General features: G+C 66.8%; 61 protein-coding genes, 1 tRNA gene and 1 pseudogene (1 of these 63 cut by a window edge). 47 read left to right on the forward strand and 16 right to left on the reverse strand.

The window, feature by feature from the left end:
* Positions 1-29: 29 nt before the first annotated feature.
* Complete coding sequence (locus ELI80_RS14275; protein WP_136652993.1) at positions 30-497, reverse strand: hypothetical protein; 468 nt, start codon at positions 495-497, stop codon at positions 30-32.
* Positions 498-926: 429 nt separating this feature from the next.
* Here ELI80_RS14275 and ELI80_RS14280 point away from each other — a divergent pair.
* From ELI80_RS14280 to ELI80_RS14290, 3 genes are all read left to right on the forward strand, one after another.
* Positions 927-1,016 (forward strand) — tRNA-Ser (locus tag ELI80_RS14280).
* 352 nt (positions 1,017-1,368) lie between these two features.
* Entirely contained in the window at positions 1,369-3,126 is a 1,758-nt protein-coding gene (locus ELI80_RS14285) for an AAA family ATPase (RefSeq protein ID WP_136652994.1), read from the forward strand.
* Positions 3,126-4,355 (forward strand): hypothetical protein, encoded by a 1,230-nt coding sequence (locus tag ELI80_RS14290; RefSeq protein WP_136652995.1) that lies wholly within the window; start codon positions 3,126-3,128, stop codon positions 4,353-4,355. Before ELI80_RS14285 ends, ELI80_RS14290 begins: the two co-directional genes overlap by 1 nt.
* Here ELI80_RS14290 and ELI80_RS14295 read toward each other — a convergent pair.
* The 5 genes from ELI80_RS14295 to ELI80_RS14315 form a co-directional block, all read right to left on the reverse strand.
* Positions 4,333-4,710 (reverse strand): GIY-YIG nuclease family protein, encoded by a 378-nt coding sequence (locus ELI80_RS14295; RefSeq protein WP_114669034.1) that lies wholly within the window; start codon positions 4,708-4,710, stop codon positions 4,333-4,335. The genes ELI80_RS14290 and ELI80_RS14295 overlap by 23 nt on opposite strands.
* Positions 4,711-4,757: 47 nt before the next feature.
* Positions 4,758-6,002, reverse strand: coding sequence for a DNA-methyltransferase (locus tag ELI80_RS14300; protein ID WP_136652996.1), 1,245 nt, complete (start codon positions 6,000-6,002; stop codon positions 4,758-4,760).
* A 67-nt stretch (positions 6,003-6,069) separates the two neighbouring features.
* Complete coding sequence (locus ELI80_RS14305; RefSeq protein WP_438943078.1) at positions 6,070-6,426, reverse strand: hypothetical protein; 357 nt, start codon at positions 6,424-6,426, stop codon at positions 6,070-6,072.
* Between the two features lie 77 nt (positions 6,427-6,503).
* Positions 6,504-7,829 carry a recombinase family protein gene (locus ELI80_RS14310; protein WP_136652997.1) on the reverse strand — a complete coding sequence of 442 codons (1,326 nt, stop codon included), beginning with the start codon at positions 7,827-7,829 and terminating at the stop codon, positions 6,504-6,506.
* Positions 7,826-8,281, reverse strand: coding sequence for a DUF2924 domain-containing protein (locus tag ELI80_RS14315; protein WP_136652998.1), 456 nt, complete (start codon positions 8,279-8,281; stop codon positions 7,826-7,828). Before ELI80_RS14315 ends, ELI80_RS14310 begins: the two co-directional genes overlap by 4 nt.
* A gap of 337 nt (positions 8,282-8,618) precedes the next feature.
* Between ELI80_RS14315 and ELI80_RS14325 the strand changes: the two genes are divergently transcribed.
* The gene (locus ELI80_RS14325) at positions 8,619-9,860 is read left to right on the forward strand and encodes a hypothetical protein (RefSeq protein WP_136653000.1); all 1,242 of its coding nucleotides are present in this window, start codon (positions 8,619-8,621) and stop codon (positions 9,858-9,860) included.
* Positions 9,820-10,770: a winged helix-turn-helix domain-containing protein gene (locus ELI80_RS14330; RefSeq protein WP_136653001.1), complete on the forward strand. Its 951-nt coding sequence runs from the start codon at positions 9,820-9,822 to the stop codon at positions 10,768-10,770. Before ELI80_RS14325 ends, ELI80_RS14330 begins: the two co-directional genes overlap by 41 nt.
* 7 nt (positions 10,771-10,777) lie before the next feature.
* Here the strand turns inward: ELI80_RS14330 and ELI80_RS14335 are convergent, their stop codons facing one another.
* From ELI80_RS14335 to ELI80_RS14345, 3 genes are read right to left on the reverse strand one after another with little or no spacing between them, the layout of a single operon-like run.
* On the reverse strand, positions 10,778-11,854 hold the full coding sequence (locus ELI80_RS14335) for a beta family protein (RefSeq protein WP_136653002.1): 1,077 nt from the start codon (positions 11,852-11,854) through the stop codon (positions 10,778-10,780).
* A gap of 10 nt (positions 11,855-11,864) precedes the next feature.
* Complete coding sequence (locus ELI80_RS14340) at positions 11,865-12,377, reverse strand: ImmA/IrrE family metallo-endopeptidase (protein ID WP_136653003.1); 513 nt, start codon at positions 12,375-12,377, stop codon at positions 11,865-11,867.
* Between the two features lie 11 nt (positions 12,378-12,388).
* A complete protein-coding gene (locus tag ELI80_RS14345) occupies positions 12,389-12,790 on the reverse strand; it encodes a hypothetical protein (RefSeq protein WP_136653004.1) in 402 nt (133 codons plus the stop codon).
* 307 nt (positions 12,791-13,097) lie between these two features.
* Between ELI80_RS14345 and ELI80_RS14350 the strand changes: the two genes are divergently transcribed.
* From ELI80_RS14350 to ELI80_RS14425, 17 genes and pseudogenes are all read left to right on the forward strand, one after another.
* A complete protein-coding gene (locus ELI80_RS14350) occupies positions 13,098-13,691 on the forward strand; it encodes a sigma factor (protein ID WP_136653005.1) in 594 nt (197 codons plus the stop codon).
* Between the two features lie 22 nt (positions 13,692-13,713).
* Entirely contained in the window at positions 13,714-14,103 is a 390-nt protein-coding gene (locus ELI80_RS14355) for a hypothetical protein (protein ID WP_197717490.1), read from the forward strand.
* A complete protein-coding gene (locus tag ELI80_RS14360; RefSeq protein ID WP_236641517.1) occupies positions 14,100-14,636 on the forward strand; it encodes a hypothetical protein in 537 nt (178 codons plus the stop codon). Before ELI80_RS14355 ends, ELI80_RS14360 begins: the two co-directional genes overlap by 4 nt.
* The gene (locus ELI80_RS14365; RefSeq protein WP_136653006.1) at positions 14,633-15,487 is read left to right on the forward strand and encodes an ATP-binding protein; all 855 of its coding nucleotides are present in this window, start codon (positions 14,633-14,635) and stop codon (positions 15,485-15,487) included. The genes ELI80_RS14360 and ELI80_RS14365 overlap by 4 nt, the downstream gene beginning before the upstream one ends.
* 4 nt (positions 15,488-15,491) lie before the next feature.
* The gene (locus ELI80_RS14370; protein ID WP_136653007.1) at positions 15,492-16,217 is read left to right on the forward strand and encodes a hypothetical protein; all 726 of its coding nucleotides are present in this window, start codon (positions 15,492-15,494) and stop codon (positions 16,215-16,217) included.
* Positions 16,214-16,447, forward strand: a complete 234-nt coding sequence (locus tag ELI80_RS14375) for a hypothetical protein (RefSeq protein ID WP_136653008.1) — start codon at positions 16,214-16,216, stop codon at positions 16,445-16,447. Before ELI80_RS14370 ends, ELI80_RS14375 begins: the two co-directional genes overlap by 4 nt.
* Positions 16,448-16,671: 224 nt before the next feature.
* The gene (locus ELI80_RS14380) at positions 16,672-16,872 is read left to right on the forward strand and encodes a DUF6511 domain-containing protein (RefSeq protein WP_234184572.1); all 201 of its coding nucleotides are present in this window, start codon (positions 16,672-16,674) and stop codon (positions 16,870-16,872) included.
* A gap of 10 nt (positions 16,873-16,882) precedes the next feature.
* Positions 16,883-17,656, forward strand: coding sequence for a PD-(D/E)XK nuclease family protein (locus ELI80_RS14385; protein ID WP_136653010.1), 774 nt, complete (start codon positions 16,883-16,885; stop codon positions 17,654-17,656).
* A complete protein-coding gene (locus tag ELI80_RS14390) occupies positions 17,653-18,936 on the forward strand; it encodes an ATP-dependent DNA helicase (protein ID WP_136653011.1) in 1,284 nt (427 codons plus the stop codon). Before ELI80_RS14385 ends, ELI80_RS14390 begins: the two co-directional genes overlap by 4 nt.
* Positions 18,929-21,856 (forward strand): DUF7146 domain-containing protein, encoded by a 2,928-nt coding sequence (locus ELI80_RS14395; protein WP_136653012.1) that lies wholly within the window; start codon positions 18,929-18,931, stop codon positions 21,854-21,856. The genes ELI80_RS14390 and ELI80_RS14395 overlap by 8 nt, the downstream gene beginning before the upstream one ends.
* Before the next feature lie 56 nt (positions 21,857-21,912).
* Positions 21,913-22,431, forward strand: a complete 519-nt coding sequence (locus tag ELI80_RS14400; RefSeq protein WP_136653013.1) for a hypothetical protein — start codon at positions 21,913-21,915, stop codon at positions 22,429-22,431.
* Positions 22,428-22,631, forward strand: coding sequence for a hypothetical protein (locus ELI80_RS14405; protein WP_136653014.1), 204 nt, complete (start codon positions 22,428-22,430; stop codon positions 22,629-22,631). The genes ELI80_RS14400 and ELI80_RS14405 overlap by 4 nt, the downstream gene beginning before the upstream one ends.
* Positions 22,624-23,070 carry a DUF6362 family protein gene (locus tag ELI80_RS14410; RefSeq protein WP_136653015.1) on the forward strand — a complete coding sequence of 149 codons (447 nt, stop codon included), beginning with the start codon at positions 22,624-22,626 and terminating at the stop codon, positions 23,068-23,070. The genes ELI80_RS14405 and ELI80_RS14410 overlap by 8 nt, the downstream gene beginning before the upstream one ends.
* A gap of 404 nt (positions 23,071-23,474) precedes the next feature.
* Positions 23,475-24,851: a site-specific DNA-methyltransferase gene (locus tag ELI80_RS14415; RefSeq protein ID WP_136653016.1), complete on the forward strand. Its 1,377-nt coding sequence runs from the start codon at positions 23,475-23,477 to the stop codon at positions 24,849-24,851.
* Between the two features lies 1 nt (position 24,852).
* A pseudogene (locus ELI80_RS16480) lies at positions 24,853-25,359 on the forward strand (DNA cytosine methyltransferase); the annotation flags it as partial.
* Positions 25,360-25,663: 304 nt separating this feature from the next.
* Positions 25,664-26,047 carry a hypothetical protein gene (locus ELI80_RS16485; protein WP_236641523.1) on the forward strand — a complete coding sequence of 128 codons (384 nt, stop codon included), beginning with the start codon at positions 25,664-25,666 and terminating at the stop codon, positions 26,045-26,047.
* Complete coding sequence (locus tag ELI80_RS14425; protein ID WP_136653018.1) at positions 26,044-26,268, forward strand: DUF7220 family protein; 225 nt, start codon at positions 26,044-26,046, stop codon at positions 26,266-26,268. The genes ELI80_RS16485 and ELI80_RS14425 overlap by 4 nt, the downstream gene beginning before the upstream one ends.
* A gap of 53 nt (positions 26,269-26,321) precedes the next feature.
* On the opposite strand, the gene ELI80_RS14430 is transcribed toward ELI80_RS14425, so the two are convergent.
* Positions 26,322-26,894, reverse strand: a complete 573-nt coding sequence (locus tag ELI80_RS14430; protein WP_136653019.1) for a DUF3489 domain-containing protein — start codon at positions 26,892-26,894, stop codon at positions 26,322-26,324.
* A gap of 90 nt (positions 26,895-26,984) precedes the next feature.
* The gene (locus tag ELI80_RS14435; protein ID WP_085378164.1) at positions 26,985-27,209 is read right to left on the reverse strand and encodes a hypothetical protein; all 225 of its coding nucleotides are present in this window, start codon (positions 27,207-27,209) and stop codon (positions 26,985-26,987) included.
* Positions 27,210-27,322: 113 nt separating this feature from the next.
* Here ELI80_RS14435 and ELI80_RS14440 point away from each other — a divergent pair, with 113 nt between their 5' ends.
* The 8 genes from ELI80_RS14440 (at position 27,323) to ELI80_RS14475 (ending at position 35,144) form a co-directional block, all read left to right on the forward strand.
* Positions 27,323-27,919: a hypothetical protein gene (locus ELI80_RS14440; RefSeq protein WP_136653020.1), complete on the forward strand. Its 597-nt coding sequence runs from the start codon at positions 27,323-27,325 to the stop codon at positions 27,917-27,919.
* Between the two features lie 46 nt (positions 27,920-27,965).
* Positions 27,966-29,954 (forward strand): phage terminase large subunit family protein, encoded by a 1,989-nt coding sequence (locus ELI80_RS14445; protein WP_201740657.1) that lies wholly within the window; start codon positions 27,966-27,968, stop codon positions 29,952-29,954.
* Positions 29,954-30,163 carry a phage head-tail joining protein gene (locus ELI80_RS14450; protein ID WP_136653021.1) on the forward strand — a complete coding sequence of 70 codons (210 nt, stop codon included), beginning with the start codon at positions 29,954-29,956 and terminating at the stop codon, positions 30,161-30,163. Before ELI80_RS14445 ends, ELI80_RS14450 begins: the two co-directional genes overlap by 1 nt.
* On the forward strand, positions 30,163-31,707 hold the full coding sequence (locus tag ELI80_RS14455; RefSeq protein ID WP_136653022.1) for a phage portal protein: 1,545 nt from the start codon (positions 30,163-30,165) through the stop codon (positions 31,705-31,707). Before ELI80_RS14450 ends, ELI80_RS14455 begins: the two co-directional genes overlap by 1 nt.
* Positions 31,708-31,712: 5 nt before the next feature.
* Positions 31,713-33,782 (forward strand): prohead protease/major capsid protein fusion protein, encoded by a 2,070-nt coding sequence (locus tag ELI80_RS14460; RefSeq protein ID WP_136653023.1) that lies wholly within the window; start codon positions 31,713-31,715, stop codon positions 33,780-33,782.
* An 80-nt stretch (positions 33,783-33,862) separates the two neighbouring features.
* A complete protein-coding gene (locus ELI80_RS14465) occupies positions 33,863-34,198 on the forward strand; it encodes a DUF2190 family protein (protein ID WP_136653024.1) in 336 nt (111 codons plus the stop codon).
* Positions 34,198-34,509: a head-tail joining protein gene (locus tag ELI80_RS14470; protein ID WP_136653025.1), complete on the forward strand. Its 312-nt coding sequence runs from the start codon at positions 34,198-34,200 to the stop codon at positions 34,507-34,509. The genes ELI80_RS14465 and ELI80_RS14470 overlap by 1 nt, the downstream gene beginning before the upstream one ends.
* Positions 34,510-34,514: 5 nt before the next feature.
* The gene (locus ELI80_RS14475) at positions 34,515-35,144 is read left to right on the forward strand and encodes a DUF6441 family protein (RefSeq protein WP_136653026.1); all 630 of its coding nucleotides are present in this window, start codon (positions 34,515-34,517) and stop codon (positions 35,142-35,144) included.
* Between the two features lie 23 nt (positions 35,145-35,167).
* Here the strand turns inward: ELI80_RS14475 and chrA are convergent, their stop codons facing one another.
* Positions 35,168-36,535: a chromate efflux transporter gene (chrA, locus tag ELI80_RS14480; RefSeq protein ID WP_136653027.1), complete on the reverse strand. Its 1,368-nt coding sequence runs from the start codon at positions 36,533-36,535 to the stop codon at positions 35,168-35,170.
* Positions 36,535-37,356 (reverse strand): chromate resistance protein ChrB domain-containing protein, encoded by an 822-nt coding sequence (locus tag ELI80_RS14485; protein WP_136653028.1) that lies wholly within the window; start codon positions 37,354-37,356, stop codon positions 36,535-36,537. Before ELI80_RS14485 ends, chrA begins: the two co-directional genes overlap by 1 nt.
* Positions 37,357-37,526: 170 nt before the next feature.
* Between ELI80_RS14485 and ELI80_RS14490 the strand changes: the two genes are divergently transcribed.
* The 17 genes from ELI80_RS14490 to arsH all read left to right on the forward strand — a co-directional run bounded on the left by ELI80_RS14490 (position 37,527) and on the right by arsH (position 53,243).
* Positions 37,527-37,946 (forward strand): acyl-CoA transferase, encoded by a 420-nt coding sequence (locus ELI80_RS14490; protein WP_136653029.1) that lies wholly within the window; start codon positions 37,527-37,529, stop codon positions 37,944-37,946.
* Positions 37,947-37,970: 24 nt separating this feature from the next.
* Entirely contained in the window at positions 37,971-38,912 is a 942-nt protein-coding gene (locus tag ELI80_RS14495; RefSeq protein ID WP_136653030.1) for a phage tail tube protein, read from the forward strand.
* Positions 38,912-39,367: a phage-derived protein YdaY family protein gene (locus ELI80_RS14500; RefSeq protein WP_136653031.1), complete on the forward strand. Its 456-nt coding sequence runs from the start codon at positions 38,912-38,914 to the stop codon at positions 39,365-39,367. The genes ELI80_RS14495 and ELI80_RS14500 overlap by 1 nt, the downstream gene beginning before the upstream one ends.
* Before the next feature lie 38 nt (positions 39,368-39,405).
* On the forward strand, positions 39,406-39,606 hold the full coding sequence (locus ELI80_RS14505) for a DUF7697 family protein (RefSeq protein ID WP_136653032.1): 201 nt from the start codon (positions 39,406-39,408) through the stop codon (positions 39,604-39,606).
* On the forward strand, positions 39,587-42,004 hold the full coding sequence (locus tag ELI80_RS14510) for a phage tail tape measure C-terminal domain-containing protein (protein ID WP_136653033.1): 2,418 nt from the start codon (positions 39,587-39,589) through the stop codon (positions 42,002-42,004). The genes ELI80_RS14505 and ELI80_RS14510 overlap by 20 nt, the downstream gene beginning before the upstream one ends.
* Positions 42,004-42,630 (forward strand): DUF2460 domain-containing protein, encoded by a 627-nt coding sequence (locus ELI80_RS14515; protein ID WP_136653034.1) that lies wholly within the window; start codon positions 42,004-42,006, stop codon positions 42,628-42,630. The genes ELI80_RS14510 and ELI80_RS14515 overlap by 1 nt, the downstream gene beginning before the upstream one ends.
* A complete protein-coding gene (locus ELI80_RS14520; protein WP_136653035.1) occupies positions 42,627-43,511 on the forward strand; it encodes a phage/gene transfer agent baseplate hub protein in 885 nt (294 codons plus the stop codon). Before ELI80_RS14515 ends, ELI80_RS14520 begins: the two co-directional genes overlap by 4 nt.
* On the forward strand, positions 43,508-43,942 hold the full coding sequence (locus ELI80_RS14525; protein ID WP_136653036.1) for an NlpC/P60 family protein: 435 nt from the start codon (positions 43,508-43,510) through the stop codon (positions 43,940-43,942). Before ELI80_RS14520 ends, ELI80_RS14525 begins: the two co-directional genes overlap by 4 nt.
* Positions 43,943-43,952: 10 nt before the next feature.
* Positions 43,953-47,918: a baseplate multidomain protein megatron gene (locus ELI80_RS14530; RefSeq protein WP_136653037.1), complete on the forward strand. Its 3,966-nt coding sequence runs from the start codon at positions 43,953-43,955 to the stop codon at positions 47,916-47,918.
* Positions 47,919-47,928: 10 nt separating this feature from the next.
* Positions 47,929-49,005: a DUF2793 domain-containing protein gene (locus ELI80_RS14535; RefSeq protein ID WP_136653038.1), complete on the forward strand. Its 1,077-nt coding sequence runs from the start codon at positions 47,929-47,931 to the stop codon at positions 49,003-49,005.
* A 53-nt stretch (positions 49,006-49,058) separates the two neighbouring features.
* Positions 49,059-49,313 carry a DUF6127 family protein gene (locus tag ELI80_RS14540; RefSeq protein ID WP_111432025.1) on the forward strand — a complete coding sequence of 85 codons (255 nt, stop codon included), beginning with the start codon at positions 49,059-49,061 and terminating at the stop codon, positions 49,311-49,313.
* Between the two features lie 161 nt (positions 49,314-49,474).
* The gene (locus ELI80_RS14545; RefSeq protein ID WP_136653040.1) at positions 49,475-50,149 is read left to right on the forward strand and encodes a YcbK family protein; all 675 of its coding nucleotides are present in this window, start codon (positions 49,475-49,477) and stop codon (positions 50,147-50,149) included.
* Positions 50,146-50,403 (forward strand): hypothetical protein, encoded by a 258-nt coding sequence (locus ELI80_RS14550; protein ID WP_136653041.1) that lies wholly within the window; start codon positions 50,146-50,148, stop codon positions 50,401-50,403. Before ELI80_RS14545 ends, ELI80_RS14550 begins: the two co-directional genes overlap by 4 nt.
* 231 nt (positions 50,404-50,634) lie before the next feature.
* Complete coding sequence (locus ELI80_RS14560; protein ID WP_136653043.1) at positions 50,635-50,976, forward strand: ArsR/SmtB family transcription factor; 342 nt, start codon at positions 50,635-50,637, stop codon at positions 50,974-50,976.
* On the forward strand, positions 50,973-51,410 hold the full coding sequence (gene arsC, locus ELI80_RS14565) for an arsenate reductase (glutaredoxin) (RefSeq protein ID WP_136653044.1): 438 nt from the start codon (positions 50,973-50,975) through the stop codon (positions 51,408-51,410). The genes ELI80_RS14560 and arsC overlap by 4 nt, the downstream gene beginning before the upstream one ends.
* Positions 51,407-52,519 (forward strand): ACR3 family arsenite efflux transporter, encoded by a 1,113-nt coding sequence (gene arsB / locus ELI80_RS14570; protein WP_136653045.1) that lies wholly within the window; start codon positions 51,407-51,409, stop codon positions 52,517-52,519. The genes arsC and arsB overlap by 4 nt, the downstream gene beginning before the upstream one ends.
* Entirely contained in the window at positions 52,512-53,243 is a 732-nt protein-coding gene (arsH, locus tag ELI80_RS14575; RefSeq protein WP_136653046.1) for an arsenical resistance protein ArsH, read from the forward strand. The genes arsB and arsH overlap by 8 nt, the downstream gene beginning before the upstream one ends.
* 74 nt (positions 53,244-53,317) lie before the next feature.
* Here arsH and ELI80_RS14580 read toward each other — a convergent pair whose 3' ends face one another.
* The 3 genes in view from ELI80_RS14580 to ELI80_RS14590 are tightly spaced (at most 38 nt apart) and all read right to left on the reverse strand, a layout consistent with a single transcriptional unit that may run on beyond the window.
* Positions 53,318-53,791: a DUF411 domain-containing protein gene (locus ELI80_RS14580; protein WP_136653047.1), complete on the reverse strand. Its 474-nt coding sequence runs from the start codon at positions 53,789-53,791 to the stop codon at positions 53,318-53,320.
* Positions 53,792-53,829: 38 nt separating this feature from the next.
* Positions 53,830-54,435 carry an SCO family protein gene (locus ELI80_RS14585; protein ID WP_136653048.1) on the reverse strand — a complete coding sequence of 202 codons (606 nt, stop codon included), beginning with the start codon at positions 54,433-54,435 and terminating at the stop codon, positions 53,830-53,832.
* A protein-coding gene (locus tag ELI80_RS14590; RefSeq protein ID WP_136653049.1) for a copper chaperone PCu(A)C crosses the window boundary here: on the reverse strand, positions 54,417-54,547 show its 3' end. It continues 340 nt past the right edge of the window; only the last 131 of its 471 coding nucleotides appear in the window; its start codon lies off the right edge, out of view; the stop codon is at positions 54,417-54,419. Before ELI80_RS14590 ends, ELI80_RS14585 begins: the two co-directional genes overlap by 19 nt.

The raw sequence follows: 54,547 nt of genomic DNA on the forward strand, positions 1-54,547 counted from the left end.
CAAAAGCCTACTTCAGGGAGGACCACTTTTCAGGGGGCAGACCATGGCGTGCCCTCCGGCTTGTCAAGGTCGCCGGAGACGGATTGCGAGGATTGCACTGCCCGGCGTTGGGGGGATGTCACGACGTGGCGCAATAATATCTCGCCAGACGACGAGCGCCGCACTTCGATCAGCGCACCGACCATGTCCTTCAGATGCTCGTCGGGGATAGCGAATTCAAAGCCATGATGCCCGGTTCCAAAACCGGCGCTCTGAACATCCTGGCGATGGCGGTCCGCTATCAGTGCTGTGCCCACAGGGGCGCCGCGCAGCAGGATATCCACGGTCAGGGGAACGTCACTGTCCTCGTCCTTGATCCACCCGAAGATGACCCCGTCCTTGACCCGGTCAATATGGCCAAGGCGCGCCACCCCGACATAGGACCCCTTACCGTCTCGGCGCGCTCCACCTAGCCGGCGCAGGTTGAGGGCAGAAATCTTCAGGCCGTAGTTTTTCAATCCAGTCCCCAGGCAGAATGCTTTTGTGTTCGAACGGCTTCATGAGCAGTAAAAACGTGGCACTCGGGAACTGTGTCCTCGCGACATATCTCCCAGAACGGGATCGTGAAAGGGTTGCTTGGCCTCTAATCGCCCCCTGCGACATTTTCGTCCCGGTTGGCGGTCTCCCCGCTCAGAGCGGATCGCGAAGATCAAGCGCGTGCGACCTGTGGATGTTCGAGCGGGTCGTGTCCGGCCGAAGGCGCGCGCGGAAGCCCGTCGAGAAGCAGTCCCGGCACGAGCCGCCTCGCCGGCTCATTGCCCCGCACTGCTGTGCCTTCCTGCGTCGTCCTGCGCACTGGGCGCACCTGTTGGCTTGCCGTCGAATTCTAGAACCAACCGGCCGATTGCCCTTGTTTTCCTTCGCAGTCTGCTGCTATCCCCCCCGGCGGAGCGGTGGCCGAGTGGTCGAAGGCACACCCCTGCTAAGGGTGCAGGCGGGAAACCGTCTCGAGGGTTCGAATCCCTTCCGCTCCGCCACTTGCCCCAGCGAAAGCGTTCTCCCGATCCGGCTGCGGCCGGATTTTTCCGTTGTTTTCGAGGGTTATGCGGGTGGGGCTGAGCACTGGCCTCGGTGCCAGGAGGCCCGGAAGCGGTCTCTCAGGCTCGATATTCTCTGGACCTGTTGCCTGCGCGGATTTGGTGAAGTTTTCCAAGGCCCTGAAAATGCGGATTTTTTTTTCATGCCCGGCTGAACACTTCGATTTCAGGGGCATCTACCGGATGGAACACAAATCGAACATGTGACTGCCCGAAGCCGATAGACGCGGCCGCAACTCAACTATAGGCTTCTCCCGATCTAGCAGGCAACTGGACGGAACGGGCCAACCGTATGGCAGCACAGGATAATCAGAATTTCGAGGGCCAGTTCTTCACTTGGTTGAAGACCTTCCTTAAGGACAAAGGGCTACAATTCTCCAGGTGTGGTTTCAAGACCGGAGATGGGCTTGGCGAACGCCATGAATTTGATCTCGCTGCTGGGTATTGGAAAGAGCCGAACTATTCCGCGAACAAGCCCCCGCGCTGGATCTATCGTATAGTTCCAGAACCCGTCGGGCTTCGCGCTGAAAACCCCGCTGGCGGTCCCTTCAACCTTGGTGCGATCAACACGGCGCAGGAGGACAAGGCGGGCGTAGTATTCCGTCTTGTGCCGCTGATTCAGCAGGGGCCGGGTGACTTTGTCCAAGACAAAGACTTTGAGGTTCACGCGCTATTCGTTTTTCACGGCGCAACCCCACAAGGGTCATCTGCCGAACCGTTCAATTTCGATCCCGCGACGGGAACGATGCGCTTCAAGGGGACCTCTCTGGAGTACATCGGCTGCGGACTGCTCGGTCTGATGCCCCGCAACACTGAGTTGAAGATCATAGAAAACGGTATGGAGCGCACGATCACTTATGGAGATGTGATCGACGCACTCGCAGCGGACATCAAGTGCGCGCCGGTAGGAAAGCCAGCTTCTCCAATTCCGGTCTACGATCTCACAGCGCAAGCCGAACTTGATAGACTCAAGAAAATGGTCGCGGACGCTTGGGCGGCCGCCGGGCCTGTGACGCCGAAGAATGTTGCAGTCGCTGCAGTTGCGGGCGACGAAAATGGCGATGACGACGAAATTATCCCACCCGCGTCGCTCGAGATCCCGGAGAACACGGACCTTCTTGGGATCGATCCCGCTGTATATCGCCAAATCAATGCGGCGCTGAAATCGGGCAAGCAGCACATCATGCTGTATGGTCCACCTGGAACCGGGAAGACAACTCTCGCGCGCTGGATTGCAGCAACCCTCACTGGCGGGAAGTGGACCCTCGTGACAGGTTCGTCAGACTGGAGTTCGCAAGACATCATCGGGGGGTACCAACCAGTAGGCGCTGGCGCCGTTGCCTTCATTCCTGGCGTATTGCTTCGTCGCTTTGATCGTCCGCTGATCATCGACGAACTTAATCGCTGCGACATCGATAAGGTGATCGGTCCGCTCTTTACTGTCTTGAGTGGCCAGCAGACCACTTTGCCCTACCGGCTGAACATCGAGGATAAGGATAGCCCGCAATATGTGATCTTGCCAGAAAGCAAGCCCTCGGCAGAGACATACGAGTTCGCGCCAGGCCCGCACTGGCGGCTGATTGCTACCATCAATTCCATCGACAAGGCCGCTCTGTATCAAATGTCCTATGCCCTCAGCCGCCGATTTGGCTGGGTCTATGTCGACGTGCCGCGCGACACGGCTGGTTTCATTGAGTCTTTTATCAGAAAGTCTGATCCAACTTGGGCTGGGCCTGCTGCGGGCGCACCTTGTCCGCTTGGCGCTTTCTGGGCGGCCATCAACAAGGTTCGTGTCCTTGGACCCGCCCCGATCATTGATGCAATCAAGGCGGTCCAGGCGATGGATGATGGCGCAGACTTCTTCGCTGTCCCTACGCCCTCGATGCGAGAGGCTTTGCTCGATGCGGTGGACATGGTGTTGCTGCCGATGCTCGACGGGATTGTGGTCCAGGATGCCGACTTCCTTGCGCAAGCGGCTGTAGACGCCTTCGGCCTTGATGCGGACTCCAGTGATCGGATCAAGCGGCGGATGGAGTCGGTTGCGGTCTGATGGAGGGGATCGACCGAGCGATTTCCGACTTTGCAGCAGGAATCTTTCTCCGGCATTTCCGGTCTGGGACGCTTCTCGGTGCTGACCGGCCGTCGCTTGACCTTGCCCGCGATCTCGAACTCCTTCGCGCGCACTGGGCGATCTCAGCGCCGGTTCGGGAGTTCGTTCAATATCTCCTTGCCCATCGGCACGAAGCGCAGGCGCTGCTGCAATTCCAGAGACGAACAGATGACGCAGTCGCGCGCGGAAGGATCGATGCCCGGGCTTCGGTTATTGCACGAAGGGTGTCCGGGCACCCGTCTCTGATTGTTTCGGAAGAGCCTGTGAGATCGTTCAACACGGGGCCAAACCAAGTCGTCGCTTGGGTTGTGCACATGGCCGCGACTCATGCCGAGCGGCTGTTTGCGATGCAGCCCAAGAATTCGGCCTACGCTAGCCTGATTGAGGCGGCGATGGCGGAAATTTCAGCGGTGAAGCGGCTCGACGCTTTGCGAGAACCGCTGAAGCACGTGACGGCTGGACGAAGGCCGGGGCCAAACGCCGTAAGGGATGCAGCGCGGTCGCGACGACTGATCTATCGCTATGCGATTGCGGCCTACACGACGTTGACGGGGGTCGAAGCTGGCGACGAAGCCGCGCTTTCACGTGTCCTTCGAAGCACGCTCATCGGGCCACTTGAGGAGTGGCGTCGTTTCGAATTGGCCGTTGCGGCGGGACTCGGGGAAGCGCTGTCTGCGGAACTCGGCCTTCCGCTGCGTCTGTCTGTACTTGATGCTCGGCCAGGACAGCCAGTCTTGCGCTGCGGGCGGTACTCGGTTTTCTGGCAGTCAGGTGGCGGTCTGTATGTGCCACCTGCGCTGGAGCCATCTGATCTGCGGCTTGAAGCCGTTCTCGCTGCATACGGGATGGCTGCAGCAGCGGATCGTCCGGACCTGGTAATTGTCGACGACGAAGCTGGAAGCGTGGCGGCCATCGTCGAGGTCAAGTATCTGGCGGGCGATACGGCAAATGCGCGTTTCCGTGAAGCCGCGGGTCAGATCGTTCGGTATGGGCGGGGATATTGTGGCGAAGCCGAATTGCCCTCGCTGATCCGCCGGTCACTGATTGCTCTAAGCCGTGAGGTCCCCTCACTCATCGATGACACAGCAGACGCGCCCCGTGCGGTGGACTTCGGAGGAATACTGGATGGGCGGCTCAATTCTTGGGTCAGGGAGCGCCTTTTTGCTTAAGCCCATTGAGGGTTGGAGCAAGTTCGCCGCGCAATTTTATCTCAACGGCGCGAGCGGCGGCGGCATCTGCAGCGGGGAGCACCCGAACCTCGCAGAACTGCCGGATGTGCGCACGGCAACGCCGCCCGGCCTCTTGGGGGGAACGTGGCAGATCAGCGGGATCAAGGATCCGATCAAACAGGAGATACTGGGCAAACATATTGACGACCTGCCCGCTTGCGTGGTCACGGAGCCGTCGCCTGAGCGATCCTTTTCCGTCGCGCCCGGCCATGCCAACGTAGATCACTTCGTCTTCGGCAAAGATGACATACACGCCGGGCGTGTCGGGCACGACCGACCAGTCGGTCGTGCCCATGGGAACAGGTGGTCCAAAGCCATTATCGTCGAGTATCCCGTGAAAGTTCACTCGGCGGCGACTTTCGGCTCGGTTGCCTTCTTGCGCATCGAAGCGGGGCGTTGCGCACCTCCATCCTCAAAGAGTGGCACCGCTTCCTCATCGACCGGCCGTGCGCAGGGCGAGGCGATCTCGTATGGTACGCCGCGCTCCTTGGGCAGAGGCTGGACGGTCGGCACGAAGCGAGCCTTTGCCCCGAGCAAATATTCCTCAGAAAGCTCACAACAGACCCAGCGTCTGCGCAGATTCTCCGCAACGACACCGGTCACGCAGGAGCCGCCGAATGGATCGACCACCAAATCGCCGGGATCGGTCAGGAAGCGGATGAAGTACTCCGGCAACTGCGTAGGGAAGCGAGCGGGATGGATGGCAATGTTCTCTGCGCGGCACTGATCTTGGTAGCGTCCATTGGATTCCGTGTTCGCGATGGCGAGCAAGTTGGGTGGGACTGATCCGCCATTGTCCTTGCTGAACTTGTCGGAAATATCATGTCCCGAAGGGCGCAACTTCGCGGTATATCCGTTCTTCAGCAAGTGCTCCATTGACTTGGAGTATGGCTGCAGAATGCGCTTGTTGTTCGCTTTTGGGTAAGGAGTCTTTGCAAGCCACCAGACGGTGTTCACGGCATCCTTGACGCGGACGCGACGCACGTTCACCCATTCAGCGGGGGTCGGTAGCTTCGACGGATTCCACCAGTAGTGCTCCTGGCACAAGTGAAAGCCGTATTCCTCGACCAGCATCACCAAGAGCTTGAAGTGATAGAGGCTGCGCGTCGGATGGCCGGGCTTCCAAGCTCCACCGATATCGATGACCAGACTTCCGCTGTCCTTTAGGACACGATGAAAGCCTTCAGCAAATGGCCGAAACCAATCACAATACTGATCGGCATCTTCGTTTCCGTAACTCTTTTTGCGAACGAGGCCGAAAGGCGGACTGGTCATGATCAGGTCTACGCTATTCGGCTTCGCCTTGCCGAAAAGGTACCCCCGACTGTCGCCCCACAGAATCTCTCCGTTGTCCGTGGTGAGGAAGGGCTTCACGAGGGATTTGGGGTATGCGCGGGCGTTCGTCTCGATTGCACTTGTTCGACTGCTTTCCTTGCCCAGATGCTCCGAATGCAGGAAGCGAATGTACTCACTGACGTTCTTGTATCCCCTCGTTGCCGCAGCCTCTTCGAATGCCGCGCGTTCCTCCTCCGTCAGCCGGATGTTGGTGAACTTTGTTCTAGGATTCTCTGCTCTTGGTCGCGCCATTAGTACTTTCCCTCGTGTCACGCGAACAACATAGCTCTGGGTTTTCCGTAACACAACAACCAAGAGGCTAAAGCGTGGCACAAAAACCCGTCCCCGGGTGAATCTGGTCTGTGGCGGTGGTGCACTGGAGCGCGACCCTCTGCTCAGCCCAATCGACCGGGGGAGTTTCCATCAGCCGCGCCAGCGTCACCTCCGTTCCCTGCCTGCCATCAAGGATCGCCTCGACGATGTCTGGCGCGAACAGGGTCAGGCGCAGGACCCGGGTCATGTAAGAGGGCGCGATTCCCTCGCGCTCGGCTAGTTCGGCGATGGTGGCGAACTCTCCCGACTCGAGCATCCGCTTCCAGCGGAAGGCGCGGGCTAGCGCCTTGACCAGCGTGTTGTCCATCCGCTGCGGTTGCACGGCCCCCTTTGGCAGTTGCATCTCCTTCCGCCCACCGCGCTTCACGACGCGGAACGGGACGTGGAGCGTCACAGTCTCGAGGATCGGCGACCCACGGCTCATGCAACCTCTCCGATACTGCCAGCCAGCATTTCGCGCGCGAGTCCGCTGAGGCCATCAACGCGCAGCCGGACGTTGAGCCCGTCGATGGCAATGTCCACGCGTTCGACCATCATCGCCACGATGCGCGCCTGCTCGGCGGGGAAGAGTTCCTCCCACAGCGGGTCAAGCTCCCGCAGCGCGGCTCGCGCGTCGGCCTCGGTGATGCCGTCGGCGTGGATGAGGGCGGCCTTCCACGTGCCCGCCACGATCTCAGGCTGGCGGAACACGGCGCGAAGCTGGTCGATGACGGCGGCTTCGATCTCACCCGCGGGCACGCGGCCGACCGGGCACGACCCAGCGCCATGCTTCAGCACCGTCTGGCTGGCATAATAACGGTAGAGCCTGTCGCCCTTGCGCGTATGCGTCGGTGAGAACGCGGCGCCATCGGGACCGAACAGCAGCCCCTTCAGCAGCGCGTGCGTGTCGGCGCGGGTGCGCGCGGCGCGCTTGCGCGGGCTCTCCTGCAGGATGGCGTGGACGCGGTCCCACGTCTCGCGGTCGATGATGGCGTCGTGCTCGCCGGGGTAGCTGTCGCCCTTGTGAACCGCCTCGCCGATGTAGGCGCGGTTGCTGAGCATTCGATAGATGTATTTCTTGTCGATCCGGTTGCCGCGCGGCGTCCGGATGCCGCGTGCGCCGACCTCTCGCGCCAGTTCCGTGCAGGACCCGATCTCGAGGAAGCGGGCGAAGATCCGGCGGACATGCTCGGCGGTGTCCTCGTCGACGAGCAGCTTCCGATTTTCCACGCGATAGCCGAAGGGCGGCACACCGCCCATCCACATTCCCTTCTTCCGGCTGGCGGCGACCTTGTCGCGGATCCGCTCGGCCGTCACCTCGCGCTCGAACTGGGCGAAGCTGAGCAGGATGTTCAGCGTCAGCCGTCCCATTGACGTGGTGGTGTTGAACGACTGCGTAACCGAGACGAAGGTCACGCCGTTCCGGTCGAAAACCTCCACCAGCTTGGCGAAATCCGCCAGCGAGCGGCTGAGGCGGTCGATCTTGTAGACCACCACCACGTCGACCAGCCCGTCCTCGATATCCTCCAGCAGCCGTCTCAGGCCGGGGCGTTCGAGCGTTCCCCCCGAGATGCCACCGTCGTCATATTGATCGCGGACCAGCACCCAACCCTCGGACCGCTGGCTGGCGATGTACGCCTCGCAGGCCTCGCGTTGAGCGTGGAGGCTGTTGAACTCCTGCTCCAGCCCCTCCTCGGAGGATTTCCGGGTGTAGACCGCACAGCGCAGCTTGCGGACGATCTTGGATTTCTCGGGCGGCTTCGTCATGTCCGCCCCCTGTGGTTCTTCAGCCCGAAGAAGGTCCACCCGTTCCAGCGCGTGCCGGTGATGGCGCGGGCGATGGCGGAGAGCGACTTGTACGGCCGCCCCTGCCATTCAAAGCCGTCGGCGGTGACGGTGACGATCTGCTCGACGCCCTGCCACTCGCGGAGCAGCCGCGTGCCGGTGATGGGGCGGTCGCGGTCTGCGCGGATGCCGCGCTTCGTCCTGTTGCCGCCGTCAAGTTCCTCGCCCAGCCGCTCCAGGCGCCGGATCGTCTCCGGCTTCAGCCCGCCATAAGCAAGTTTCTGGATGCGGTAGGCCAACCGGCTCTCCAGGTAGCGGCGGTTGAACGGCGGCGGCTCGCTGTCGAACAGGTCGCGCCACTGCTTCTTCAGGTCGGGCGTCGGTGTGGTCTTCAGCGCGGCCAGGCGCGCGGGGATGGGATCGGGCTTGTTCATGCATTTCTCCGGTGAGTTGGAGTTGCATGACGGCATTGGTCGGGCGGATAGTGTAGGCAACGTTCTCCAGTATCGTCAGATACTTCGCCCCCATCCCGCATCCGCAACCGAACCAGCCCGAGCGCCAGCAGGCCGCACAACTCACTGCGGCGCTCGGCGGGCGTCATCTGGTCGGGCGGGAGCGGATTGGGGCGTTTCATGCGGGCCTCGGAGCAGTCGTCTCCTCTGGCCTCTACTCGTCGATGTCGGAAACCGTCCCAGCCGATCCCGCGCAGGTTGATGAATCACGCGAAAGAACGTATCAAGAACACTGGTTTTGCAGGAAAGGGGATTCGTCGTGGCCGGCAATTTGAAGAAATTCGTGAACCCCCGGTTCATCAAGACCATCGATCTCGGCCTGATGAAGCCGCTGCTGGCGCGGCACGAGGGCAAGTACAAAGGCTTTTCCGTCGACCTGCTGGACCAGGAGGAGGATGCCGCCCGCGAGGCGCTGGAGAAACTGCTGACCGGCGCCGAGGACAGTTATCCCGAGGGGCTGCGCGGCGATCTGCACCGCATCGCGGAACTGGGCGATGCCCGCGGCCTCGAAATCATCCAGGCGCAGGCCGCGCGTCAGGGCGTCGATCTGTTCCCCGACATGAAGACCGGCGACAAGGACGCGCCGAACAAGGCGCATGATCCCAAGCACATCGCTGTCCGGGTTTTTCTGGAGCATCCAGACCTGTTTGACGCGGCCGCCGACCACATGGCGATGCTCACCGCCGATCGACTGCATGAATATGCCGGGCGGGAACGTGGCGTCGCGATCGATCTGACGGCGGAGAAGGTCGAGGCGTTCCGGGCGGCCGTTGCCGCGCTCTTTCGTGACGCCTTTCTTGGGGACTACTGTCGGGTCGGCGACTACGACGACGATGACGAGATCAACCTCGTGGTCAGCCACGGCTCCATGGTCTCGACCATGCCGGTCGTCGAGGGCCAGGTCGAGCGGGTCATCAGCGTTCGCCAGATTTCCCACGCCGTGCTGCGATACTCCGAGAACACCGGCATGCTGCGAATGGCCCGCATCCGGAAGGCGCATCAGCCCGAGATCGCGGAACTCTTCGCCTCGATCATCCTCCACAGGCCCGGCTTCTTCGACGGCGACGATGCGCAGGATCTCTATACCCTGCGCCCGGTTGAACTGGCCGGATCGGGCTTCGCCTTCGATGCCGCCTACGATCCGCTGATCGACAAGGTGCTGATCATCGAGGCGGCGGCGGACCTGATGGCGCCCGGCAAGAAGGGGTATCCCCGCGTGGTGCGCACGCTGCGGTCGCGGGATCTCGGCGGTGACGCGCTCCAGCATTTCGGCAGCACGCCGGTCTCGTTCGCTGGTGCCTGGCGGCTGGGCGAGCTCGTGTTCCGAATCCTGTTCAAGGGCGACGGCAAGCGCCAGCCACAGGTCACGGTCAAGCTGCGCCCCCCGGGCGTCGTGCAGTTCCGCCGCACCCAGCATGAGGCGCGGGTGATGAAGCTGATCGAACGGAACGGGCTGATGAATGACCAAGACGATTTTGAGGTTGTTGACGCGGCTGAGTGAGGCTGGCGACGACGCGATCCTGCCCGGCGAGCTTGCCGCGCCGTTCTTCGGTCCGGTCTTCGACCGGCTGTTGGCGAAACGTGTCCTCGTCGAACAAGCGCCGCTTGCCGATTGGGACGTCTGCGATGCCTGCGAGTGCGGGCTCCCCTGCCGGCCGATCCGGAAAGCGGGCGATGGATATCGTGCTGAGTGCCCGCTCGACCGACGACAGGACATCGAGTTCACCGAAGACGACTTGCGCGTATTCCGAATTGGCAGTGAGGCGCTGGCATCTGTGATCGGCTTGGCGGCGGGGTTCCAAGCGGCCCCGAAGCTGGCGGCGGGTAAGGTCTGGCGGCTCGGCGACACGTCATCTGGTCGGGCGGTGTTTCTTGCGCTGGAGCCCGCAGCCCTGACCTGCGACGGCATCATCGCAACGTTGCGCCAGGCCGCGCAGGGCTCGGACATCACGATCCTCGCACCGGAATTGCCAGCGGAGGCGGCGCGGCGACATCACGATGCGGGCGTTCATCTGATCGAAACCCTCGCGGTGCTGATGCCTGTCTCGGATGGTCTCGGCGCCGCAATCGACGTCGCGGCTCTGGCGCCGATCCCGCTGTCGTCCGTGCTTCGCGTTCGGAGAACGGCGGCCGAGGTTCAATGGGACGGTCGCTCGGTCATTCTGTCGCGTCAGATTTTCCCCGTGTTCGAGCGCTTGCTCGAGAAGGCGCTGTCGCGCGATCAGGTCGCCTCCGGATCCCATGTCGAAGGCACGACGGCGCGCGAGGCCAAGGATCTGATCCGCGAGCTGCGCGACGCGTTCAAGGCTGCCGGGTTCACCGATGCCGAGAGCAAGGCTCTGGTCGTGACAGTGCGCAACCGGGGCTACCGGCTAGGCATCCCGGCATTCGAAATCGCGGTCGAAGCCTGAGCCGTCGTCAATCTTCCCACGGCTCATCGAAGTCCATGGCTTCAAGACCTGGTTGTCCGTAAAATGCTTGGCGATGCAAATGAATATTCACTCGCGCGGCAACGTTCTTCTGTGGGGTGTCAATGCCAATTTCTTCGTTTATGGCAGTCTGAAAAATCATTTCTTCGCCCCATATGCCTAAGTTTCCATCCCACACACCACTATTTTCAATCAACTCTTCTGCTGCGGCTTCAAAATCCCATTCATCATCCTTGTTTCGGACGATGTACCAAGCCCCATCTTTGGGATAGTCAATACGGTCAAGCGGCCGGTTTGCGAAACCGCCGTCTTCACGGGGGCGCGTACTCCCCCAATCACCATAAATAACTCTCGCTCGGTTCGACCGCCGCAAGATTTGGTCGACAAGTTGGCGGTTGCTGAATGGAACTGGAGTCACACCGCTGAACGTCGAAAACATCTTCGGCATCGACGTGCAAGAAAGAACCACCGGTACTGTGGCGTCAATTTCTTGTAGACTCTCGGCGATAACGCCGTCGAACCATACGGCAAGGCTCAGTGGATCCCTTGTCCATCCACCTTCCAAAATAATTGCAAAGTCAGCCGCGCCTCCGGCTGCAAAAGCTGCCACGATCTCTTCGATGTTGCTCGGAAACCGGTCTCGAACAATTCTCATACAATAGCGACGCCCTAGTGCCTGTATTGCTCCAATCTGCTCGCGAAGCTCTGCCTCACTCTGCCCCCTGGATTGAATGCAGGGCCAAACCCATTGGTGACGTTCCACGAACTCAATCCAGTTCGAGTAAGCGCGATCAGGCTCCATCAACCGGGCGAGCTCCTGCTGAGGAGCACTTTCCAAGTTGGTGAATTGGTAGTCTCTGTCTATGTCTAGGAAGTAATTCCGATTTGGAAAGGCCCGTTCAACGCGGTCGATCGCTCTGTCTAACGAGCTTGAATTGGCCCAAGGCGCAAGCAAAATACAAGGTGTCATCCTGTCTTTCGTTGCGCCTGGCAAGAACTCAAGCCCATTCATTTCACTAGCGCGAATGGCCAATGTTGGAACGTAGCTCTTGTTCTCAAGGACCATTCTTAATCACTCACACTTCTGCGAACGTGGACAATCTGATTTCCATCGCGGCTTTTGATACTTGGAACCGTGCTGCAAGACTTTCTATCGTCGCTTCCGTGACGACACCATCAAACTCTTCTTGCAGGACCTTTTGGACAAGGGCCATTGGCATGACGATATCCGCTGCCAGCCTGTTTGCCTCATACTCGATGCGCTCTGGTTCCCCTGAGCGGTAAAGAACGTTGTCCTTGATCCCGTCAGGCGAGCTATCAATCACCGATTTGTGCAGCAAAAAGTGGGCAAGTTCGTGCGCAATCGTAAACCTCTGGCGCTCACGCGCCTCATGTCGGTTAACGCGAATAAGGTAGTGGCCATCTTCCCGCGTGATCTGCCCAGAAACACCGGTACTCATACTGGAGACCTTGATCGAAACTCCGAGTTCCTTTGCAAGGTGCCCCAACCTCACAGGGTATTCCGAAAGGTACCTGTTCAGAATTTCCTTTGTAGGATCCTGTATTCTCTTGTACTCGCGTGACGTCATGTTTCTTCCTCCTAGCGTTCGCCTGTGTCGTCCGGATCAAAGTCCTCGTCCAGCTCGCCTTTTGGTCCCTGTGCGAAGGCGATTTCATCGATTCGGGCCTTGATCGCTTCGTCGGACAGTTTCTCACTGACGAGCTCATTCACTTTCTTGCTAGCGGCCTTTAGCGCCTCGTCCTTGATCTCGCGGAACGTATACGCTGCAACTATGCCGATGCCGATCGCCACCGCTGCCAGGACAGCCGTGACCGCTGTCATCATCGCGGACATGAACCCCAGATACGTGGGCATGGCGATTGCAGGTTCTTGTAGCGTGCCAGGAACACCGTCGATCGCGTCTACCACACCGAGCGAAAGAAGCAGGTAGCCTAGAACCACACCGCCCACGATACAGGCTATGTAGCCGACCGCCTTCATTGCTCAGCCAGTACCTGTTCAGGCATGTTACCCCTAACCTCAATGATGTTCTTTTTTTGTTCCCGTCAAGCGGAATCCTCGTAATGCTGACAGTTTCTTGCTGATTTGGCCAGCGTAGAAGGGCGCGCCGAAGATTTTGAACCGACCGCACAAAGCTGGCTGGGGCTCGAACTGGCAAAGCCTTAGCCACCCGTAAGAACGGCAGCAGCCACCAAACCCCCACCTTATTCCCACCCCGTTCCCACCTGCGCGCCGACCGCATCCGGCACCTTGGGCTCATCAGAAACGATGACCGAGGCGCACAGCGATGCAGATCGAACTTTCCCCCGACGACATTGAAACCATCATCCACGAGGCCGATGCGGCGGCGCAACGGCTTCGGCGCAAGCTCACCCTGCCGGTCTGCGAGCGCGAGGATCTGGGTCAGGACCTCCTGGTCGATCTGCTGCGCCGCTTGCCCGCCTACGACCCCTCACGCGGCAGCATCGGCGCCTTCGCCAACATCGTTCTGCGTAACCAGTCCTCGCGGATCGCGATGCGCCATCACCGCCAGCGCCGTGCGCAGGGTGGGTCGCTGCTCTCGCTCGAGGTTCCGCTGGCCGGTACCCGCGAGCCGGTCGGCGACACGCTGACCGAGGACGACGGGCTTGCCGCCTGGCACGGCCAGACCTGCTGCGCCGCGGCCGTCACCGAACTTCACCACGCCCTGCAGGCAGCCCTCGCGCGGCTTCCGGCCGAGGATCGCCGGTTCTGCGCGGCGCTGGCGCATCGCCCCGTCAGCGCGCTGGCGGCCGAGGGTTTCGGCAGCCGGTCCGCGCTCTACCGCCGCCTCGCCGATCTCCGCCACATCCTCACCGCCCACGGTCTCGGTCCCGCCTGGGACGATCTCGCTGCGGCCTGAGTAGAGGCGAAAGGAGGAGATCATGTTCATGGGCACCACCCCCTTCATCACGGTCCGCGCCCGCCGACCGCTCACCGAGATCGAGTTCTGCGCCTGGGTGGCGCAGGCCGTGCCGGGTGACCGGCTGGAATACCATCGCGGCTTTCTGACGCTCGATCGTTGTCAGGGATTGTCCCGCTTCACGACCGAAGAACGCACAAGGCTGACCTGGCTAGGCGCCCGTGCGTTCTGGGCCGCCGAACAGGGCCTCGTGCACCTGGTTCAAGAGCGCTTGGGCCCCGACCAGTTCGCCTACATCGCCGTCGCCCGCCCCAAGCCGAAGGCCGCAGCCGTGTCGCTGTCCGCGCTCCTGCTCGCCGAGCAGGGGCAGCCCGACCACGCCACCGGTTCGAGTGGTCGGGCTGCCGCGTGACCACCGCCTTCCAATCCCTCTTTGCCGATCATGGAGACCCTTACATGCCGTTCCCCGCGAACACCCCCACCGTCGACGACCTGCCGGGCCTCGGCTTGCAGGACATCGCCCAGCTGCCTGTCGAATTGCTGGCCATCCTGCAGCGCGATGTCGATGAGCGCATCAAGCGTGACAAGGCCGCGAAGGCCCGCCTCGATGGCGCGCTGACGGTCCGCTACGCCACCCGCGCCGCCGACGAACGGCAGGCGGCGGGCAAGGACACGGGCACGATCCGCTTCGACGACGGCGATTTCACCGTCGTCGCCGATCTGCCGAAACGGGTCGACTGGGATCAGGATCGCCTCGCCGCCATGGTCGAGCGCATCCGCGCCGCCGGGGACGATCCCGCGCAGTATGTCGACATCGCGTTCAAGGTGCCCGAGCGCAAATACGCCGCCTGGCCCGATGCCATCCGTGCCGGTTTCGAGCCCGCGCGCACCGTCCGGCCCGGCACGCTGAAGATCGAGATCGTCCCGCAGGGGGGCGATCAATGAGCCTGCGCATCATATCCGCCGACGACCGGCTGCGCGAGGCGCAGGGCAAGACCACCATGGCGCTGTTCGGGCCGAGCGGCGCGGGCAAGACCACGCTGTTGAAGACCCTGCCGCCCGCCGAGACGCTCTGCATCGATCTGGAGGCGGGCCTCAAGTCCGTCCAGGACTGGCCGGGCGACAGCATTCCGATCCGCCGCTTTGCCGACGCGGTCGACATCGCCTGCCTGATCGGCGGCGCGAACCCGGCCGCCCAGCCCGAGGAGCATTTCTCGGAGGCGCACCACGCGCATCTGCGTGCGCAGCATCCCAAGCTGGCCGAGAAGATCGATACCAAGCGCATCATCTTTGTCGACAGCATCACCGACCTGACGCGCCAGGCCATGGCATGGGCCAAGACCCGGCCCGAGGCGCTGTCGGAACGCACCGGCAAACCGGACACGCGCGGCGCTTACGGGCTCTTGGCGCGCGAGGTCATCGGGCTCTTGAAGCACCTCCAGCATGCGCCCGGCCGCACCGTGATCTTCGTCGGCATCCTCGAGAAGGTCGTCGACGACATGAACCGGGTGACCTGGCAGCCGCAGATGGACGGCGGAAAGGTCGCCCGCGAGCTCCCCGGCATCGTCGATCAGGTGCTCACGATGAGCCTGTTCACGCAGGATCCCGGCGCGGGCCCCGATGCGCTTCCGACCTGGCGACACGATCCCGACAAGGGCAACGCGCGCCGCCTCGTCTGTCAATCCGGCAATCCGTTCGGCCTGCCGGCCAAGGACCGCAGCGGCAGGCTCGACCTGACCGAGCCGCCCGATCTCGGCGCGCTCCTCACCAAGATCAATCAACCCCGGAAAGGATAACGACATGACCTTCGACATGAACGACGTGGAGCCGCAGCAGTCCGGCGACCTGATCCCCGACGGCACCTTCGCCAAGCTGGTGATGACGCTGCGCAAGGGCGGTACCGACGGATCGAGCGACGCGGATCGCGGGCTGCTCAAGCCCTCGAACCAGCCCGGCAGCGACGTGCTGATGCTCGACGCCGAGTTCACAGTCGCCGAGGGCCCGCATGCCCGGCGCAAGTTCTGGCAGAACTTCACGGTGCAGGGCGGGAAGCTCGACGAGCAGGGCCAGTCGATTGGCTGGAAGATCTCGAAATCGACCTTCCGCGCGATGATCGACAGCGCGCTGGGTCTGAACCCCGAGGACATGAGCGACGCCGCTAAGGCCAAGCGGGTGCTGCGCGGGCTCGCCGATCTCGACGGCATCAGCTTCGTGGCCAAGATCCAGATCGAGCCGAGCCGCAACCCTGCCTACAAGGACGCCAACAAGCTCGACCATGTCGTGCTGCCCACGGCGCCCGAGTGGCAGAAGGTGATGGCGGGCGAGCCCGTGCCCGCGCAGCCGTCGAACAAGCCCCGACCCGCCGCAGCAGCTGCGCAGCCCGCGACCCCGGCATGGGGCCAGCCGCAGGCGGCCTCCACACCCGTGGCGCCTGCCTGGGGTGCGCCGTCGGCTCCCGCCCAACCCGCCAACCAGACGCCGCCCACCGCCAAACCCGGCAACGGCCCGGCCTGGCTGAACCCGTGAGCCCGGACGAATGGCAGGCGCATGTCACCACGGAGGCGGCACTGGCGATGGGACGCTGGCTCGAGGCGCGCGGGCGTCTCGACCGTCCCATCGCCAGCCTGACCCGGCGCGATCTGGAATGCATGGCTTCGAACGCCATCAGCCGGTTCATCGTGCGGTCCTCCGAGCGCCGGACCGCGGCCCCGGACAAGGAGGAGCGCGACACGCTGGACCTGCTGCTCATGGGGTGAGCGGCGTCTCGGAAAGGCGGCGGGGGAGCGTTTCAGCCGCGAACGGGCGGAGCCATCCTTCGCGCGCCGATCTCGCCCGGCGCGTGCCCTGCGCTCACTGCGGCCGCGAGGCCCGGGGCTTCGGCTACTGCCACGGCCTGCGCTGGGACCGCCACCCTCATTACCGCTTCTGCTCGATGGCTTGCCTGATGGCGGGCTCGGCCAACGCCAAAAGGAACCACGGCATGATCGACAAGACCGACATGGAGACGCGCGCCATCGTGGAGGCCCGCCGGATGCTCGCCGAGGCGCTGACGGAGATGGGCCTGATGGAGCCCTTCTTCGACCGCCCGGCCGCGGACATCGACCGCGTGATCGAGGCCTGCGTCGACGGCTTTCAGGCCTCGATGCAGCGCCAGTCCGACAACGGCGATGTGCCGTTCTGAGGGGGTGCGGATGCTGGTCGATTTCAATCACGGTTCGGGCTTTGTCTATGGCCGCGACGCCTCGGATCCCGAACCCCTCGGCGCGCGGATCAACGGCCGCATCGATGCTGCGCTGGAGGCCGAACGCGAGGGCCAGCGCCCGCGCAACTATCTGGGCGCCAGCCGCATCGGCGAACCCTGCGCGCGGCGGCTGGTCTACGAGGTCACCCACACGCCGCCCGATCCCGGCAAGGATTTCGAGGGGCGCGTTCTTCGCATCTTCGCGGCCGGGCATGTCTTCGAGGATCTGGCGATCCGCTGGCTTCGGCAGGCCGGATTCGATCTGCGCACGCAGACGCAAGCTGGCGGCCAGTTCGGTTTCGAGGCGGCGGGCGGGCGCATTCGCGGCCATGTGGACGGCGTGATCGTCGATGGCCCGGAGATCGGCCTCGAATGGCCCGTTCTCTGGGAACACAAGGCGCTGAAAGCCTCGTCCTGGTCCGACACGGCGAAGAAAGGCGTGCAGCTCTCGAAGCCGATCTATTTCGGCCAGATGCAGATCTACATGGCCTACATGGGCCTCGGGTCCGCGCTCTTCACCGCGCTGAACAAGGACACCTGCGAGCTCTACCACGAGCAGGTGTCGTTCGATCCGGCCGCCGCGCAGGCGCTGTCGGACAAGGCGGTCGACGTGCTGCGCGCCGCGGACGCAGGCGATCTGCTGCCCCGCATCGCGACCAGCCCCGACTTCTTCCTCTGCCGGTTCTGCCCCTTCGCCGTCCGCTGCTGGGAGGACCGGGCATGACCGTCACCCTTTCTGATACCCAAGGCCGCGCCATCGCCGCGATCCGCGACTGGTACGAGACGCGGCGGCACGACCAGCAGATCTTCCGACTGTTCGGCTATGCCGGGACCGGCAAGACCACCATCACCGCCATGGCGATCGAGGCGCTGGGGCTGGAACCCATGACCCCGGGCGGGCTTGGCGGGGTGCTCTTCGCCGCCTTCACCGGCAAGGCGGCGCTCGTCATGACGCGCAAGGGCACGCCCGCGCAGACCATCCACAGCCTGATCTACCGCGTCTCCGAGGCGACGCCGGAAGAGATCGCGCGCGCGACCGAAGATCTGGCGGCGTTGCGGCGCGACCTGCCGCGCATGGGCCCGGCCGAGCGGGGTTTCGCGATGACGCGCATCGCCCAGCTCGAACTGCGCCTCGAGGACATCCACCAGCCGAAATTCCTGATCAACGAGCAGTCGATCCTGCGCGACGCGGACCTCCTGGTGCTCGACGAGGTGTCGATGGTGGGCAAGGAGATGGCCCACGATCTCATGGCCTTCGGCAAGCCGATCCTGGTGCTGGGCGATCCGGGGCAGCTGCCGCCCGTGAAGGACACGGGCTTTTTCACCGAGACCGTGCCGGACGTGATGCTGACCGAGGTGCACCGCCAGGCGGGCGACAGTGCCATCCTGCGGCTCGCGACGCTGGCCCGCGAGGGACTGCCGATCCCACCCGGCGCGCATGACGACCATGTCTGGAAGATGTCGCGCCACGAGGTCGGTCCCGCGCAGATGCTACAGGGTGGTCAGGTGATCTGCGGCACCAACTCGACGCGGCGCTGGCTGAACACCGCGATGAAGCGCGCGGCCGGGTTCGGTGCCGATTTTCCGACAGGCGGTGGCGAGAAGATCATCTGTCTCAAGAACCGCCACGATCTCGGGCTGATCAACGGCATGTTCCTGACACTCACCGAGGTGCGGCAGGATCCGGACGACGCCTTCGCCTTCAGCGCGATGGTCGAGGCCGAGGACGGGATCAGCATCGGCGGGCGGCAGAGCTTCTGGCGCGGCGAGTATGCCGATCATGTCGCCTACGACCCCGAGCGCGGGCGGCGTGAATGGCAGATCCGGCGCGGGCTGATCGAGTCCAGCTGGGGCTACGCCATCACCTGCCACAAGTCGCAGGGCTCGCAATGGGAGAACGTCGTCGTGTTCGACGACGGCTTCGGACGCAGCGCCGCCGATCGCAACCGCTGGCTCTACACCGCGATCACGCGGGCCGAGAAAGGTCTGGTGATCCTTGCTTGACCTCAACGACGCCAAACCGCTCGGCGGCGAGCCTCTGCGCTACGATCTCGATCTGGTGGTGGCGCGCCTTCGCGAGACCGCCGAGATATGGGTGCCACGCCTGTTTCCGCGCGGGCGCAGGTCGGGCGACGAGTGGCGGCTCGCCAACATCCGGGGCGACGCGCCGCGCAATACCGGCTCCTGTGTCATCACCCTGCGCGGTGCGCACGCTGGAGACTGGATCGACTTCGACGGCAATCAGGGCGGCGGCCCGATCAGCGCCATCGAGGAAGCGACCGGTCTCGACGGCCGGGCGCTGATCGTCGAGGCAGCAGAACTCGCGGGCATCGCGCCAGGCGCACCGGAACGCCGCGCACCGCCGACGCCGCCCCCATTGAAGCGCGATCCCGCGCTGGAGATCGCGCACATCCTGACGGGTGCGGAGCCGATCACGGGCTCTCCGGTCGCGCGCTATCTGACGGGGCGCGGTCTGACCGTGCCCGAGGCCGCCGATCTGCTGTTTCATCCGGATCTGACCCATTGGGAAACCAAGACGGGCTATCCGGCCATGCTTGGACAGGTCCGCGACCGCGATGGCGCGGTCATCGGCCTGCACCGCAGCTACCTCGCCACCGATGAGGTGGCGGTCACCAAGGCGCCGCTCGACAAGGCGAAGAAGATGCTCGGCCGTGTCTCTGGTGGCGCGGTGCGTCTCGCCGATCTCGGCGACGGCGATCGGCTTGCGCTTTCCGAAGGGATCGAGACCGGCCTCGCGGTGATGACCGCATGCCCCGATCTGCCGGTCTGGGCGACGTTGTCGACATCGGGCCTCGAACAGGTCGATCTGCCGCCTGGCGTCCGGCGCGTGCTGATCCTGGCCGACAACGACACCTCCGGGGCCGGTCTGCGGGCCGCCGAGGCCGCCGCCCGGCGCCTGCGCGCGCAGGGGCGCGACGTGGCCGTCGTCTTGCCGCACGAGGAAGGCGAGGATTTCAACGACCTGCTGCTGCGCGAAGGGTCCGAGGCTGTCGCGGCCCTGATCGCCGATGCGGAGGCCATCACCGAAACCGAGTCGACACTGCTGATCGGACAGCACCGACCGATCAATTATCAGGGCAGCGGCGAGGCCATCCCCACACTGCGCGCCGACGAGGGCGATCTCGCCCGCTCGGTGGAGCGGGTGTGGAGCCTGCTGATGGCTTCGAACCGGACGCCATGGGTGTTCCGTTTCGCCGGGCAGCCGACATGGGTGGTGCCCGACGACGAGGGCCGTCCGGTCGCCACCGCGATTACCGAGGAACGCTTGCGCCACATGCTGGCGCGGCTGGCGCACTGGAAGAAGCTGAACGGTAAGGGCGAGCTGGTCGCGGCCCCGCCGCCGATCGCCGTGGTCAAATCCGTGCTGGCCACGCCCGACCCCGCGCTGCCCGTGCTGGTGGGCATCGTCAACACACCCGTCTTTGGCCGGGGCGGCACGCTGCTGACCACGCCGGGCTATCATCCCGACGCGCGGCTTCTCTATGCCCCGACGCCCGGGTTTGTGGTGCCGACCATTCCGGCCAAGCCGTCAGCCGCCGAGGTTGCCGCCGCCCGCAATCTGCTGTGCGAGGATCTGCTCGGAGACTTCCCCTTCGTCGGTCCCGCCGAGATGGCGCATGTGATCGCGCTGCTGCTGCTCGGCTTCCTGCGCGGCATGATCGACGGGCCGACGCCGCTGCACCTGATCGAGAAGCCCAGCCCCGGCTCCGGCGCCACGCTCATGGTCGATGCCGTGGCCACCATCCTCACCGGCTCGGGCGCGAGCGTCATGACCGAGGGGCGCGACGACGACGAATGGCGCAAGCGCGTCACCGCCAAACTGCGCCAGATCCCCACCATCGTGCTGATCGACAACCTGCGCGCCAAGCTCGACAGCTCCGCCGTCGCGGCCGCCCTGACGGCGCCCTTCTGGGAGGACCGGATCCTCGGCGCATCGGAAATGGCGCGGCTGCCGATCCGCTGCCTCTGGATCGCCACCGGCAACAACCCCGAGTTCTCCAACGAGATGGCCCGCCGCCTCCTGCGCATCCGGCTCGATCCTCACGAGGAGCGCCCCTGGCAGCGCACCGGCTTCCGCCATCCCGATCTTATGACATGGGTGCGTGCCAACCGCCCCCGGCTGGTCGCCGCCTGCCTCACGATTTGCCAAGCGTGGATCGCCGCCGGAAAGCCGCGCGGCGCGCGCACCATCGGCTCCTTCGAGAACTGGGCGCATGTCGTGGGCGGCGTGCTCGATGTCGCGGGCATTCCCGGCTTTCTCGGCAATCTCGACGAGATGATGGAGGCCTCCGACAGCGAGGGCGCAGGCTGGAGCGCCTTCATCGCCGCCTGGTGGGACCGGTTCGGGACTGCCGAGGTGGGCGCGGCCGACCTCTTCGACGTGGCCCTGTTCTGCGATCCGGCGCCCCCCATCACCGGCCACACGGACCGCGCGCAGAAGACCAGCTTCGGGATCGCCATCAAGAAGATGCGGGACCGGGTGTTCCAGGTGGGCGATCTGACGCTCAGGCTGGTGCAGGCGGGCACGTTTCGGCGGGCGGTCAAGTGGCAACTGAAGGTCTCCGAGCAGACGTCGCGCCCTCAATCCGGCGCACGAGGGCCCGGCGCGTGTGAACCTCGGGGCGCGGGTGTGAACCTCCAGAACCGAGGTTCACACGATCAAGCCATTGATCGGACGAGAAAATGTGAACCTTGTGAACCTTGTGAACCTCTCCCAACCCTTACGCACGCGCGCGCGCACGCACATGCGAAGGATGATGCCGGAAAAGGTTCACAAGGTTCACGAGGTTCACAAAGCCCCGTGAATTCAGAGCCTTGTCGGTGTGAACCTCCGTGTGAACCTCCCGCGGCAGGTTCCCGAGGTTCACCCGTCCCCGATTGGCTGCGGGAGCTCGATCCATGAGCCCCGCATGCCCTGACCATCGCCCCATCGAGCAGCAAACCGGAAAGGAGCCCATCATGGCCCACGTATCTCTGACCCCGACACCCATGAGCGCCCCGTGCCCCGGCGTGCCGGTCATCCTCGCCCTAGATCTCGGCACCACGACCGGCTGGGCCTTGCAGGCTGCGGACGGTCTGATCACCAGCGGCACCGTATCCTTCCGACCGAGCCGCTATGACGGCGGCGGCATGCGCTACCTGAGGTTCCGGGGCTGGCTCGAGCAGCTGGCTCACGACGCTGGCGCCATCACCGCCATCCATTTCGAGGAGGTGCGCAGACACGTCGGCACCGACGCGGCCCATGTGTATGGCGGGCTGCTGGCCACGCTGACGTCGTGGGCGGAGACCGCGGGCGTCGCCTATCAGGGCGTGCCGGTCGGCACCATCAAGCGCCACGCCACAGGCAAGGGCAACGCGAACAAGGACGCCATGATGGCGGCCGCCCGGGCGCGCGGCTTCAGCCCCGCCGACGACAACGAGGCCGACGCCATTGCGATCCTGCTTTGGGCGCTGGAAACGCGCGGAGGTGTGCAATGAGCGGCATGCGGTTCACGCCCAAGGGCTACGGCGGTCACCGCCGCAACCCCGACGAGGTCAAGCGCGACGGCTGGAGGGAACAGGGCCTGCTGGCCGTCGCCATCGACGACGACCGCCTGACCTGGCCCGAGCGGGAGCTGGTGCGCCAGCTCGGCGAGCGGCTCTACGGCAAGCGGGAACGGGAGGCGCGTCATGGGTGAGTGGACCACAGCACAAGTGCAGGATCGGCTGGAGCTCGCGGCGGGCGTGATGCGGCAGATGCCGGGCGTGATGCCGCAGGGCTTCTTCAACGCCTGGCCGGAGTATTTTCACAGCTTCGCAGACAAGGTCGGTCAGGAACCGCAGATGCGGCGGCCAAGGCCGAGCCCGCGACAGATCACGCAGGCCGAGGACGCGATGCTCTGGCTGCGCTGGCTGGAGCCCGAGGATGGGCGCCTTGTCTGGGCCCGCGCAGACGGCATGGCGTGGAAGCCGATCTGCTGGCAGTTCGGTCTGTCGCGCACGGCCGCGACCAAGCGCTGGCAGTACGGCCTTGCGGTGATCACCTGGCGCCTGAACGGTCGCGTCCCGTCGCCCCGGCGCTCGCAGCAGTTCGTCATCGAAAACGCCAATCGCCTGTCAAGAAAAATCGTCCTCTGAGGAAATTTTCGGGTGTACATCGCGGGGCCTTACACATTTCGACGAGGCCGTTAGAAAACCAATATGCTCGGGAGAGGAGCGCGCAGGCAGAGGCCGCGCCGCTGGCTTCCGGGGTCCAGTGAGGGTCCGGCCGAGGTCCAATGGGCTAACCCATTGAGTTCTTGGTTCCTTCCTGGCGACATTCGTATGCTGGCGGGCGAAGCGCGGGACATCGCCAGCGTCAGGGTCGGATTTTTGGGAAGCCACCCGGAAGCCGGAGCCACGCGCGCGCCGCGCAAACACCAATGAACGCTGGCCTTCCGACCGGACACCGCTGGTAGCCGCTGGACCCCGCTTGGAGTCCAGCGCGGCATCCGGAGTCCGGAAGCCACCGGCATCCACCCGACCTAGGAACCTTGCCCGCCATGACGCTGAGCTTTGCCCCGGAGGCGATCGAGACGTGGCCGCTGTCGCGCCTGCAGCCCTACGCGAAGAACGCGAAGGCGCACGGGCCGGACCAGGTCGCGAAGATCGCCGCCAGCATGGCCGAGTTCGGCTGGACCGTGCCGTGCCTCGTGGCAGAAGACGGGGAACTGATCGCGGGCCATGGCCGCGTGCTGGCCGCGACGCAGCTCGGGCTGACCGAGGCGCCGGTGATCGTGCTGGGGCATCTGACGGAGGCGCAGCGGCGCGCTTACCGCATCGCGGACAACAAGCTGACCGAACTCGGCAGCTGGGACGAGGCGCTGCTGTCGGCGGAACTGAACGACCTGCTGGCCGAGGATTTCGACCTGTCGCTGGTCGGCTTCTCCGACGGCGAGTTGGACAAGCTGCTGGCCTACGTCGCGGAAGACGACGGTGAAGAAGGTGGCGCCGGGGGCTCCGTGCCGCCGGTGACCATCCCAGAGCCGCCGCGCAACCCGGCGTCTCGGACGGGCGACCTCTGGATCCTCGGCGACCACCGTCTGCTCTGCGGCGACAGCACCAGCGCTGCCGATGTGCGCCGCCTGATGAACGGCGAGCGGGCGATCCTGTTCGCGACCGACCCGCCGTATCTCGTCGACTACGACGGCTCGAACCACCCGACCCGGAACAAGGATTGGTCGGCGTCCTACGGCACGACATGGGACGACAGTTCGCAGGGGGCGGAACTCTACGACGGCTTCATCGCGGCGGCCGTGGCCGAGGCGATCACGCAGGACGCCGCCTGGTACTGCTGGCACGCCTCGCGCCGTCAGGCGATGCTGGAGGCCTGCTGGGAAAAGGCGGGCGCCTTCGTCCACCAGCAGATCATCTGGGTGAAGGACCGCGGTGTCCTGACCCGGTCCCACTACCTCTGGAAACACGAGCCCTGCTTCATGGGCTGGCGCCGTCCGAACCGTCCGCCGAAAGTGGCCGAGCAGACGCTGCCCTCGACGTGGGAGATGCCGTCCTTCGCGAAGGACGAGCGCCCGGATCACCCGACGCCGAAGCCGCTGGACGCCTTCGGCATCCCGATGCGCCAGCATGTGGCGCGCGGCGGGCTTTGCTACGAGCCGTTCTCGGGGTCGGGTTCGCAGATCATGGCGGGAGAGGCCAACGGCCGCCGCGTCTTCGCTATGGAGATCAGCCCGGCCTATGTCGATGTCGCCGTGGAGCGCTGGCAGGCCGAGACCGGCCGCGACGCGACCCTCGATGGCGATGGTCGGACCTTCGCTGAGGTGAGAACCGAGCGGCTGGGCGACGACGCCGACTCTCCGGCCGATGCCCCGGCAACGGACGCCGCCCCCGAACCCGCGCGGAAGCGCAAGACCGCCGCGTGACATGCATGACCTGGCTTTACCTTCCTCCGGACGCGCTTCCGGAGCCGGAGACGCATGCCTCTTCGGGCTCTCCCTCTGCTCCGGCGCGGGCGGGCTCGATCTCGGGCTCGCCATTGCCATCCCCGGATATCGTGCTGTGGGCCATGTCGAACGGGAAACCTTTGCCGCAGCCACTCTCGTGGCGCGGATGGAAGACGCGTCCCTGGATCCGGCACCTGTCTGGGACGATATTGCCACCTTCGACGGCCGCCCTTGGCGCGGCGCGGTGGACATCGTCACTGCGGGCTATCCGTGCCAGCCGTTCTCGGTCGCGGGCAAGCGCCGGGGCGCGGACGATCCGCGTCATCTATGGCCCCATGTCGCCCGCATCATCGGCGAGGCCGAGCCGCCCTTCGTCTTCCTCGAGAATGTCGCCCATCATCTCCGCCTCGGCTTCCCCGAAGTCGCCGGCGGACTGGTCGGCATGGGCTACCGCCTTGCGGCAGGCCTCTTCACGGCGGCGGAAGTCGGTGCGCCCCACAAGCGCGAACGGCTGTTCATCCTCGCCATCCGCGAGGGGGACGAGTTGGCCGACCCCGCGCGCCTGCTCCGGCACCCGCTCGAGTGGCGGGAACCGGACGGAACTGCTGCGGCTCTGGCCGACGCCCCGTGCCAGTGCGAACGAGAACCGGCAAACGAAGCCGACGCCGTCGCAGGAAGCAGGCCAGCACGGGATGAAACTGGCGACGACGGCCGCGCTCTGGCCGACGCCCCAGATCGACAGTTTCCGCAGCCGGGGTGGCGAACGGAAGGACGAGAAGGGTCTGGACCGCATGGCGCGCGACTGGCCTACGCCGATGGCGAACGGGCGTGCCAAGCCGAGCGCGGGCAACCGCAGGAGTGCCGACCTGACCCATGCGGCGGGGATGTGGATGACGCCGACGGCCCGCGATCACAAGGACGGGGCGACGACCTTGGCGAACACGCCGGTGAACGGCCTGCTTGGCCGCCAGGTCCTGGCGACGCCGATGGCTGGGAGCGATACCTGCGATGTGCGCCGGACCTTGAACCCGCTGTTCGTCGAGGCGCTGATGGGCTGGCCCACCGGGTGGACCGGCTTCGCCTCTGTGGCAACGGCGTGGTCCCACTGGTTGCGGCGCATGCGCTGCGAACTCTCGCGGCTGAACTGCTGGCCGATGGATGAGGTGGCGGGATGAAGCAGTCGCGCACCATGTCGCTGGTCGAGGCCGTCACCAACGTGATCGTCGGCTACGGCGTCGCCGTCGTCACACAGATCCTGATCTTCCCGGTCTTCGGGCTGCACACGACGCTGGCGCAGAACCTGAAGATGGGCGCGGTGTTCACTGTGGTGAGCATCGCACGATCCTTCGCCCTGCGGCGGGTGTTCGAGGCGATCCGGATGCGGAGCGCCAAATGATCGACCGCCGCCCCGGAGGGACGGCGGCCATCAGCTTGTCGGGGTCCGGTGCGTCAGGCGGCGGGGAGTTTGTACACGCGCCCCCGGTCCTCGACCTTCTCCGATGTCACCTCGAGCCCGAGCTTCTTCTTCAGCGCCCCGGCCATTGCGCCGCGCACCGTGTGCGACTGCCAGCCCGTCGCGGCCATGATCTCCTCGATGGTCGCGCCGTTCGGCGCGCGCAGCATGGCGATCAGCGTGGCCTGCTTGGTGCCCTCGCGCGGCGTGCGCGCCTTGGGCGCGGCTTCGGGTTCGGTGGGGGTGTCCGGCGCGGGCTCCTTGGCCGGCGCGTCCGTCGCGCCCGCAGGCGCGGGGTTCGCGTCCTCGGGCGCGATCCCGATGGCGGAGAGTCCAGCGTCGGTGGCGACCAGCGTGACGCCGTGGCCGTCGCCGGTCTCGCGCCAGACAGGCTCGCCCTTGCGCATGTCGGCGTCGACCTCTTGCAGGAAGCCCTTGGCGAGCATCGCGCCGACCACCTTGGCGGCGGCGCCACCCCGCAGGCTCTCGGGCAGCGGCAGGGCGATGTGCTCGGGCCGCTGGGCGGCGGCACTCAGGATCAGGGCTTGGGTGTCGGAAAGCTTGGTCATCGTCGTCTCCCGTATCGGGGCGCGCGGGATGCGGGCCCTTCTACGAGGCCGAGCCCGCCAGTCGGCGGGCGGGACCGGGAGCGGGTCGTCTCACTCGGCGTGTTCGCCTTCGCTGAAGGCCATGTCGGTGATCTCGCGCAGCTTGGCGCGATAATGGTTCAGGGTGCCGACATGGCCCCAGTTGATCTCGTCTGGGCTGGTCTCGAAATGGTCGGCGCTGAGCGCGGCGAGCCGCTCCAGCATCGCATCGATCTCGGTCTTCGCGGCGATGAAGGCGTCTAGGGCTTTCGTGTTGTCGGTCGCGCGGCGGGTCATCGGGCTGGCTCCTTGGGTCGAGTTGCATCGCTTCGTTGCAGTGAGGTTCGCTCTCTCCGGCGCGCTTATCAATTCGATAAGCACATGTTCTTAAATGATAATCGGAGCTATCGATGCAGGGCATGAGCGAGCGCCAGTACGCCGCGCATGTCGGGCTGTCGCGCGGTGCGATCCAGAAGGCGAAGACGGCCGAGCGGCTGGTTCTCTATCCGGACGGCAGCATCAACGCGGCCGCGAGCGACGCCCGGCGCGCGGAGACGACGGACCCATCCAAGACGAGAAAGCCGCCCGCGCCGAAGCTGAAGCCCGTCCCCGAGGCGGCGGTCGCCGCTGTCGGCGACACCTTGCGCGAACAGGGTCTGGCGGTCCCGGCGGTGGGGGGCGGCACGACCTTCCTGCAGGCCAAGACCGCGAACGAAGTGCTGAAGGCGCAGGAACGGCGCATCCGGCTCCAGAAGCTGAAGGGGGAGTTGATCGAGCGGGCCCGCGCGCTGGCGCTGGTGTTCCGGCTGGCGCGGGAGGAACGGGACGCGTGGGTGAACTGGCCTGCACGCGCGGCGGCCCTGATGGCGTCCGAGCTCTCGGCCTCGTGCCGCGACGCGACAGGCCAGCAGATCACCGTGGAGCCAGCCGCGATGCAGAAGGTGCTGGAGAAACATGTACGCGCCCACCTCGACGAACTCGCCGAGGTCCGGCCCGACTTCCGGTGATGAGGACCGATTTCGCGACAGCGAAACGGAAGGGTCCAGTGGACCCTTGCGAGGGACGAATGCCCGGAGCGTAAGCGCAGGGCCGGAAGATGGCCTGACGGACTTCGACGGCGCGGGCGAGATCCTGCGCGCCTGGGGCAACGGGCTCCGGCCCGATCCGGACCTGACCGTATCCGAATGGGCGGACCGGCACCGGATGCTCTCGGGCCGCGCCTCGGCCGAACCGGGGCGGTATCGCACGGTGCGTACGCCCTACATGCGCGAGATCATGGACCGGCTGTCGCCCGGCGATCCCACCCAGCGGATCGTGTTCATGAAGGCAGCGCAGGTCGGTGCGACCGAGGCTGGGAACAACTGGATCGGCTTTGCCATCCATCAGGCCCCGGGCCCGATGCTCGCGGTCCAGCCGACCGTGGAACTGGCCAAGCGCAACTCGCGCCAGCGGATTGACCCGCTGATCGACGAGAGCCCGGAGCTCCGGGAGCGGGTCAAACCGGCCCGATCCCGCGACGCCGGGAACACGATGCTGTCCAAGGAATTCGCGGGCGGCATCCTGATCATGACGGGCGCGAACTCGGCGGTCGGGCTGCGCTCGACCCCGGCGCGTTACATCTTCCTCGACGAGGTCGATGCCTATCCGGCTTCGGCCGACGAGGAAGGCGATCCGGTGACCCTGGCCGAGGCGCGGTCGCTGACCTTCGCTCACCGGCGCAAGGTATTCCTGGTCTCGACGCCGACGATCCGGGGGCACAGCCGCATCGAGCGCGAGTTCGAGGCGTCCGACCAGCGGCGCTATTTCGTGCCGTGTCCGCATTGCGGGGCGATGCAGTGGCTGAAGTTCGAGCGGCTGCGCTGGCAGAAGGGCAAGCCGGAGACTGCAGAATATATCTGCGAAGGCTGCGACAGAGCCGTCGCGGAGCACCACAAGACCGCGATGCTGGAGCGCGGCGAATGGCGGGCGACCGCCACGGCCGCTGATCCCACCACTGTCGGCTACCACCTCTCGGCGCTCTACTCGCCGGTCGGCTGGCTCAGCTGGCCCCGGATCGCGCGCAGCTGGGAGGCGGCTCAAGGCTCCGACGAGGCGATCAAGGCGTTCCGCAACACCATCCTTGGCGAGACATGGGTCGAGACCGGCGAAGCGCCGGACTGGCAACGACTCTACGACCGCCGAGAGGCGTGGCGGCCAGGCACGGTGCCAGCGGGCGGGCTGTTCCTGACGGCGGGCGCGGATGTCCAGAAGGACCGCATCGAGGTCGATGTCTGGGCCTGGGGCCGAGGGCTTGAGAGCTGGCTCGTCGATCACGTCGTGATCGAGGGCGGGCCGGATCGGCATGACGCGTGGTCGGAGCTGACCGCGCTGCTGGATCGAAGCTGGCCACATGAACGCGGCGCGCATCTCAGGATCGCGCGGCTCGCCATCGACACGGGCTACGAGGCCCCAGCGGTCTATTCCTGGTCGCGGGCGCATGGCTTCGCGCAGGTGTCGCCGGTCAAGGGCGTCGAGGGGTTCAACCGCTCGAGCCCGGTGTCGGGGCCGACCTTCGTCGACGCGACCGAGGGCGGCAAACGCCTGCGGCGCGGGGCGCGGCTCTGGACCGTGGCGGTGTCGACCTTCAAGGCCGAGACCTACCGCTTCCTGCGGCTGGCGCGCCCGACCGAGGAGGACATGGCCGACGGGGCGGCGTTCCCGCCCGGGTCGGTGCATCTGCCGCACTGGGTCGAGAACGAATGGCTGAAGCAGTTCGTGGCCGAGCAGCTGGTGACAGTGCGCACCAAGCGCGGCTTCGCCCGGCTGGAATGGCAGAAGCTGCGCGAGCGCAACGAGGCGCTGGATTGCCGGGTCTACGCCCGCGCCGCCGCCTGGATCGCGGGCGCGGACCGCTGGCCCGACGAGAAATGGCGCGACCTCGAGGATCAGCTCGGGGCGGCCCCCACCGACACCGATCCCGCGGGACAGATCAACCGGCCGGGACAGGCCCCGCAGGGCAAGCGCCGCTCCGACTGGCTCGGGCGGCGCGGAGGATGGTTTTGATGGTAGATTGGACGGAAACCGAGCTCTCGGCGCTGCGCCGAGCCTATGCCAGCGGCACGACCCGGGTCAGCTATGACGGCAAGTCCGTCGACTACGGTTCGGCCGAGGATCTGCTCGCCCGCATTCGCACCCTCGAGCGCGCCATCGCGGGCACGGCACGGCCGCTGCCGGTGGCGGGGCTGGCGGGCTTCTCGCGCGGGGACCGCTGATGTCGGCGACCTGGTTCGACCACGCCATCGCATCGGTGGCCCCGCGCATGGCGGCCCGCCGCGTGATGGCGCGTCAGGTCTTCGAGACCCTGACGCGGGGGTATGACGGCGCGGCGCGTGGGCGTCGCACCGAGGGCTGGCGGGCGCCGGGATCCTCGGCCGACACCGAAATCGGCGTCGCCGGGGCGCTCTTGCGCGACCGGATGCGCGATCTGGTGCGCAACAACCCGCATGCGGCCAAGGCCGTGGCGGTGCTGGTCAACAACATCATCGGCGCGGGCATCATGCCCCGCGCCGCCAGCGGCGACGACACGCTCGACCGAAGGGTCGACGCGCTCTTCGAGCGCTGGACGGCGGAGTGCGACGCCGATGGTCAGCTCGACCTCTACGGCCTGCAGACGCTGATCTGCCGCGAGATGGTCGAGGCGGGCGAGGTGCTGGTGCGCCGCCGCCTGCGGCGATCCTCGGACGGTCTGCCGGTACCGCTGCAACTGCAGGTGCTGGAGGCCGACTTCCTCGACGCCACGAAATCCGGCGCCCTCGGCGCGGGCCGCCTCGTGCAGGGGATCGAGTTCGACCCGTTCGGCAAGCGCCGGGCCTACTGGCTGCATGCCGAGCACCCGGGCGACGCGTATGGCGCTTTGCAGAACGGCCTGCAGAGCCGCCCGGTCCCGGCGACCGAGATCGCCCATGTCTACGAGAAGCAGCGCACGCAGGCGCGCGGCGTTCCCTGGGGCGCGCCGGTGATCCGCAGCTTGCGCGATCTCGACGATTACGAGGTCGCCGAGCTGGTCCGCAAGAAGACCGAGGCCTGCGTCACCGCCATCGTCTTCGGCGACGACGAGGCGCAGCAGGGCATCGCGCCCTCCGTGGTCGATGCCGACGGCAACCGGGTCGAGCAGTTCGAGCCGGGGCTGATCGCCTATGCGCGCGGCGGCAAGGACATCCGCTTCAACCAGCCCTCGGCCACCGGCGGCTATGGCGAGTACAAGCGGGCCAGCCTGCACACGATCTCGGCGGGCTTCCGGGTGCCATATGAATTGCTGACCGGCGATCTCAGCCAGGTCAACTATTCCTCGATCCGGGCGGGGCTCGTCGAGTTCCGCCGCCAGATCGACGCCGTCCAATGGCAGCTCTTCATCCCGATGTTCTGCGCGCCGGTCTGGCGCTGGTTCACCGAGGCGGCGTGGGCGGCGGGGCAGATCCCGTCGCCGACCGTGCCGGTGGAATGGTCGCCGCCGAAGTTCGAGGCGGTCGATCCGCAGAAGGATGCGATGGCGAACCTGCTGTCGATCCGCTCCGGCACCATGACGCTGTTCGAGGTGATCGCCCGGCAGGGCCGCAACCCCGATGCGGTGCTGGCCGAGATCGCCGCGACCAACGCCAAGCTCGACGCGCTGGGGCTGGTACTCGACAGCGACCCGCGCCGCGTCACCAAGACCGGCAGCGCGCAGACCGGCGATCCGGCGACCGATACCGCCGCCGCCGACCCCTCCGCCGACGCGGATGAAACCGACCCGGCGCAGGCCGACCAACAGGACTGACCTTCATGGACACGATGATCGAACTGCCGGCCATGCGCCGGTCGGCGGAGCTTGCGCCGAACACGGCCGACGCCGACAGCCGCACCGTTGAGGTGGTCTGGTCGGCAGGGGCCCGCGTCCGCCGCGCGACCTTCTTCGGCGAACCCTATGACGAGGAACTGAGCCTCGATCCCGGCCATGTTCGGCTCGACCGGCTGAACGCGGGTGCGCCCTTCCTGAAGGTGCATGAGCTCGACACGCTGGATGCGGTGATCGGCTCGGTCGTGCCGGGCTCGGCGCGGATCGAGAACGGCCGGGGCATCGCCTTGGTGCGCATCTCCGAGCGCGCCGATGTCGAGCCGATCTGGCGCGACATCCAGGCCGGGCACATCCGTGCGGTCTCCATCGGCTACCAGGTCCACCGCTTCGAGGTCTCGAAGCCCGAGGCCGCGCGCGAACTCTGGCGGGCGGTGGACTGGACGCCCTTCGAGGTCTCCGCCGTCGCGGTCGGCGCCGACCCCGCAGCGGGCTTCCGCGCCCAGCACCCCCTTCACGACTGCGTCCTCCACCGCCGGGACGCCCCTTCCAGCACGAAAGGACCGATCCCGATGACGGACAAGACCCAGACCCCGGCGAGCGACGCCGCCCCGGCCGCCACCGTTACCCAGCCGACCGAGCCGGTTGCAACCGAGGACACCCCCATGACCGAGCCGAAAGCGGCTGCGCCCGACCCGAAGGTCGCCGCAGTGGAAACCCGCACGCAGCCGAAGCTTCAGAATACCGATGCCCCCGCTGCGCCCGACACCGAGGCTGTCGCCACCCGCGCCCGCGAGGCCGAGCGCGACCGCGTCTCCACCATCTACGATCTGGCCGGGCGGCTGAACCTCGAGCGCGGCTTCGCCGAGGACCTGGTCAAGCGCGGCGTCAGCGTCGACGAGTCCCGCCGCCTGATCCTCGATCAGGTAGCCGCCAAGTCCGACGAGACCCGGACCTTCCCGCATGTCTCCGTGCCGCTCGGCGGCAGGGACGAGCGCATCACCCGCCGCGACGCGGTGGCCAACGCGCTGCTGCACCGCTACAGCCCGACGCTGTTCCAGCTGGAGGACGCCGCGCGCCAGTACCGCGGCATGACGCTGCTGGAACTGGCCCGCGAAAGCCTCGGCAATGCCGGGGTCAACACGCGCGGCCTGTCGCGCGACGAGGTGGCGACGCGGGCGCTGCATTCGACCTCGGACTTCCCGGAGATCCTGTCGGCGGTCACCAACAAGACCCTGCGGCAGGCCTACGAGGCCTATCCCCGCACCTTCATGCTGTTCTGTCGCCAGGTGCTCGCCACCGACTTCAAGGCCATGCACCGGGTCCAGCTTGGCGAAGCGCCGCAGCTTCTGGAGGTGGGCGAGAGCGGCGAGTTCAAGCGCGGGACGCTCGGCGAGAGCAAGGAGAGCTACAAGGTCAAGACCTATGGCCGGGTGGTCGCCATCACCCGCCAGACGCTGATCAACGACGATCTCGACGCCTTCACCCGGATCCCGGCGATGTATGGCAACTCCATCGCCCAGCTGGAGTCGGACGTGGTCTGGGGGATCATCACCGCCAACCCGGCGATGGCCGACGGCAACGCGCTGTTCCACACCACCCACAAGAACCTCGCGGGCACCGGCGCTGCACTGGCCGTCGAGGCGGTGGGCGCGGCGCGGGCGGCGATGGCCAAGCAGACCGGCCTCGACAAGAAGACGGTGCTGAACGTCCGGCCCGCCTTCCTGATCGTACCCGCCTCGCTGGAACTGAAGGCCGAGCAGCTGGTCGCCCAGAACCTCGTGCCCGCCGCGACGTCCAGCGTCGTGCCGCAATCGATCCGCACGCTGGCGCCGATCAGCGAGCCGCGGCTCGACGCCGCCAGCGAGACCGCCTGGTATCTGGCGGCCAGCCCGAACCAGATCGACACCATCGAGTACGCCTATCTCGAGGGCCAGCAGGGCGCCTACATCGAGACCCGCAACGGCTTCGACGTCGACGGGGTCGAGATCAAGTGCCGTCTCGACTTCGGCGCCAAGGCGATCGACTGGCGCGGTCTCTACAAGAACCCGGGCGCATAACCCGCACCCCAACATGCTGAACCCTGACACACGGGCGGTCCAATCGGGCCGCCCTTCGTCTTCCCACGAGGATCACACCCATGAAAAACTACGTCCAGCCCGGCAATACCATCACCCTGAGCGCGCCTTATGCTGTCGCCTCCGGCGATGGCCTGCTCGTCGGCTCCATCTTCGGCATCGCCGCTGGGGACGCCGCCCTCGGCGAGCCCGTCGAGACCGCGCTCGTCGGCGTGTTCGACATCACAAAGGTCGGCTCCCAGGCCTGGACTGTCGGCGCCAAGGTCTATTGGGACGACACCAACAAGCGCTGCACGACCGTTGCAACCGACAACACCCTGATCGGCGTGTCCGTCGAGGCGGTGGCCAGCGGCGCGGGCGACACCCTCGGCCGGGTGCGCCTGAACGCGACCTTCTGATGAGCGCCTTCGCCGCCGCCGTCGGCGCGCTCTTTGCAGACCAGAACGTCGGCCGGGATGCGGTCTACATCGCCGACGGCGGCACGCCCGTCCTGGTGCGCGTCGTCGCCCGGCGTGCCGATGCGGTCACCGACTTCGGCGACGCGCGGCTCTGGTCCGAGACCACCCGAATCGACCTGCGCGTCGCCGAGGTGGCGAACCCGCGTCCCGGCGATAGGATCGAGATCGATGGGGACGCCTTCCTCATTCAGGGCGAGCCCGTCCGTGACCGCGAGCGGCTGGTCTGGACCGTCGACCTGCGCCCGGCGTGACCGCAATGAAACTGAAGCTCGACATCGATCCCGACATCGTAGCCATGATGGCGGCCGAGGTCGCGGCGGGGGAACGCGCGGTCTCGGCCGCCATGCGCGGGGCCGGCACCGGGTTGAAGTCGGCGTGGCGGTTGCAGATCACCGGCGCGGGGCTCGGCCCCCGGCTCGCCAATTCGATCCGGAGCCAGAACTTCCCGAGGTCGGGCGAGAGCCTGGATGCGGCAGCGCTGGTCTGGTCGAAGGCCCCGGTCATCGTCGGCGCGCATGACACCGGCCCGCTGATCCGCTCCAAAGACGGCTTCTGGCTGGCGATCCCTCTGCCCGCCGCAGGCAAATCCCTGCGCGGCGGCAGGATCACGCCCGGCGAATGGGAACGTCGCCGTGGCCTGCGCCTGCGCTTCGTCTATCGCCGCACCGGCCCGAGCCTGCTGGTGGCCGAGGGACGGCTGAACACGAAGGGCCAAGCGGTGGTGTCGCGCTCGAAGACCGGACGCGGCAAGGTCACCGCGCCAATCTTCCTGTTGGTGCCGCAGGTCAAGCTGCCGAAGCGGCTGGACCTCGCGCGGAATGCAGATCGGGCATTGGACAGCGTGCCGGGGCTGATCGTGGCGAATTGGGTGGAGGCGAAGATTTGATCCGCGCCATGACAAGATCGGCTTCATGTCAAGCCCACAGACGCCAGCGCGACACCGGCCAGCGCACAGCCCGCAAGGACCGTCACGGCGCCCAGCCTGAAGCGGAACACCGCCACAAGCGCGGCAAGCACCAGTGCCGCAGCCGCGAGGTTCACCGTCGACCAGACGGGCACATCCAGATCGAGGCCGTACGCTGTAACGGTCCGCACCTCGTCGAAGACGACATGCAGACCGAACCAGACGGCAAGGTTCAGGATGACGCCCACCACGGCCGCGGTGATGGCGGTCAGGGCGGCGGTCAGCACTGCGTTGTCGCGCAGACGCTCGATGAAGGGCGCGCCGAGGAAGATCCACAGGAAGCAGGGAACGAAGGTCACCCACGTCGTCAGCAGCCCGCCGAGCGTTGCCGCCATCAGGGGCGACAGGCCGCTCGCCTCGCGGAAAGCACCCATGAAGCCCACGAATTGCGTCACCATGATCAGCGGGCCGGGCGTGGTCTCCGCCATCCCGAGCCCGTCCAGCATCTCACCGGGAGCAAGCCAGCCGTAGTTCTGCACCGCCTCCTGTGCGACATAGGCCAGCACCGCATACGCGCCGCCGAAGGTCACCACGGCCATGACGCTGAAGAAGCCCGCGATCTGCGAAAACACGTTCTCTGGCCCAAGTACCGCGAACAACAGTCCAACCGGCGCCAGCCAGAGCGCGAGGAACACCCCAGAGATGCGAAACGCCCAACCCCGGTTGACCTGCGTGTGATCAGGCGATTCCTCGCCCAGCAGCGTATCGGCGTCGTCGACCTGGACCTTGCCGACCTTGCCGTGTCCGCCGCCGCCATGGAATGCTGGCAAGCCCGCCCGCGCGCCGAAGAACCCGATCAGGCCAGCCACGAGGATGATGAGCGGGAACGGAATGGCGAAGCCGAAGATCGCCACGAACGAGGCCGCGGCGATGGCGACCATCGCACCGTTCTTCAGCGCGCGCGATCCGATGCGGATGACCGCCTGCACCACGATGGCCAGCACCGCGGCTTTGAGCCCGAAGAAAAGCGCCTCGACCGGTCCGACATTGCCGTAGAGCGCGTAGATCCAGCTGAGTGCCATGATCGCCACGACGCCGGGCAGCACGAACAGGACGCCCGCGATGATGCCGCCGAGCGTGCGATGCATCAGCCAACCGATGTACACGGCGAGCTGCATCGCTTCCGGACCCGGCAACAGCATGCAGTAGTTGAGCGCGTGCAGGAACCGCTTCTCGCCGAGCCAGCGCTGCTCCTCGACGAGGATACGGTGCATGAGCGCGATCTGCCCGGCCGGACCGCCGAAGCTCAACAGGCCGATGCGGGCCCAGATGCGGGTGGCCGCAGCCAGCGTGGGGTACGCGCGGTCCTGCATCAGTCTGCCTTCGGCTTGTTGGTGGGCCAGTTGTGGGTCTCGTCGGTGGCGTCCCGCGCCCAGCGGAAGAAGGCGTCGTAGAGCAGCATCCCGGCCTCCAGCTGCTCCAGATCGTCGGAATACATCCGCGACAGGCCGAGCGACGCGGCAAGCAGCCCAGCGGCCTCGGGCGCAAGGTCGAGCCGGGCGGTATCGGCGCCGCGCACGATTGTCGCGAGCCGGTCGAGCGCGGGAATGCTCAGGCCGAACTCGGCCAGCATCACGTCGAAGGTGCAAAGGTCGCCCCTGTGGCTCCAAAACACGCCTTCGATGTCGAAGGGCGAAGCGTTGTAGCGTTCGGCGACGCCGATCACCTCGGCGGGCGCGACGAACAGGATGATCGCGCGGGGATCGAAAAAGCGCCGGATCAGCCATGGGCACGCAATGCGGTCGATCTTGGGGCGCGAGCGGGTGACCCAGATGGTGCGGCCCTGCGCGTCGCGCGCGGGCAGCTTCGACGGATCGATCAGGGGCAGGCCGGCGGAGCGCCAGGCCTCGAATCCGCCCTCGAGATATTCCGAGGCGCAGCCCTCGGCGCGAAGCCAGGCGGCAGTGCCCTGACTGCGCCGGTGACCGGCCTGACAAACGGTGATCGAAGGCTGGCCGCCGAGCTGTGGCGCGAGGGCGGCGAGCGCCTGGTCGTCGACCCGGACAGCACCTGGGAGCAATCGTGGATCGGCGGCGAAATCTTCCTCGGACCGAACGTCGAGCAGAAGCGGTGCGCGCGGGGTTCCGATGATGCGGATGAGCTTGTCGAACGAAATGGCATTGGGCGCAGGCATGTGCGTTCCTCCGTCGCCGGGGTTGAACAGGAACGCGATCTTCGGCTGGCGCCTCGTGGGGAGCTCGCAATCCCCATAGGTCCAGTTACCGGAAACGCTCAGAAACTGTCAAGAATTGCAAAGGTCCAGCTGCCCATGTTCGGGCGCTTCGGACATCGAAGAGACCCTCCATGCCCACCCCTCGCGAAACCATCCTCACCGCGCTGCACGCGCGGCTCTCGGCGCTGCCCGCCACCGCTCTCCGCGGCGAGGTGCTGCCCGAGCGCGTGCCGGCCGAGGGCCTGCTGATCCAGCGCGACGGGGAGCCGGGGGAGCCCGAGGTCACGCTCTCGCCGCTCCGCTACCACTATCAGCATCGCGCCGAGATCGAGGCGATCGTGCAGGGTGCGGACCGAGACACCGCCTTCGACACGCTGACCGCCAGTATCGGCGCAGCGCTCGTCGCCGACCGCACGCTGGGCGGGCTCTGCGATTGGGTCGAGGCGGAAGCCGCGCGCCCGGTCGATCTGCCCGTCGAGGGCGCGGCCAGCCTGAAGGCCGCCGTGATCCCGGTGGTGCTGCACTATTCCACGGCCGACCCACTCGGCTGATCCCGACAACCCGAGGAGAACACCATGGCACGAGCCCAAGGGGCGCGGGCGCAGATGGCGCTTGCGTTCGAGACGACCTATGGAACGCCGCCCGCCAGCGGCTTCACTCGCATGCCCTTCGCCAGCACGTCGCTGGGGGCCGAGCAGCCACTGCTGAACTCGGAGCTCTTGGGCTACGGCCGTGACCCGCTGGCGCCGATCAAGGATGCGGTAACGGCCGACGGCGATGCCGTGGTGCCGCTGGACGCAGAGGCCTTCGGCTTCTGGCTGAAGGCGGCGTTCGGGCCACCCACCACCACGGGCGCGGAGGCCCCGTTCAGCCACGAGTTCCAGTCGGGGTCCTGGACGCTGCCCAGCTTGTCGATCGAGACCGGCATGCCGGAGGTTCCGCGCTATGCGATGTATTCCGGCTGCGTGCTCGACCAGATCACCTGGCAGATGCAGCGCTCGGGGCTGTTGACGGCAACGGCGCGGCTGGTGGCGCAGGGCGAGACGGTGGGCACGACAACCGGCGCCGGGACGCCTGCCGCGCTGGAGTTGAAGCGGTTCGGCCACTTCAACGGGGCGATCACCCGGAATGGGACCGCCCTCGGCAACGTGGTCTCGGCCGAGATCACCTACGCCAACAACCTCGACCGGATCGAGACGATCCGCTCGGACGGACGTATCGACGGCGCGGACCCGTCCATCGCCGCGCTCAGCGGCCGGATCGAAGTGCGCTTCGCCGACCAGACGCTGGTAACGCAGGCGATCAACGGCCAGGCCTGCGAGATGGAATTTGCCTACAGCCTGCCCTCGGGCGAAAGCTTCACCTTTACCGTGCACGCCGTCTACCTGCCGCGTCCGCGCATCGAGATTTCCGGGCCGCAGGGCGTTCAGGCGACATTCGACTGGCAGGCCGCGCGCGACAGCGTCGTCGGCCGGATGTGCACCGCCACCCTCGTGAACGACGTGGAGACCTATTGATGCTGACGCTTGATCTGACGAACGCGCCGCGCTGGCATGACTTGGCGCCCGGCGTCCGGGTGCAGTTGCGACCGCTGACCACCGCGCTGATGGTGGCGACCCGCAGCGATCCCGCCGTCGAAGCGGTGCCCGAGGAGGCTTCCGACGAAGAGCGGGCCGTCGCCTTCGCCAAGGCGCTGGCGCGGCGGGCGGTGCTCGCCTGGGAGGGTATCGGCGACGCCGACGGCAATCCCATCGACCCAAGCCCCGAGGCCATCGACGCGCTGCTCGATGTCTGGCCGATCTTCGAGGCGTTCCAGCTGACCTACGTCTCGAAGGGCCTGCTGCTGGAACAGGAAAAAAACGGCTCCGCGCTCTCGCCGAATGGTCCTTCGGCGGGGGCGACCGATACTGCGAGGGTTGCGAACCCTGCGGAGCCAGCGCGCAAACCTGCCCGGACTGCCCGGCGCGGCTGAACCGGCCCCTGACGCATGAAGGCTGGCAGGTCTGGGACTTGGTCGGCCGTCTCGGCGGGCAGCTTCGCGTGCTGCCCGGCGCCGTGATCGGCTGGGACCTTTCGGCGGCGCTGGCGCTCGGGAACGCGCTCGGCGTGCCGCCGCTCGCAATGGCCGAACTTCTTCCCGTGATCGAGGCGGTCATGGTCGCCAAGCTCAACGAACAGATGGATCACTCCTATGGCGGAAAAACGGGTTAGCGTCCGCCTCGCGGCCGTGGGCGGACGCCAGGTGCGCGCCGAGCTGGAGGGTGTCGGCGAGGCCGGGTCGCGCGGCTTCGGACGGCTGAGCCGGGAGATGGAGGCGGCGAACACGCGGCTCGCCGGTTTCGCGCGCCGGGTGCGTGTGGCGGCTGCAGCTGCGGTCGCTGCCGCCACGGCTGCCGGCGTTGCCATGGTCCGCTCCGGCCTGCAGACGGTGGATGCGCAGGCCAAGCTCGCGCAGTCCCTCGGCACAACCGTCGCCTCGATCCAGACGCTGGAGCGCGCGGGTGAGCTGGCCGGTGTCTCGATGTCCGGTATCGAGCAGGCCACCAAGGATCTGACGCGCCGTCTCAGCCAGGCGGCCGCCGGAACCGGCCCTGCCGCCGACGCGCTCGACCGGCTGGGGCTCTCGGCCACCGAGCTGATCGCGCTGCCGCTGGACCAGCGTGTGGGTGCGATCAACGCGGCGATCGAGAGCTTCGTGCCCGCTGCTGAACGCGCTGCCGTCGCGGGTCAGCTGTTCGGCGAGGAAGGCTCCATCGCGATGAGCCGGATCGACACGGCGACGCTGCGCCAGGCGACGGAGGACGTCCTAGCCTTCGGAGTGGTTGTCTCCGAGCAGGACGCCGACCAGATCGAGCGGACGAACGACGCCATCTCCCGGCTCGGTCTGATCTGGCGCGGGCTGTCGAACCAGCTGGCCGTCGCCGCGGCACCGGCGCTCGAAGCCGTCGCCAACGCCATGGCGGCGGTCGCCAGCCGCACCGGCCCGCTCGGCATCGCCATCCGCGGGCTCTTTGACAACATCGGCCGCCTGACGACCTACGCCGCCACCTTCGCCGCGTTCCTCGCGGGACGTTGGGTCGCCGGCATGGCCGCCGCGGCGCTCTCTGTCCGTGGACTCGCCACCGCGCTCGTCGTCCTGCGCGGCGCGCTCATCCGCACCGGCATCGGCGCGCTGATCGTCGGCGCGGGCGAGCTTGTCTACCAGTTCACCCGTCTTGTCTCCGGCGCGGGCGGCTTCAGCGAGGCGATGTCGCTGCTGAAAGACGTCGCGGTCGAGGTCTGGGAACGCATCAAGATGGGCGCGGCGGCGGCGGGCGCGGCCGCCACTGCGATGTTCTTCGACCTGAAGGCGGACGCCGCCTCCGGAATGCAGAGCGCCATCGAAAGCGTCGTGGCGTTCGGCAACACGGCGGCGAACACCTTCGAGGGCGCCTTTGAGGCGATCAAGGCGATCTGGGGCCTGCTGCCCGCCGCCATCGGCGATATGGCGTTCCAGGCGGCCAACAGCCTGGTCGACGGCGTCGAGGCGATGCTGAACGGCGTGGTCTCGCGCATCAACGGCTTCATTGGCGGGATCAACCAGGGGCTGGAAGCGCTCGGGTCCGAACGGCGTATCTCGCTGGTGCCCGACCTCGACCTCGGCGAGATCGAGAACCGCTTCGAGGGTGCGGCCAGTGCTGCCACGACAGCGGCGCAGACGGCCTTCGACCGGGCCTTCCAGGACAACCCGCTCACCGCGCCCGATCTCGGCCTGACCGAGGCGGCGAACAGGGCGCTCGAGTCCACGAACCTCTATCGCGGCGCCGCGCGCGATCTGGCCGAAGGGGCGCGCGCCCCGCTGGAAAGCTGGCAGGCGCTGCGGGATGCGGTGCGCGGCACCGACGAGGACGGCGCAGATGCTCTGGCCGAGGCCACGGCCGCGGCGGAGCGGTTCGAGACCGCGCTCGACGGCGCCGGACAGGCCGCAACCGATGCCGGCGCTGCCGCAGGCGCGGCGGCTGCCGCCGCTGAACCTGACGCCGAGGCGACCGTCACCAGCTGGCGGGCGGTCACGGCGGCGCTGTCGGATTACGCCAGCAAGGCCCGCGAGATCGGCGGCGACATCGGTCAGAGCCTCGTCGGCGCTTTCCAGTCGGCCGAGAACGCCGTCGGCCAGTTCGTGAAGACCGGCAAGCTAAACTTTCGAGACCTCGTCACCTCGCTGCTCGCCGATCTCGCCCAGCTGGCGGCGCGGCGCTTCATCCTCGGTCCCATCGCCAACGCGCTTTCGGGCGCACTTGGTGGCGCGGGCGGGATCTTCGCCAATATCTTGCACGCGGGCGGCATGGTCGGATCGTCCGGCCCCTCGCGCATGGTCCCGGCCATGGCCTTCGCCGCCGCGCCCGGGATGCATGGCGGTGGCGTGGCCGGGCTTCGCCACGACGAGGTGCCTGCGATCCTGCAGCGCGGCGAGCGTGTGCTCTCCCGGCGTGAGGCACAGAGCTTCGGCACGGGCGGCGGGATCAACGTCACCATCATGGCGCGCGACGCCGAGAGCTTCCGGCAATCCCGCACGCAGGTCGCGGCGGACATCGCCCGGGCGGTCTCGCTCGGCCGAAGGGGCATGTGATGGCGTTCCATGAGGTCCGGTTTCCGGACAACATCAGCCGGGGCGCGCGGGGCGGGCCCGAACGGCGCACCCAGATCGTCGAACTGGCGTCGGGTGACGAGGAGCGCAACGCCAGCTGGGCCAACTCGCGCCGCCGCTACGATGTCGCCTACGGCATCCGCCGCGCGGACGATCTCGCCGCCGTTGTTGCCTTCTTCGAGGCGAGGAACGGCCGCCTGCATGGCTTCCGATTCAAGGACTGGGGCGATCACAAATCCTGCCTGCCTTCGGGAGCACCGGCCCCGACAGACCAGGTGATCGGCACTGGCGACGGTGCGACGACGACTTTCCAGCTGGTCAAGCACTACGCTTCGGGCGGCCAGTCGTGGGTGCGAACCATCACCAAGCCGGTCGGGGGCTCGGTCACCATCGCCCTGAATGGCGCGCCGCAAGGGTCCGGCTGGTCCGTCGACACCACGACCGGCGTCATCACCTTCACCACCGCGCCGGGTTCCGGCGTCGCGATCACCGCAGGCATCGAGTTCGATGTCCCGGTCCGCTTCGACACCGACGCGCTCGACGTGACGCTCGACCTCGAACGGCTGGGCTCGATCACCTCCATCCCGCTTCTGGAACTGCGCCGATGAAGGCCCTCGCTCCCGCCCTGCAGGCCCATCTCGAAGATGGCACGACGACGCTTGCCTGGTGCTGGCGTATCGCGCGCGCCGATGGCGCGAGTTTCGGCTTCACCGACCACGACCGGACGCTCAGCTTCGACGGGACCGACTTCGAGCCCGAGAGCGGGCTCACGGCATCCGAGGTGCGGTCGGGATCGGACCTGTCGGTCGATGCGCAGGATGCCGAGGGGGTGCTGACCTCGGACCGCATCACCGAGACCGATATCCTCGATGGGCGCTGGGACAACGCGGAGGTCGATGTCTGGCGCGTGAACTGGGCCGACACGAGCCAGCGCGTACTCATGCGCCGGGGCGCCATCGGCCAGATTCGGCGCGGGCGGCTCGGTTTCGTCGCGGAGGTCCGCTCTCTCGCGCATGTGCTGGGCCAGACGGTCGGACGGACCTTCCAGGCGACCTGCGATGCCGCGCTCGGGGACGCGCGCTGCGGCGTCGATCTCGAGGATCCGGCCTTCAAGGGCACGGGCGCCGTGATCGACCTCCTGCGCGACCGCGCCTTCACCGCCTCCGGTCTCTCCGGCTTCGAGGCCGGCTGGTTCACCTTCGGCACGCTGAACTGGACGAGCGGCGCGAACGCGGGGCGTCAGACGGAAGTGCTGAGCCACGACGTCACGGACGGCATCGCTTGTCTGACCCTGCTCGAAGCGCCAGTGCGCGCGATCGCAGAGGGCAACGCCTTCACCATCCGTGCGGGCTGCGACAAGCGCATGGAAACCTGTGGCGCGAAGTTCGCCAACACCGCCAGTTTCCGGGGTTTCCCCCACATCCCCGGCCATGACGCCGTTCTCCGGTACGCCACGAAGGACGGCGGCCACGACGGGGGCGTGCTATGACGCCGGCCGATCCGGAGCGGGTGATCGCGGCGGCGCGCGCGTGGCTCGGCACACCTTACCACGACCAGGCGAGTCTCCGCGGCGTCGGCTGCGATTGCCTCGGTCTGGCGCGCGGGGTCTGGCGCGAGGTGGTAGGGCCGGAGCCGTTCCTGATCCCGCCCTACAGCCGCGACTGGGGCGAAACCGGCCCGCACGAGGTGCTGGCGGAAGGCGCGCGCCGCATGATGCCCGAGATCGCTCCGGCCGATGCCACTCCCGGTGCGCTGGTGCTGTTTCGTATGATGCCGCGCGCCATCGCAAAGCATGTCGGGATCCTGACTGGCCCCGACACCTTCCTCCACGCCTATGAGCGGCTCGGCGTAATCGAAGAACCGCTCACGGCAGCATGGCGGCGGCGCATCGCCTTCGCCTTCCTGTTTCCGCAACGCTGAGACCCCCGACATGGCCACCCTTGTTCTCGGCGCGGCCGGCGCCGCCATAGGCGGTTCGATCGGCGGCGCGATCCTCGGCGTCAGCGCCGCCACAATCGGCGGTTTCATCGGTTCCACCATCGGCTCGGTCGTCGACAGCTGGATCGTCTCGTCGCTGGCGCCGACGCAACGGATCGAAGGGGCGCGGCTCGACAGTCTGCGCATCACGTCCTCGACTGAGGGAGCCGTGATCCCTCGGCTCTACGGCCGGATGCGCGTTGGCGGCAACATCATCTGGGCGACCGACTTTCGCGAGGAGACAAAGACCACCACGCAGGGAGGCGGCAAGGGTGGCGGGGGCGGCAAGGTCAAGACTACTGAGTATCTCTACTCCGCCAGTTTCGCCGTCGCCTTGTGCGAGGGGCCGATCACCGGGATCGGGCGCATCTGGGCCGACGGAAAGCCGATGGACCTCTCGGGCGTCACCTGGCGCTGGTATCCCGGCGACGAGGCGCAGACGGCCGATCCGTTCATCGAGGCGAAGATGGGCGCGGCCAACACGCCCGCTTATCGCGGCACGGCCTATGTGGTCTTCGAGGAACTGGCGCTCTCGACCTATGGCAACCGGCTGCCGCAGCTGTCCTTCGAGGTGTTCCGCCCGCTCGCGGATCCCGACACGGCCGAGGGGCTGACCCGCGCCGTCACCATGATCCCGGCCTCGGGCGAGTTCACCTACGCGACACAGGCCATCCGGAAGACCGATGGCGGCGCGACGGTGCCCGAGAACCTGAACGCGCTGGCAGACTCCACCGACATGGTGGAGGCGCTCGACCGGCTGCAGGCGATGGCGCCCGCGGTCGAGAGCGTCAGCCTCGTGGTGGCGTGGTTCGGCGACGACCTGCGGGCAGGCTCCTGCAAGGTGCGGCCCGGCGTTGAGGTGTCCGCCAAGTCGACCACACCCGCCAGTTGGTCGGTCAACGGCGTCAGCCGCGCCAACGCCTTCCTCGTCAGCCGCGACGATCAGGACCGCCCGGTCTATGGCGGCACGCCGTCCGACTTCGCTGTCGTGCAGGCGATCCAGGAGATGAAGGCACGCGGGCTGCGCGTCACCTTCTACCCCTTCATCCTGATGGACGTGCCGCCCGGCAACACGCTGCCGAACCCGTATTCCGACAATGCCGCCGAGACGGGGCAGCCCGCGTTCCCCTGGCGGGGGCGGATCACCTGTTCGCCTGCCGCTGGCTTCGCCGGGACGGTGGACAAGACCGCCACGGCCGCAAGTCAGGTCGCGGCGCTGTTCGGCGCGGCCACGCCTGCCAGCTTCAGCGTCTCGGGCGAGAGCGTCAGCTGGACCGGCACGCCCGTCGACTGGGGGCTTCGGCGCATGGTGCTGCACTACGCCCATCTCTGTGCGGCGGCGGGCGGCGTCGACGCCTTCCTGATCGGCACCGAGATGCCAGGGCTGACCACGATCCGATCGGGCGCCAGCACTTATCCGGCCGTGCAGGCCTACCGGGACCTCCTCGCGGATGTCCGCTCGATCCTCGGGTCCGGGACGAAGATCGGCTATGCCGCCGACTGGTCGGAATACTTCGGCCACCAGCCGGGCGATGCCAGCGGAGACGTGTTCTTCCACCTCGATCCGCTCTGGGCCGATCCGGAGATCGATTTCGTCGGCATCGACAACTACATGCCGCTCTCCGACTGGCGGGACGGGTTCGAGCATCTCGACGCGGCCGAGGGCTGGCCCGCGATCTACGACCGGGCCTACCTGCAGGCGAACATCGCGGGCGGCGAAGGCTTCGACTGGTTCTATGCCAGCGCGGCCGACCGCGCCGCGCAGGTCCGCACCGCGATCACCGATGGTGCCGCCAGCAAGCCGTGGGTCTTCCGCTACAAGGATCTACGCGCCTGGTGGTCGAACGCGCATTACGACCGGCCGGGCGGCGTGGAGGTCGGCACGCCGACGGCGTGGACGCCAGAGTCCAAGCCGATCTGGTTCACCGAGCTCGGATGTCCCGCCATCGACCGGGGCACCAACCAGCCCAACGTCTTCTTCGACCCGAAGTCGTCAGAGAGCTTCACGCCGCATTTCTCGCGCGGCTGGCGCGACGACGCGATCCAGCGGGCGTATCTGGAGGCGACCTATCTCTGGTGGGGCGAGGCCGCGAACAACCCGCTGTCCTCGGTCTACGGCGGCCGGATGGTACACGTCCCCGAATGCGCCGCCTGGACCTGGGACGCGCGGCCGTATCCGTTCTTTCCGGCGCTGACCGATGTCTGGACGGACGGGGCGAACTGGCGGCTCGGTCATTGGCTGACCGGGCGGCTCGGCGCGGTGTCGCTCGCCGCGCTGGTCCGGCATCTCTGCCTGCGCGCCGGGCTGCCCGAGTCCCGGATCGACGTCACCGGGCTTTGGGGCGCGGTCGAGGGCTACGCCATCACCGCGCTCGAAAGCCCGCGCGCCTCGATCACCACGCTGTCGCGCCACTTCGGCTTCGATGCGGTGGAGACCGAGGGCGTGATCCGCTTCGTCATGCGCGGCCGGGCGTCCGTCGCCACCCTTGCGCCCGACGATCTGGTGGCCGCCCGCGAGGGCGACCTGCTGGAACTGACGCGAGGCCAGGAGACGGAACTGCCGCAGGCGCTGAAATGGCAGATCGCCCGGGCCGACGAGGATTACGACGCGGCCCTCGTCGAGGCGAGGCGCATCACCGTGGACACGACGAGGATTGCCTCGGAGTCCTTCCCGCTTGCCGTGCCGCCCGAAGAGGCCGAGCGACGCTGCCGCCGCGCGCTGATGGAGGCATGGGTCGGGCGCGAGACGGCGGCGTTCCGTCTTCCACCCTCGCGCCTCGCGCTCGATCCGGCCGACGCGATCCGGCTCGCGCATGACGGGCGGCCGGTCGATCTGCGGCTCGTCTCCATCGCCGACGCCGAGGCGCGCGGCATCGAGGCGGTCCGCCAGGACCGGGCGACCTACGATCTGCCGCCCGGCGATCCCCGTGCGGCGTCGCTGACCCGCGCCGTCGTGTTCGGCGCGCCGGATGCGGTGCTGATGGACCTGCCGCAGCTGACCGAGGACCAGCCGGCGCATCGGCCGCTGGTCGCCGCGCACGCCGTGCCGTGGCCGGGCGAGATGGCGGTGTTTCGCAGTCCTTCGACGGATGGGTTCGAGTTGCTGACCACGTTCGGCAGCCGCGCCCTGATGGGGGCGCTGGTCTCCGACCTCTACGCCGGGCCCACCTCGCGCTTCGACCTCGGCAATGCGCTGGTGGTCGATCTGCTGACCGGCACGCTGGAGAGCGTTACCGACCTGACCCTCTTTAGCGGTGCCAACGCGCTCGCCATCGAAAGCGCGCCGGGCGTCTGGGAGATCGTGCAGGCGGGCGCGGCCGAGCTGCTGGCGCCCGGTCGATATCGACTGACCCGGCTCCTGCGCGGCCAGCGCGGGACCGAGGGCGCCATGGGCAACCCGGCGCCTGCAGGCGCGCCGGTGGTGGTTCTGGACACCGCGCTTGCGTCGCTGCCCATCGCTGAGGCTGATCTCGGATTGCCTTGGAACTGGCGCATCGGCCCCGCGAGCCGCCCGGTGAGCGACGAGACCTATGTGGCGCAGGCCTTCACGCCCGCTGGCGTCGGGCTGCGGCCGTTCTCGGTCGCTCATGTCGAGCAGCCGTGGCGCAAGCCTCGCACACCCGGCGACCTGACGATTCGCTGGACCCGCCGCTCCCGTGCGCTCGCGGCCGACAGCTGGGGCGGGCTCGAAGTGCCGCTCGGAGAAGAGCTCGAAGCCTACGAGGTCGAGATTCTCGACGGTGCCACCGTGAAGCGGGTGCTGAGCACGACGACGACCAGCGCGGTCTACACGGCCGCCCAGCAGACCGCCGATTGGGGCGGTCCGCTCGACCCCGGCGACATGCTCGAGATCCGTATCTATCAGCTCTCCGCCCTCGTCGGGCGGGGCGCGCCCAAGACCGTCACGCTGACCCTCTGAAGGCCATCCCATGTCCGACGCCACGACCCATCTCCTGCTGCCCTACATCCTGGCGGCGCAGGCACAGAAGCACATCACGCACAACGAGGCGCTGCGCATCCTCGACGGGCTCGTTCAGCTCTCGGTTCTCGATCGCGATCTGGCAGCGCCCCCGGCGAGCCCCGCCGACGGCGACCGTTACATCGTGGGCTCAGGCGCGACGGACGACTGGGCGGGCTGGGACCTGAACGTGGCGCTCTGGACAGAGGGCGCCTGGCTGCGCTTGCCGCCTCGGACCGGCTGGCGGGCGTGGGTCGAGGACGAGGGGCTGCTGCTGGTTTATGACGGCGCGGGCTGGGTCGGGACAACCCCGGCATCGCTGCAGAACCTCGCACTGCTGGGGCTCGGGACCACCGCGGATGCGTCGAACCCGTTCTCGGCCAAGCTGAACGCCGCGCTCTGGACGGCGAAGACCGCGGCCGAGGGCGGCACCGGCGATCTGTTCTACACCATGAACAAGGAGGCCGCTGGCGACGATCTCGGGCTCACGCTGCAGACCGGCTTCGTGACCAAGGCGCTGGTGGGGCTGTTCGGGTCGGACCGCTTCCGGCTCGCGGTCTCCGCTGACGGCAGCACCTTCTTCGACGGCCTCAGCGTCGACAACGCCACCGGCATTGTCGATCAGCCCCGGCTGCCGCGGTTCAAGGCGTACACCAACTACGACAACTACGTGGGCGTTGGGACCTGGACGAAGATCGGCCTGAACAACACCGACTACAACGATCAGGGGGCCTTCGACGCCGCGAACAACCACTTCGTGGCGCCTGTCGACGGCACCTATCTCTTCGGCGCGACGCTGCTCTACAAGATCAACGCCAGCGCTTCTGCGCGGATGAGCGGGCGCCTCTTCCTGAACGGCACGTCCGAGATCCGCGGCTCGCGGGGCGAGATCAGCGGCGCGCATGTCTCCGAGGCCACCGCACTCTGGCTTCAGACGATGGTGGCGCTCACCGCCGGCGATACCGTCGAGCTGCAGGGGTATTTCCGGGTCGCGGACGGCTACTTCGCTGCCGATCACACGTCCTTCTGGGGCTGCAAGATCGGCTGAGCGGCGGAAGGAGGATCCCGATGTCACCACCCCGATCCGAAGGCTTCGTGCGGATGCCCGACGCCGAGTTCGAGGCGATCCTGACGCGGGCGGCCGAGGAAGGCGCGAAGCGCGCGCTCGCCGATGTCGGGCTCGACGGCGACGAAGCCGCGCTCGACATCCGCGATCTGCGCTCCCTGGTGGATTGCATCCGGCTGGTGCGCCGCACCGCGATGCAAACCGCCGTCCGCATGATCACCACCGGCGTCATGCTGGCGCTGCTCGCGGGCATCGCCATCAAGCTCAAGATCTTCGGCGGCAGCCCGTAGTCGCGCCCCATCCCCATTCATCAGCCCGCAATGACCCGCCCTCGAGGCGGGGTGAGCCGTGGTCTGCCTGACAGGCAGACGGGAAGGTCCAGTGGACCTTCCCAAGCGGCGAACGCACCGAGCCCTGCGAGGGGCCGGAAACTCGTTTTCGGAGGATCACCATGACCACGACCTTCCACCGCCATTGGCGCGACGTGCCGGAGAGCACCTGGCGCTGGCCGAATTTCAGCCCGGCCGAGATCGCCTGCCGCGGCACCGGCAAGCTGCTCATCAACGAACCCGCGCTCGACAAGCTGCAAGCGCTCCGCGACCGGCTGGGCAAGCCGCTGATCGTCCGCTCGGCCTATCGAAGCCCCGAGCACAACCGTGCCGTGGGTGGCGCCATCCGCTCCAAGCACCTCGACGGCGCCGCCTTCGACATCGCCATGGCGAACCACGACCCGGTCGCCTTCGAGGCGGCGGCGCGGGAGGTCGGGTTCCTCGGCTTCGGCTTCTATCCGCGCTCGGGGTTCATCCATGTCGACCTCGGCCCGGCGCGTCAGTGGGGCGAGCGGTTCCCAATCCGGGCGACGGCATTTGCAGCCGAGGCGCCGCCCGCGCGCGAAGTGCTGGCCGAGAGCCGCACCATGAAGGGTGGCGGGGCGGCCGGTGTCGCCACGTTGGGTGCTGCGGGCGTGGAGGTCGCGCAGAGCGTCCTGGCCGAGACCCAGTCCGCCATCCTGCCGCTCGTGCCGTATCTCGACACACTTCGCTGGGTGTTCATCGCCGTGGCGCTCGGCGGGATCGGCGTCACGATCTACGCCCGGCTCGACGACTGGAAGCGGGGGCGGCGGTGATCGCCGCGCTCCTGACCGGGTTCGCCGCCAGCTCGTGGATGCGGGCGGCGCTGCGCTACGGCGCCATCGCGCTCGCCGTGCTTCTGTTCCTGCTTGCGCTTCGGCGGTCCGGCGAGCGAGCGGGACGCCTCGCCGAACGCCTTGCGACCGCGGAGAAAGCCAATGATGTCCAACGCCAGATGCTGGAAGCGGCAGCTCGCCGCCCTCGTGATCGCGACGAGCTTGCTAAGCGGCTGCGCGACGGCCGGTTCTGAGACGGGTGGCATCTCTGCATGCCCGCCGGTCGTGGAGTACAGTCGCGGTCTCCAGGCGCGTGCGGCCGACGAGCTCTTGCTGCTGCCGGAACGCTCGGTGCTGGCGGAGATGATGAGCGACTATGTCGTACTGCGCGAGCAGGCACGGGCGTGCAGGGCCAGCGAAGATCGGCGCTGAGCTGCCGCACTCGGGGGATTGATTGTCCCTTATATCTCCAATATTGTGGAGACATGGAGAAGAAAGATACCTTAGCGGCGCTGGCCGCGCTCTCGCAGGAGACGCGTCTCGACATCTTCCGCCTGCTGGTGGAGGCCGGCCCGGAGGGCCGAGCAGTGGGCCGGATTGGCGAGGCGCTCGATCTTCCCTCGGCGACCCTGTCGTTCCACCTCAAGGAGCTGAAGCATGCCGGGCTGGTGACCGTCCGGCGCGAAGGGCGCTCGCTCATCTACGCGGCCAGCTTCGACACCATGACAGGCCTGATCGATTACCTGACCCGCCACTGCTGCGCTGGCGATCCGGCAGCCTGCGGGATCGCTCCCCTGACGGCCGCCGCCCGGAAAGAGACCGCATGACCACCACGATCTATCACAATCCCAACTGCGGCACGTCGCGCAACGTGCTGGCGCTGATCCGTAACTCCGGCGAGGAGCCGGAAGTCATCGAATACCTGAAGACGCCTCCGAGCCGCGAGCGGCTCGTGGCGCTGATCGCCGCTATGGGTATTCCGGTGCACGATCTCCTGCGCCGGAAGGGCACGCCCTACGACGAGCTCGGGCTGGACGACCCGAAGTTCTCCGATGACGAGCTGATCGACCTGATGCTGGCGCATCCCATCCTCATCAACCGGCCAATCGTCGAGACCCCGCTCGGGACCCGGCTCTGCCGTCCGTCCGAGGCCGTGCTGGAGATCCTGCCGACTCCGCAGCAGGGCGAATTCCGCAAGGAGGACGGCGAACGCGTGGTGGACGCCGACGGGCGCCGCGTAAACGAGAGCCCCGCCCGATGAGCAACGACACCTATGCGCCCACGGCCGAGGCCATCGCAGCGCCGCCCGCCGGCATCGGCTTCTTCGAAAAGTGGCTGTCGGTCTGGGTGGCGCTGTGCATCGCCGCCGGGCTGCTGCTCGGCAACGTGCTTCCAGGCCTGTTCGAGGCACTGGCCAGCCTAGAGGTCGCGTCCGTCAACCTCGTCGTCGCCGTCCTTATCTGGGCGATGGTCTATCCCATGATGGTGGCGGTCGACTTCGCGAGCCTGCGCCACATCGGCGATCGGCCGAAAGGGCTCGTGCTGACGATCGTGGTGAACTGGCTGATCAAGCCCTTCACCATGGCGGGCCTCGCCGTTCTGTTCTTCGAGGTCCTGTTCGCGGATCTGATTGCACCGGCCGATGCCCAGCAATACATCGCCGGTCTGATCCTGCTCGGCGCCGCGCCCTGCACGGCGATGGTATTCGTGTGGTCGCAGCTGACGCGGGGCGACGCCACCTACACGCTGGTGCAGGTGTCGGTGAACGACGTCATCATGATCTTTGCCTTCGCGCCGATCGTGGCGCTGCTCCTCGGCGTCACCGACATCGTCGTGCCGTGGGAGACGCTGATACTCTCGGTCGGACTTTACATCCTGATCCCGCTCGCCGCCGGCGCCGCCACACGCCAGTGGCTCGCGCGGGGCCGCCGGGGGACGGACGCCGAGACAGCGGTCGCGCGCTTCACGGCGACGGTCAAGCCGGTCTCGGTGATCGGCCTTCTGGCGACGGTCGTGCTGCTCTTCGGCTTTCAGGGGCAGATCATCCTGGAGCAGCCGCTGCTGATCGCGCTGATCGCGGTGCCGCTCCTGATCCAGTCCTACGGCATCTTCGCGCTCGCCTATGCGGCGGCCTGGGCGTGGCGCGTGCCCTTCAACGTCGCCGCGCCCTGCGCGCTGATCGGCACGTCGAACTTCTTCGAGCTGGCGGTCGCCGTCGCGATCAGCCTGTTCGGCCTGCAATCCGGGGCTGCGCTCGCCACCGTGGTGGGCGTGCTCGTCGAGGTTCCGGTCATGCTGTCGCTGGTCGCCATCGCCAACCGCACACGACACCACTTTCCGGCAGATGCGGGAGGTGCGCGGCATGGCTGACCATCCTGTCCCGATCGAGGATCTGCCGAACATCGACCCGGCCTCGCTCAGGCCGATCGACATGGCCGCGCTCGCCGCGCCGGGCGCGCCCACGCACCCGCCGCGCATCCTGATGCTCTATGGCTCGCTCCGGACGCGCTCCTACTCGCGCTTTGCCTCGGAGGAGGCGGCGCGCCTGCTGCGCTGGTTCGGCGCCGAGACCCGCGCCTTCAACCCGTCCGGCTTGCCGCTGCCGGACGCGGAAGACCCAGACCACCCGAAGGTGAAGGAATTGCGCGAGCTCGCGACCTGGTCGGAGGGCATGGTCTGGTGCTCGCCCGAGCGCCATGGCGCGATGACGGGCGTCATGAAGGCGCAGATCGACTGGATCCCGCTGTCGCTCGGCGGAGTTCGACCGACGCAGGGCAAGACGCTCGCGGTGATGCAGGTGTCGGGCGGTTCTCAGAGCTTCAACGCGGTCAATCAGATGCGCATCCTCGGCCGCTGGATGCGCATGGTGACGATCCCGAACCAGTCCTCGGTGGCGAAGGCCTGGGGCGAGTTCGACGACGCCGGCCGGATGCGCCCCTCCCCCTACTACAACCGCATCGTCGACGTGATGGAGGAACTCATGAAGTTCACCCATCTCACGCGCGGCCGCTCGGCCTATCTGACCGACCGATATTCGGAGCGGGTGGAAAGCGCTGCAGAGCTGTCGAAGCGCGTCAACCAGCGCTCGATCTGACCGCGTGGGCTATGGAAGGCTAGCGGGCTCCTTGGACTGCAGCGGAATCGTTCTCTGGCCGGGTAAATTTCTGGTCACGCTGCCTCGTAGCTCGAGAACACCTCTGTCGATCCGTCGCGGCGGATCAGAAAGACGTCATAGGCCTCGCGCTTATCCTCCGGACCCATGCTCGGTGAACCGTAGGGCATGCCGGGAACTGCCAGACCCACGGCATCAGGCCGCTCCTCGAGGAGGCGGCGGATGTCGGCAGCCGGCACATGGCCTTCAAGGACATACCCCCCAGCATGTCCGGTGTGGCAGGACATCATCTTCTGGGGGACGCCATGGTCGAGCTTGTGGCGGATGAGCAGGGTTCCGTAAAGTTCCTCCTCGGTGACATCGAATCCTTCCGCCTGCAGGTACTCGGCCCAAGCGGTGCAGCAGGCGCAGCCAGTGCCCTTGACCACGTGCACGGCCAGCGCGGCTTCAGCCCGCGCAGCGAAGGGAGCCACCAGAGATGCAGCGCAGGCGCCCAACACCAGGTCACGTCGAGATAGATTGAAATTCATTGGGTCCTCCTTATGGCGTACGGCTTTCGCCCTCGTTCTCAGCTCAGGGCGCGCCGGATTTTGGGAACGGCGTGCCGCCTGTCCTCGTGAAAGTCGATGATGCTCGCAAAGCGTCCTTCGGGATGGAACAGGAACACGCCGGCCGTGTGATTCATCGTGTAGTCTGCATCCTCTCGCGGGATCTTCTCATAGCGCACGCGAAAATCCTCCGCGGCCGCCCTGATCTGCTCTGGGTCGCCGGTCAGTCCGGTGATGCGGGGATCGAAGTTGCCGAGATACTCCGCCAGCACTTCCGGCGTATCGCGCTCCGGATCGACGGTGATGAGCGCGACCGTCAGGTGGTCGGCCTCGGGACCGAGATCCTCGAGCCAGCCGGAAATATCGATAAGCGTCGTCGGGCAGACATCGGGGCACCAGGTAAAGCCAAAGAACACCAGCGCCGGTCGCCCGACCCAGTCGGCCGGCACAACGGATTCACCGCGGTGATCAACCAGACGCCAGTCCATCGACGAGAGCGGCAGCGGCAGACGTGGATCTTGTTGTACAATCTCCCGATCGCGGGTTTGCCATGCGCCGAGTCCGAGCGTGAACGCCAAGCCTCCGGCAACAGCACCGAGACCGAGAATTACTGGGCGGCGTCGCATTCCGGCGCCTCGGCCCGCATCGACAGCACCTCGGCCAAAACCGTCAGATCTCCGGCTTCCTCTAAGGTCAGGGTGACAGGAAAGGACGCGCCTTCTTCCAGCGCCTCGGTCA

The sequence above is a fragment of the Paracoccus aeridis genome, assembly GCF_004923205.2.
GTDB lineage: Bacteria > Pseudomonadota > Alphaproteobacteria > Rhodobacterales > Rhodobacteraceae > Paracoccus > Paracoccus aeridis.

Excerpts from the sequence above, each read along its gene's own strand:
- ELI80_RS14285 (WP_136652994.1), top strand. The coding sequence starts at position 1,369 with ATGGCAGCACAGGATAATCAGAATTTCGAGGGCCAGTTCTTCACTTGG.
- ELI80_RS14290 (WP_136652995.1), top strand. The coding sequence starts at position 3,126 with ATGGAGGGGATCGACCGAGCGATTTCCGACTTTGCAGCAGGAATCTTT.
- ELI80_RS14295 (WP_114669034.1), bottom strand. The coding sequence starts at position 4,710 with ATGGGCACGACCGACTGGTCGGTCGTGCCCGACACGCCCGGCGTGTAT.
- ELI80_RS14300 (WP_136652996.1), bottom strand. The coding sequence starts at position 6,002 with ATGGCGCGACCAAGAGCAGAGAATCCTAGAACAAAGTTCACCAACATC.
- ELI80_RS14305 (WP_438943078.1), bottom strand. The coding sequence starts at position 6,426 with ATGCAACTGCCAAAGGGGGCCGTGCAACCGCAGCGGATGGACAACACG.
- ELI80_RS14310 (WP_136652997.1), bottom strand. The coding sequence starts at position 7,829 with ATGACGAAGCCGCCCGAGAAATCCAAGATCGTCCGCAAGCTGCGCTGT.
- ELI80_RS14315 (WP_136652998.1), bottom strand. The coding sequence starts at position 8,281 with ATGAACAAGCCCGATCCCATCCCCGCGCGCCTGGCCGCGCTGAAGACC.
- ELI80_RS14330 (WP_136653001.1), top strand. The coding sequence starts at position 9,820 with ATGACCAAGACGATTTTGAGGTTGTTGACGCGGCTGAGTGAGGCTGGC.
- ELI80_RS14335 (WP_136653002.1), bottom strand. The coding sequence starts at position 11,854 with ATGGTCCTTGAGAACAAGAGCTACGTTCCAACATTGGCCATTCGCGCT.
- ELI80_RS14340 (WP_136653003.1), bottom strand. The coding sequence starts at position 12,377 with ATGACGTCACGCGAGTACAAGAGAATACAGGATCCTACAAAGGAAATT.
- ELI80_RS14345 (WP_136653004.1), bottom strand. The coding sequence starts at position 12,790 with ATGAAGGCGGTCGGCTACATAGCCTGTATCGTGGGCGGTGTGGTTCTA.
- ELI80_RS14350 (WP_136653005.1), top strand. The coding sequence starts at position 13,098 with ATGCAGATCGAACTTTCCCCCGACGACATTGAAACCATCATCCACGAG.
- ELI80_RS14355 (WP_197717490.1), top strand. The coding sequence starts at position 13,714 with ATGTTCATGGGCACCACCCCCTTCATCACGGTCCGCGCCCGCCGACCG.
- ELI80_RS14365 (WP_136653006.1), top strand. The coding sequence starts at position 14,633 with ATGAGCCTGCGCATCATATCCGCCGACGACCGGCTGCGCGAGGCGCAG.
- ELI80_RS14370 (WP_136653007.1), top strand. The coding sequence starts at position 15,492 with ATGACCTTCGACATGAACGACGTGGAGCCGCAGCAGTCCGGCGACCTG.
- ELI80_RS14380 (WP_234184572.1), top strand. The coding sequence starts at position 16,672 with ATGATCGACAAGACCGACATGGAGACGCGCGCCATCGTGGAGGCCCGC.
- ELI80_RS14385 (WP_136653010.1), top strand. The coding sequence starts at position 16,883 with ATGCTGGTCGATTTCAATCACGGTTCGGGCTTTGTCTATGGCCGCGAC.
- ELI80_RS14390 (WP_136653011.1), top strand. The coding sequence starts at position 17,653 with ATGACCGTCACCCTTTCTGATACCCAAGGCCGCGCCATCGCCGCGATC.
- ELI80_RS14400 (WP_136653013.1), top strand. The coding sequence starts at position 21,913 with ATGGCCCACGTATCTCTGACCCCGACACCCATGAGCGCCCCGTGCCCC.
- ELI80_RS14405 (WP_136653014.1), top strand. The coding sequence starts at position 22,428 with ATGAGCGGCATGCGGTTCACGCCCAAGGGCTACGGCGGTCACCGCCGC.
- ELI80_RS14410 (WP_136653015.1), top strand. The coding sequence starts at position 22,624 with ATGGGTGAGTGGACCACAGCACAAGTGCAGGATCGGCTGGAGCTCGCG.
- ELI80_RS14415 (WP_136653016.1), top strand. The coding sequence starts at position 23,475 with ATGACGCTGAGCTTTGCCCCGGAGGCGATCGAGACGTGGCCGCTGTCG.
- ELI80_RS16485 (WP_236641523.1), top strand. The coding sequence starts at position 25,664 with ATGGCGCGCGACTGGCCTACGCCGATGGCGAACGGGCGTGCCAAGCCG.
- ELI80_RS14425 (WP_136653018.1), top strand. The coding sequence starts at position 26,044 with ATGAAGCAGTCGCGCACCATGTCGCTGGTCGAGGCCGTCACCAACGTG.
- ELI80_RS14430 (WP_136653019.1), bottom strand. The coding sequence starts at position 26,894 with ATGACCAAGCTTTCCGACACCCAAGCCCTGATCCTGAGTGCCGCCGCC.
- ELI80_RS14435 (WP_085378164.1), bottom strand. The coding sequence starts at position 27,209 with ATGACCCGCCGCGCGACCGACAACACGAAAGCCCTAGACGCCTTCATC.
- ELI80_RS14440 (WP_136653020.1), top strand. The coding sequence starts at position 27,323 with ATGCAGGGCATGAGCGAGCGCCAGTACGCCGCGCATGTCGGGCTGTCG.
- ELI80_RS14450 (WP_136653021.1), top strand. The coding sequence starts at position 29,954 with ATGGTAGATTGGACGGAAACCGAGCTCTCGGCGCTGCGCCGAGCCTAT.
- ELI80_RS14455 (WP_136653022.1), top strand. The coding sequence starts at position 30,163 with ATGTCGGCGACCTGGTTCGACCACGCCATCGCATCGGTGGCCCCGCGC.
- ELI80_RS14460 (WP_136653023.1), top strand. The coding sequence starts at position 31,713 with ATGGACACGATGATCGAACTGCCGGCCATGCGCCGGTCGGCGGAGCTT.
- ELI80_RS14465 (WP_136653024.1), top strand. The coding sequence starts at position 33,863 with ATGAAAAACTACGTCCAGCCCGGCAATACCATCACCCTGAGCGCGCCT.
- ELI80_RS14470 (WP_136653025.1), top strand. The coding sequence starts at position 34,198 with ATGAGCGCCTTCGCCGCCGCCGTCGGCGCGCTCTTTGCAGACCAGAAC.
- ELI80_RS14475 (WP_136653026.1), top strand. The coding sequence starts at position 34,515 with ATGAAACTGAAGCTCGACATCGATCCCGACATCGTAGCCATGATGGCG.
- chrA (WP_136653027.1), bottom strand. The coding sequence starts at position 36,535 with ATGCAGGACCGCGCGTACCCCACGCTGGCTGCGGCCACCCGCATCTGG.
- ELI80_RS14485 (WP_136653028.1), bottom strand. The coding sequence starts at position 37,356 with ATGCCTGCGCCCAATGCCATTTCGTTCGACAAGCTCATCCGCATCATC.
- ELI80_RS14490 (WP_136653029.1), top strand. The coding sequence starts at position 37,527 with ATGCCCACCCCTCGCGAAACCATCCTCACCGCGCTGCACGCGCGGCTC.
- ELI80_RS14495 (WP_136653030.1), top strand. The coding sequence starts at position 37,971 with ATGGCACGAGCCCAAGGGGCGCGGGCGCAGATGGCGCTTGCGTTCGAG.
- ELI80_RS14500 (WP_136653031.1), top strand. The coding sequence starts at position 38,912 with ATGCTGACGCTTGATCTGACGAACGCGCCGCGCTGGCATGACTTGGCG.
- ELI80_RS14510 (WP_136653033.1), top strand. The coding sequence starts at position 39,587 with ATGGCGGAAAAACGGGTTAGCGTCCGCCTCGCGGCCGTGGGCGGACGC.
- ELI80_RS14515 (WP_136653034.1), top strand. The coding sequence starts at position 42,004 with ATGGCGTTCCATGAGGTCCGGTTTCCGGACAACATCAGCCGGGGCGCG.
- ELI80_RS14520 (WP_136653035.1), top strand. The coding sequence starts at position 42,627 with ATGAAGGCCCTCGCTCCCGCCCTGCAGGCCCATCTCGAAGATGGCACG.
- ELI80_RS14525 (WP_136653036.1), top strand. The coding sequence starts at position 43,508 with ATGACGCCGGCCGATCCGGAGCGGGTGATCGCGGCGGCGCGCGCGTGG.
- ELI80_RS14530 (WP_136653037.1), top strand. The coding sequence starts at position 43,953 with ATGGCCACCCTTGTTCTCGGCGCGGCCGGCGCCGCCATAGGCGGTTCG.
- ELI80_RS14535 (WP_136653038.1), top strand. The coding sequence starts at position 47,929 with ATGTCCGACGCCACGACCCATCTCCTGCTGCCCTACATCCTGGCGGCG.
- ELI80_RS14540 (WP_111432025.1), top strand. The coding sequence starts at position 49,059 with ATGCCCGACGCCGAGTTCGAGGCGATCCTGACGCGGGCGGCCGAGGAA.
- ELI80_RS14545 (WP_136653040.1), top strand. The coding sequence starts at position 49,475 with ATGACCACGACCTTCCACCGCCATTGGCGCGACGTGCCGGAGAGCACC.
- ELI80_RS14560 (WP_136653043.1), top strand. The coding sequence starts at position 50,635 with ATGGAGAAGAAAGATACCTTAGCGGCGCTGGCCGCGCTCTCGCAGGAG.
- arsC (WP_136653044.1), top strand. The coding sequence starts at position 50,973 with ATGACCACCACGATCTATCACAATCCCAACTGCGGCACGTCGCGCAAC.
- arsB (WP_136653045.1), top strand. The coding sequence starts at position 51,407 with ATGAGCAACGACACCTATGCGCCCACGGCCGAGGCCATCGCAGCGCCG.
- arsH (WP_136653046.1), top strand. The coding sequence starts at position 52,512 with ATGGCTGACCATCCTGTCCCGATCGAGGATCTGCCGAACATCGACCCG.
- ELI80_RS14580 (WP_136653047.1), bottom strand. The coding sequence starts at position 53,791 with ATGAATTTCAATCTATCTCGACGTGACCTGGTGTTGGGCGCCTGCGCT.
- ELI80_RS14585 (WP_136653048.1), bottom strand. The coding sequence starts at position 54,435 with ATGCGACGCCGCCCAGTAATTCTCGGTCTCGGTGCTGTTGCCGGAGGC.